The organism is Opacimonas viscosa, assembly GCF_024199005.1.
GTDB lineage: Bacteria > Pseudomonadota > Gammaproteobacteria > Enterobacterales > Alteromonadaceae > Opacimonas > Opacimonas viscosa.
In genome coordinates this window covers 1-57,671 of record NZ_JANATA010000005.1, presented here as the reverse complement: position 1 = coordinate 57,671, position 57,671 = coordinate 1, and the positions used below count along the sequence as shown (strand labels likewise).

Genomic DNA, 57,671 nt, shown 5'->3' with positions numbered 1-57,671 from the left:
AGTAACACCACACATTAGGCATGTTTCGGCATGCCTTTTTCAATGATTCGCACCACTCTCGCTTGTTGCCGATTCTCTACTTGACCATCCTTAGCTGCTTTTTGTTCTTGAATCGCCCAGACTAGATGTTCTTCTAACATCGCCACTTGATTCTCTGCGGGTGCAGTCACAAATCCATAGCTGTGCCAATTATGCGCATGGAGCAAGGCGAGTTTTCTCTGCAACTCACAAAGAGCTGTTTCAGAAAATGGCATGTTGCCAATCCCAACACTGATATTTCTTTGCCATTTTGCATAACCAATACGCCGGATTGGGGAACCTTCGGTGTGTTGCAAAAATAATGCTTCGTCCCAAGTAAAAAGCTCAGTTAAGTCACTACCATGCAATACTGGTCGAGCATGGAAATCGGCCTCAGTAGTCACGTCACTAGTTTGATTAAATGGACAGACGAGCTGGCAGTCATCACAACCATAGATACGATTGCCCATTGGCTTGCGATATTGTTCATCAATCGGTCCGTCATGCTCGATCGTTAGATAAGAAATACACTTTCGCGCATCAATCACATAAGGCTCCACAATAGCACCCGTAGGACAAATACTGATACAGGCATTGCAGGTCCCACAATCGGCATCTATAGGGCTATCGATTGGTAAAGGAATATTAATGAATAACTCACCTAGGAAGAACCAAGAACCTTGGTCTGGGTGGATTGTCAATGAATGCTTGCCGGTAAAGCCGATACCCGCTTTCTCGGCTACGGCATGCTCTAAGATCGGCGCAGAGTCTACAAAGGGGCGAAATTTAACATTATCTCCTGGTGCGATTTCTAGATCGGTATGTTGGGCTATATATTGGGTGATTTGCTGCCCCAGTTTTTTTAGTTTATTACGCAGTACTTTGTGATAATCACGGCCCAATGCATAGCGTGAAATATATCCTACTTTGGTGTTATCCAGATGCTCAGCAAAAGAGGCATCTGGCGGTAAATAATCCATGCGCACGGAAATAATTCGACACGTACCAGGGACTAACTCTGCCGGTCGAGCTCGCATCATTCCTCGCTCGGGAAAGAATGCCATCGAACCGTAGTATTTTTTTTCTAACCAAGTTTGCAAAAATTCTTCATGTTGACTTAAATCAATATCAGTAATTCCGACATCTTTAAACCCTAGCGCTTTACCCCAAGCCTTGATATCTTGGGCTAAGCGATGTAAATCTACAGAATTATTTAGGGACATATTTCATGCATATTCAGATTGAAAAACGAAGTGCTAGTCTAGCACAAAAACTATTCCGCGCCGATCAAGTCAGAAATAACGAAGAACAAGCGGCACAAAAAAGCTTATGTAATTTATACAGTTTAATGCAACGTGCAGGCAAAGTCGTATTTCAACACAGTCTTGAATTAGTTCCTGATGCTGAGAACTATTTGGTAATTGTTGGTAAAGGCAATAATGCCGGCGATGGTTATATTACGGCTTTGCATGCCCTTCAAGCGGATAAAGATGTCACAGTTTGTGCAGTCGAGCCTGAACGAGAATTACATGGTGATGTATTGGCGGCGCGTGACGCATTTTTAGCTGCCGGTGGCTTTGTCCAAGCATTTAATCCAAATATGCTAAAAAATATGGATATTATTATTGATGCCTTATTAGGGACTGGGCTCCAAGGTACTATTCGTCCCGAGTTTGCTAAAGTTATTGCTGCGGTAAATCATAGTGACGTGCCGGTTTTGGCGGTGGATATTCCTTCTGGATTAAACGCTGATACAGGGCAATCTTTAGCCGATTTTATTCAAGCAGATATGACGGTAACGTTTATTGGAATTAAACAAGGTTTAGTCACGGCAGCAGGAAAACAAGCTTCGGGTAAGCTCATTTTTGAAGATTTAGATATAGGAGCAGCATTTACAGAAATCTGTCCTTCCAACACGCATTTATTAAACTTATCTCAGTATAAAAAATTAGCCCCAAGACAAATTGACTCGCACAAAGGAATTTATGGACGCTTATTATGTATCGGTGGCAATGATGGTATGTCAGGGGCCATTCGTTTAGCAGGTGAAGCGGCCTTGCGCGCAGGGACAGGACTAGTAAAAGTTTATGCTCACAGTGCCAGCCAAATGCAGATCAGTGCCGGTCGACCAGAGCTAATGGTAACCACAACGGATCTGGTAGCCTCTTTAGAGTGGGCGAATTGTATTGTATTAGGGCCGGGTTTAGGTCAGGATGAATGGGCTATTGAAACCTTTAAGCAAGTGCTTACTTACTGTCAAAAGACGGCTAAACCAATCGTTATTGATGCAGATGCTTTGAACCTTTTACCACAATACGCAAGTTCATTTACCACAGACGCGTGCATACTGACACCGCATACTGGTGAAGCAGCCCGTTTATTAGAAACCACCGTAGAAGATGTAGACGGCAATCGCTATAACAGTGCGCGTTTATTAGCCCGCCGTTACAAAGCTACATGTATTTTAAAGGGCGCAGGAACTATCATTGATAATGGACATCGAACTTGGGTGTGTGAGCACGGTAATCCAGGTATGGCAACTGCAGGTATGGGGGATGTACTGAGCGGTATTTTAGGGGCTATGTTGGCGCAAAACATGCAGTTTACGGATGCTGCCAAATATGGGGTTTGTGTCCATGGGCATGCAGCTGATATAATCGCGAGCGAATATGGCGAGAGAGGGATGCTTGCCAGTGATATTTTTGATCAAGTAAGGCGTTTGATAAATACTTAATAAAGGCCTGATATGTCTATCAGGCGAGACTAAAACTGCACTTTGCAGTAGGTCACAACCTGAGCAAATACAACAGATATGTCGCATACAATAACGATAAAAAACGAAGCAGATACTCAGATTTTCGCAGAATCCTTAGCGGATTTTATTGCACAACAAGATACGGGTTTTGTCATTTTTTTAGATGGTGATTTAGGTGCGGGTAAAACCACTTTTTCGCGATATTTGTTACAAAAATTAGGACATGAAGGCGCCGTTAAGAGCCCAACTTACACATTGGTTGAGCCGTATACGATTGCTGACCGAGCCATTTTTCATTTTGATTTATATCGCCTAGGTGATCCCAGTGAGCTGGAGTTTATGGGGATCCGCGATTATTTTTCTGGCAATGCGTTAGTACTCGTCGAGTGGTCTGAAAAAGGCGCAGGAATTCTCCCAGAACCTGATTTATTATTGAGTATTGCGCATGGTAGCGCAGAAACTGAAAGAACCATCCACTTATCCGGTCAACCTCATATCTTGCAGTTGCTCGGTGCAGATGTAACGGCTGTGGCACATGATTGATATGTTCAATGGCCTAGTTCAGCACAACAAAAAAATCTCATCTCTCGTTGTGTTATGCGCAATGTTTTTGGTCGCGAATTTGTTGGCACAACCTGCTTATGCACAAACTAAAATACTAGACACTCAAATCACTTACCCAGCCTCGGGGGCACAAGTTGCCATTGCATTATCAGCAAAAACTCAATACTCATACTTTACTTTACAAAAACCAGACCGGTTAGTTATCGATTTACAAAGCACGCAGGGTAAAGTGAACATTACCGAAAGAAACGCCACCAAACTGATCCACAAAGTGCGCGAGTCAACAGCTAAGAAAGCAGGAGACAAACGTATCGTGGTCGATTTACGCAAGGATGTGGATGCCAGTTTGAGTTTTATTAATCGTGGTGGCAAACCGACTTTGTTAGTGGCGTTTGATGATCCACAACCAGCTGCACCCAAAATTACTATGCGCGATCAACCTGAACGTGACACCGACATTATTATCGCATTAGATGCTGGTCATGGTGGTCGAGACCCCGGTTCGGTTGGGCCTGCTGGTACTTATGAAAAACGGATCACCTTGGCTATTGCGAAGAATCTTCAGCAAAAAATTAATGCTGTCAATGGTATGCGGGCGATCTTAACACGCGAAGGAGATTACTATATTTCTCCTTCTGCGCGGCCTGAAATAGCTCGCGAAAAGGGCGCTGATTTACTGATCTCTATTCACGCTGATGCGTTTCATACTCCCCAGCCTAGAGGCGGTTCAGTATGGGTATTGAACACTCGCCGTGGCAACTCTGAATTGGGTAAATGGATGGAACGTACCGAGCGTCATTCGGAATTACTGGGCGGTGCAGGAGATGCGCTTGAATCCAGTGAAGAAGATAAATGGTTGGTCCGTACACTTATTGATATGACGCTGAATGAAACCATTTCTGATAGTTTCACTTTGAGTCAAAAAGTGATCAAAGAAATGAAAAAAGTGACCAGGATGCACAAGAAAGAGCCACAACATGCATCGTTGGCCGTGTTAACCGCTCCAGATATTCCTTCGATATTGGTGGAAGTAGGCTTTATTTCTAATCCAACCGAAGAAAAAAACTTAAACTGGGCTCAGCATCGCAGCAAATTGGCAGATTCTATTTTACGTGCCTTGAAAATTTATTTCCGTGCAAATCCTCCAGATGGCAGTTTATGGGCCATGCAAAAGAATTCCGAACTATTGGATTATAAAGTAAAATCTGGTGATTCTTTGATCCGCATTGCTCGGCGATATGATGTTAGTCTAGAAAGCTTGAAAAAAACCAACAACTTATCATCAAATACTATTCGGATTGGTCAATCTCTCAAAATACCGATAGGGAATTAAGCTTTGGCGATTCAAATTTTACCACCTATCCTCGCCAACCAGATCGCTGCTGGAGAAGTTGTCGAAAGACCGGCATCGATTGTTAAGGAGTGTGTGGAAAATAGCATAGATGCTGGCGCTACATTGATTGAAATCAGTATCGAAAAAGGGGGCCACAAACGCATCGTTATCAAAGACAACGGTAAAGGTATCCCCAAAGATGAACTACAATTAGCACTAGCCCGTCATGCCACATCAAAGATCAGTGATATTGACGACCTGCAGCAGATTATGTCCCTGGGATTTCGAGGTGAGGCTTTAGCTAGTATTAGCTCAGTTTCACGCTTGCGTTTGTCATCCAAACCGAAGGGACAAGAGCAAGCTTGGTTGGTGTATAGCGAAGGGCGAGACCAAACGGTCAAATTTGAGCCTGTAGCCCACCCACAAGGTTCTACAGTCGATATTCAAGATTTGTTTTACAACACACCCGCTAGACGTAAATTTTTAAAAGCAGAAAAAACCGAATTTTCGCATATCGATGAGTTAATTAAGCGCATCGCGCTGAGCAAACCTGAAATCGGGTTTAAATTAACTCACAATCAAAAAACGGTACGTCATTTCCCAGCCGTCAAACAGACGGTGCAACGGATTGATGCCGTTTGTGGTAAAACCTTCTCACCCGAATGTGTCGCATTAGATACCTCTTATGGCAATATTACGATCCAAGCTTGGCTGACGAAGCCCTTGCATCACCGCAGTACAAATGATTTACAATATACGTTCGTCAATGGTCGTATGATGCGTGATAAATTAATCAATCACGCGATTAAACAAGCTTATGAAGGACTTATTGCCCCTCAATCTTATCCCGGGTATGTAGTGTTTGTGGATGTACCAGCCGCCGATGTAGATGTGAATGTGCATCCAGCAAAACATGAAGTCCGTTTTGTGCAGGCACGAACGGTACATGATTTTATTTACCAATCAGTGAGTGATGCATTGCAAGCTGGTTTCACCGATGCTGCGACTATTGATTATGATCAAATCGAGGTTGATCACGATTATATTTCGCCGCTGCAAAGTGGCTCCGTCACGACCAGTGCTGGCTCAACGAGTCGTGGATCGAGTTCAGGTACACCAGGTCATGAGACTAGTGGACATACTCAGACACAGCAGATTAATCGCTATCAAGTAGACCGTCCTAGCGGCAAAGCGCTGGGTAACTTTGCCGAATTAATGACCAGTGGGTCCGGGCATATAAGTGAGCATACCCCCCATAGTTCAGATATTTTACATGGTGTTGGTAGCGGTTTATTGTTACCTAGTGCTGATATCATTTATGCGACAACTCCCCTTCAGGTTTGTGCAGCAAAGACCGTTTTTTACGAATTTTTTACAAGTCATATTGCGGCAAGTGAAACGCCTCAACCATTGTTGTTACCCGTAGCCCAAACTCTCCAAGATAAAAGTCTCGGGAAGTTACCTTGGTCTGAATTACTGGAACAGCATTTTCTTATTGAGGTAGTACAGCAAAAATGCATTGTTAAAAAGGTACCGAGTTTGTTGCGACAATTACCATGGAACTCGATATTACCGCAGTGGTTAGCTACTTTAGCCAAAATGCCAAGTGATGCGCGAATGTCTGCTGATACATTAATCCAAATGTTAGCCGAGTCTTGTAGCCAACAGCCTGCTATTGTTAGTACATTACATGTACAAATAAGTACTTGGTTGACAGAAGACAAGGCCGCTATTGGTAAAACATTACAACGCCAAGCCAAATCGATTTACTGGGAGTTTACTAATGGACATTAATACTCCTTTATCTGGATATTCTGTTGCGAGTGCAGATAACCCCGCTGATGTTATCTTTTTAATGGGACCAACAGCCTCGGGTAAAACAGCACTGGCTCTCGAGTTGGCGCAGCACATTGACTGTGAAATTATTTCCGTGGACTCGGCATTAATTTATAAAGATATGGATATCGGCACAGCCAAACCTACTCCTGCAGAACTCGCACAAGTGCCCCATCATCTTATTGACATTATCGATCCCGCTGCGAGTTATTCTGTAGCCAACTTTCGCAAAGACGCCGAGCAGTTAATTAGTGAGATAATCGCCAGAGGACGAACGCCTGTCCTCGCCGGTGGTACGATGATGTACTACAACGCGCTGATTAAAGGTTTGTCGGCACTGCCAGCAGCAAACCCATGTGTCCGAGCTGATTTAGAAGAACAAGCTGAGTTATTTGGTTGGACTGCTTTACACGACAAACTTACTCTCGTTGACCCAGTGAGTGCTGCGCGGATCCACCCAAATGACCCTCAGCGTTTGTTGCGTGCGTTAGAAGTCTATGAAATTACTGGTCGGTCCATGACGGACTTGCAAGCAGAGAATTCAGGACCTATACCTTATTCTGTTGCGCAGTTTGCTATCGCTCCAAATGATCGGGCTGTTTTACACCAGCGTATTGCTCAACGTTTTCATCAAATGTTAGACCAAGGGTTTTTAGCTGAAGCAGAGTTATTATATCAAAGAGGCGATTTACACCTAGATATGCCATCAATGCGCTGTGTTGGTTATCGTCAAGCATGGCTGTATTTATCCGGTGAATATACTTATGAGGAAATGGTCGAACGCGGTATTATTGCGACTCGACAGCTAGCTAAACGCCAGCTCACTTGGTTAAGGGGCTGGAGTGACGTAACATGGCTAGAGACTTTCGCTATAAATAATGTTACTAAAGTATTACAAATCACGGGCAATTAATCATTTTATCTGTGTACAGGTTTGTGATTATTATGTAAGCTAGAGTTGTGTTATTAAGCACTTGAAAAAAATAAGAAAATAAAGGAATTTTCCATGGCTAAAGGTCAATCTCTCCAAGACCCATTTTTAAACGCACTGAGAAAAGAACGTATTCCGGTAGCCATTTATTTGGTGAATGGGATCAAGCTACAAGGTCAAGTTGAATCGTTTGATCAATTTGTCATATTGCTAAAAAATACCGTGAGTCAAATGGTGTATAAGCATGCAATTTCTACAGTAGTGCCATCAAAAGCAATTCAGATGCCATCACAAGGGGATGAAGACGCTGCTAGTGAATAATACATTACTATCACGTTCTATCCCTTTATTGACGATATCAGTGCAGTACAACCCGCTTGTTTGACCGTTACGAAGCCGGTGAACAGGCGATTCTTGTTCACGTTGATTTTGCTGACGCGTCAACCAATGAAGATATCCATGAATTACAAATGCTTGTTTCATCAGCAGGCGTCAACGCATGTGAAATCATTACCACTTCCCGTGCTGCTCCTCATGCAAAATACTTTTTAGGAAGCGGTAAAGCCGAAGAAATTGCAGCTGCAGTTCAGGCTCATGAAGCCAATGTGGTCATTTTTAATCATGCTTTATCTCCCTCCCAAGAGCGCAACTTAGAATCGTTATGCAAATGTCGAGTATTGGACCGTACAGGACTGATTTTAGATATTTTTGCCCAGAGAGCGCGTACGCATGAAGGGAAGCTCCAAGTAGAGCTAGCGCAGTTACGCCATATTTCAACTCGTTTAATTCGCGGATGGACTCACTTAGAAAGACAAAAAGGCGGTATCGGCTTACGCGGGCCAGGTGAAACTCAGCTCGAAACCGATAGACGTTTATTGCGTGGTCGAATTAAAACGATTCTCAAACGCCTAGAAAAAGTTGCTAAACAACGCGAACAAGGACGCCGTTCGAGACAACGTAATGAAATTCCTACGGTATCATTGGTTGGTTATACAAATGCGGGTAAGTCGACCTTATTTAATACCATTACAAATGCCAACGTGTACGCTGCAGATCAACTATTTGCCACATTAGATCCGACCTTACGAAAAATCGACATAAAAGATGTAGGTCCTGCCATACTAGCTGACACAGTTGGTTTTATTCGCCATTTACCGCATGACCTAGTCGCTGCCTTTAAAGCGACTTTACAAGAAACGCAAGAAGCCGACTTGTTGATTCACGTGGTGGACTTTGCAGACGATCAAAACATCGATAATATGAAGCAAGTCAATGATGTGCTTGCTGAAATTGATGCGGATGAAATCCCCCAATTAATAGTTTGTAACAAAATAGACAGAATGGACTCTGTAGAACCACACATTGATACCGATGATGAAGGGAAGCCTTTACGAGTTTGGGTTTCAGCGCAGGAAGGTTTAGGGATTGATTTATTACAAACTGCCCTCACTCAATGTTTAATGCAGTCAATGATGACGCAAACATTGAAAGTTCCGCCCGCAGACGGCAAACTAAGAGCAGTATTTCATGAATATGATTGTATTACCGAGCAATCATATGATGAGCAAGGCCAATGGTTGGTGACAGTTCGCTTGCCAAGTAGTGATTGGTATCAGTTAGATAAACGTTTAGATGGAGCTTTGAGTCAGTATTCAACTACTCCACCCAAACCACAGCATGAAAATGACTGGTAATTTTTGTATAAACAAAAATGCATAAACCTTTTTAACCAATTTTAACGTATAAATTTTAAACTTATCGCAACGGAGATACAGTATGGCTTGGAACGAGCCGGGCGGCAATAATAACGACCCGTGGAAAAACAAAGGTGGTAATAACCAAGGTCCACCTGATTTGGACGATGTGTTCAAAAAATTATTTGGTAAATTGGGTGGCTCAGGAAACAGCAATGGTTCTGGTGGTTCTTCTATAAACCTTGGCGGTATTGGGTTATCTATTTTATTAGGTATTCTGGTTGTCGTTTGGGTCATTAGTGGTTTTTATACTATTCGCGAAGCCGAACGCGGTGTTGTCTTGCGTTTTGGTGAATACAATAAGCTAGTTGATCCTGGCCTGCAGTGGAAACCAACATTTATTGACCAAGTTATACCTATAGACGTACAAACTATCCGCGACCAAGCCTCTGCGGGCTCTATGCTGACGGAAGATGAAAACGTTGTTCGCGTCCAGATGCAAATGCAGTATCGAGTCGTTGATCCGAAGAAATTTATCTTTTCAGTTGTGAACCCTGAGCAAAGTTTGTCACAAGCGTTAGATTCTGCGATTCGTTATGTAGTCGGTCATTCTACGATGGATGCCGTACTAACGTCAGGTCGTGAAGTCACTCGCCAACGTGTTTGGGAAGAGTTACAAGGGATCATCGAACCATACGATATGGGTGTTTCGATTATAGATATGAACTTCAAGGATGCACGTCCTCCAGAAGAAGTAAAAGATGCATTTGATGATGCAATTGCAGCCCAAGAAGATGAAATTCGTTTTATTCGTGAAGCCGAAGCTTATGCACGTGAAATCGAACCTCGTGCTCGTGGTCAAGTCAATCGTATGAACGAAGAAGCAATGGCATATAAACAACGCGTTACTTTGGAAGCCCAAGGTGAAGTCTCACGTTTCACTGAATTATTACCTCAGTATGAAGCCGCGCCAGAAGTTACTCGCCAGCGTATCTATATAGAAACCATGGAAGAAGTATTCTCTAACACCTCTAAGATTATGATTGATAATCAAGGCGGTGGTAGCATGATGTACTTGCCTTTGGACAAGATTATGGAGCGTCAAGGTACGAATAATTCTTCGTTACCAATGAACGCGACGCAAAATGCTTTAGACGGTTTGCGCAATCAAGCAACACCTAATCGCGACGTGAATACTAGCCCATCTAGTATCCGTGGTGGTTCTTCAAGAACAGGGAGATAAAGAATGAAAAATTTAGTAGGCGTCATTGTTGTCGCATTAGCTATTTTATTGTACGGCTCTGTATTCTTTGTTCAGGAAGGTTCTAGAGCGATTATCATTCAGTTTGGTAAAGTCCAAAAAGAAAGTGGCACAGAAGAGACTCGTGTTTTTGAACCAGGTCTCCACTTTAAAATACCATTTATCGATACTGTGCGTGTGTTAGATGCACGAGTACAAACCTTAGATGATGCACCAGATCGTTTTGTAACATCAGAAAAGAAAGATTTGATTGTTGATTCTTATGTTAAATGGCGTATTCAGGACTTTGAGCGTTACTTCCTTTCTACAGGCGGTAATACACTCCAAGCTGAAGCATTATTAAAGCAAAAAGTAAATAACGGTCTGCGTTCTGAGTTTGGTACACGTACCATTCCACAGATTGTTTCTGGTGAGCGTTCAGAGTTAATGGACGAGGCTATGGAACAGGCGTCAGAGAGTTCTGACGAACTGGGTATCGAGATTGTTGATGTACGTGTAAAACAAATCAACTTACCTCTAGAGGTGTCTAACTCAATCTTCCAGCGTATGCGTGCTGAGCGTGCTGCAGTAGCGAGAGAGCACAGATCAGAAGGTCAAGAGCAAGCAGATATTATCCGCGCTAATATCGATGCCAAGGTAACTGTTATGTTAGCTGATGCAGAACGTAACGCACGTCAACTTCGTGGTACTGGAGATGCAGAAGCAGCTCAGATTTATGCTGAAGCATACTCACAAAATGCAGAATTCTATAGTTTCCTAAGAAGTATGGATGCCTACAGAAGTAGCTTTAATTCAAAGCAAGACATTTTAGTAGTTGAACCAAATTCTGACTTTTTCAGATATTTGAATAATACTAGCGGTATACCAACTAAATAAGTTGTATAAATAATAGAACCCCTGTTGGTCAAGCCAGCAGGGGTTTTTTATTGCCTATTTATTTGTGTTAAACTACATGCCCGCATTGGTCTGGTAACGATACAAGTGTTATCAGAGCAGTTGTGCATTCACCGACAATAATGATTATAAAATGGGATGGATAAATGGCTGGAACTCACACTTTTGAAGAACAAGCAAAACAAGGCTGGTTCGCACGTTTTCTGAACTCGGTTGAATTTCTCGGTAATTTATTACCTCATCCGGTCACTCTATTCGCAATGTTATCCATTTTTATTGTTGTCCTGAGTGGTGTCCTTGGATATTTCGACATTGCAGTTGCCGATCCACGCCCTGAGGGTGCCGAAGGGCGAGAAGCCGACGGCATGATTGAAGTCATTTCATTGATGAGCGCAGAGGGTTTACAAAAAATAGTCATGGGGTTGGTCACTAACTTTACTGGCTTTGAACCACTAGGCACTGTCTTAGTAGCCTTGTTAGGTGTTTCCGTTGCTGAACATTCAGGTTTGTTGTCGACTATTTTACGTTCTCTGGTACTCAACGCGCCGCGTAAGATGGTAACGTTTATCGTTGTGTTCGCCGGAATTATATCTAACACCGCTTCGGAACTGGGATACGTTGTCTTAATTCCTTTAGCGGCGATGATCTTCCATTCCTTAGGACGACATCCTTTAGCTGGGCTTGCAGCTGCATTTGCAGGCGTTTCAGCCGGTTATTCGGCCAACCTTTTGCTAGGGACGATAGATCCTTTATTGGCAGGAATAACCACACCAGCAGCGCAAATGATAGATCCATCTTATGTTGTAGGTCCTGAGGCAAACTATTTATTCATGATTGCGAGCACTTTCATTGTTGCGTTTATGGGGTATATGGTCACAGAGCACATCGTAGAGCCGCGTCTGGGTCAATACAACCCAGATGATGCTCCAGAAAAACTCGAACAACCCGAGTTGGCCAAGCCTAGTGCATTAGAACGCAAAGGGATGCGCAACGCTGGTCTTGTTTTCCTCGGTATATGTGGTGTGTTAGCGTTGACAATTGTTCCTGAGTGGGGAATATTGCGTGACCCCGAAACGAATTTGGTGACAGGGTCCCCCTTCTTAAAAGGGATCGTAGCCTTTATTTTTATCACATTTGCTATCCCTGGTTTTGTATATGGCAAAACGGTTGGGACGATGAAAAGCGACCGTGATGTGATTGACGCAATGGCGAAAAGCATGAGCACGATGGGACTATATATTACGTTGGTGTTCTTTGCTGCGCAGTTTGTTGCATTTTTCAAATGGACGAATTTGGGCACGGTGCTAGCGGTTAAAGGTGCGGCAGCAATCCAAGCGGTTGGTTTAGATGGCCCTGAGATTTTTATTTTGTTTATTTTAATGTGTGGCTTGGTGAATTTGTCATTGGGTAGTGCTTCTGCACAGTGGGCAGTCACGGCACCTATTTTTGTACCCATGTTGATGTTGGTCGGTTTTGCCCCTGAAGTCATTCAGACAGCCTATCGGATTGGTGACTCGGTCACGAATGTTATCTCACCTATGATGAGTTATTTTGGGCTGATTCTCGCCATGGCTGTTAAGTACAAAAAAGATACCGGTATGGGTACCATGATAGCAATGATGCTACCGTATTCAATGGTCTTTATCGTTGGCTGGACAGTGTTATTTTATGTGTGGGTATTTTTATTAGATTTACCCGTAGGATGGGGTACGCCAACGTATTTTTCTATGGGTGAATAGTGATTAATTGTTTCCTTACGACTGCAATAAGGGCAAATATAGTCCAACTTTTATAAGCCAAATATTAGCAGTATTCGTATAAACGATTAAATATGATTTAGGACGATTTAATGAAATACACCAAGAATTCAGTTTTTACGCATCAACAACCAGACAAGATAGGTGTGTTAATTTCAAATTTAGGCACACCTGAAGCTCCGACTAAACAAGCGTTAAAGCCCTATTTAAAACAGTTTTTGTCTGACCCCCGGGTCGTGGAAGTCCCGAAACTGATATGGTGGTTTGTACTTAACCTAATTATTCTCAATTTTCGTCCCAAAAAATCAGCAGAAGCTTATGCGACTGTCTGGACTGAAAACGGCTCTCCTTTGCTAACCCATACCAAAAACCAAGCGACAGCATTACAAGCTAAATTTGATGCAGATGCACCGGGACAGTATTTAGTTGGCTATGCCATGCGTTATGGGCAACCATCGGTTGAAAACGCCATGAATCAACTATTGGAACAAGGCGCACGTAAAGTCGTTGTGTTGCCTTTGTATCCTCAATACTGCGCTTCGACAACAGGTTCAACGTTTGATGCATTAGCGAATGATTTTACGAGCCGTAGATGGTTGCCTGATTTACGTTTCATTAGTCATTATCATGATAATGTGGAATATATTCGGTGCCTCGCAAATAGTATCCGAGCGCATTGGGAAAAACATGGTCGGGCAGATAAATTGGTATTTTCTTATCACGGTATCCCCAAACGCTACTTGTTAAATGGTGACCCATATCACTGTGAGTGTCACAAAACGACAAGGCTGGTTGCTGAAATGTTAGAGTTGTCAAAAGACGATTATATGACAACATTCCAGTCGCGCTTCGGTCGTGAAGAGTGGTTGACACCGTATACTGATGAGACTTTAAAGGGTTTACCTGCCCAAGGTGTGAAATCTTTACAAGTAATTTGTCCGGGCTTTAGTTCTGATTGTTTAGAAACGATAGAAGAAATCGGAGAAGAAAACCGTGAGTATTTTGTCGAAAACGGTGGTGAACGTTATGAGTATATTCCTTGTTTGAATTCTGATGCTAGCCATATCGATATGCTGTATGGTTTACTTCAGGATAACCTAGGTGGATGGGCTAGTGATCCGAATACCGAAGTTCGGCATAGTGAAGCTCAGAAGCTCAATGCACCAGTTTGATAGAAATTAAAAAACGTTTTATGTTCAGCCCAAGAGAAGTCCTTCATGCAAGCTCCTAAAGCACTAAAAGACGCCCAAGATATCGCCAATACACTCGATACGGCAGTGAAAATTCCATTCCTTGGGTTGCGTGTAGGTTTAGACTTTTTGATTGGGTTAATCCCTGGTGTCGGAGATGCTATCGTCCTGTTATTGTCCTGGCGTATTGTTTATCTGGGTAAAAAGTTAGGTGCACCAAAACATGTTATTGGCCAAATGATACGTCACTCTCTAGTGGATTTTGGCTTAGGTTGTATTCCATTAGTCGGGGACATTGTTGATATTTTTTACAAAGCCAACCAAAAAAATGTGCGTCTGTTGGAAACGTGGTGGATAACAGAGAATAAAGAAGCCGTAGATAGTTATGCAAAGGCACAATTGGCGCAGTGGGAAGCTGAGCAGGACAAGCTAAACGAAATACAGAAAAACCCCACACAGCAAGCATTAGAATCTGCATTGGCTGAGGAAAAACGTGTTAGCACGCCCGATTTTCGGCGCTCTTAACATTTTGTTAAAGTAAAATTTTGTATGTGAAGTGATTTTTAACGATGCAAAGATTTGTTATTTTCTGGAGTATTTTCTTTTTACATTCCCCGGTGTTTGCTCAGGATGATTTTAATCAAGCATACCGTGCATACCAAGATGCAGAAGCACAGCAGGACAAGCCCGCGATATTAAAACACGCACTGAGTGCATATGAATTCGGCCAAAAAAAGTTTGGGGACCGTTCTGAAAATACGCGCAACCTTGCCTTAAATTTAGCACATGCGCATGTACTAAATTCACAGTTTCAGGAAGCTTTTGATATTTTTTCTCGTTTGTACCAAGCAACAGATGAATATTCGGTTGAGGCACTTGCTTTGGTAGTTGAGAAACTCCATTTAGCGAAAGAGGTGTTCAAAAGTACCAGAGCAGACCGTCGTCGTCAGCATGATTTGGTTAAATCTGGTTTTAGAATAATTGCTAAATTACGTAAACAAATAAACCCTACCGTGGTGGATTTAACTTATGAGTTTGCATTGGTGGCTTATAACAAAATCTATGATCGGGTTTTGCATCGAGATATCCAAACATTAATGTCTGATTTGGAGACGGATTTAATAGCACAGGAACCGGATGACACTAGGATCCAGGAGGTTCGTTTTATTTTGGGTCGGATGTATTTAGATAGAGAAAAATATGCACGAGCCGAAGCAAAATTCAAAGAAATAGTCGCACACTTTAAACAGCAAAACGATGTATCAAATCCTTATAGCGTAGCTAGTCATGGCTTACTCGTTCAGCTGTATCAAAAAACAGAAAAATATGAACAAGCCACTGAACATTCTGTTGCGCTGGGACAAATTACTCCTTGGCAAGAAAATGTTGAACCAATCCCTATTTATCGTGAACAAGTCGATGATTATCCTAAAGAACTGAAGAGAAAACGGATCCCAGGATTTGTCAAAATAGAATTTACGATTTCAGAAATCGGTGAAGTAATACAAGCAACAGTGGTCGAAAGTTCACATCGTGCCTTTAATAAGATGTCATTAGAAACAGTAAAAAAATGGCGGTATGCCCCACGTTTTATCGATGGGAAAGCGGTGCGCTCAGAAGGCCACATTGTTACGATTAATTTTGTAGTGGGTTAAGATTGGTCTATATCGCTTTTTCTTGAAGCATAGTTAGAGATACTACACCTAAAGCGGCCTCCGAGGTCGCTTCTAAATCAACCGGCGGCGCCAAACCAACATCATAAGCTTGTTTCCATCGAGAGGCACAAAGGCACCAGCGGTCTCCTGCTTTTAATCCTGGGAATTGGTAGGCTGGATAAGGTGTTATTAGGTCATTACCCAAACGTGCCTGCATTTGCAAGAATTCGTCCGTCACAATAGCACACACCGAGTGGTTACCTACATCTTCACTAATAACCTGGCAAAAACCGTCGCGTTGAAAGCCAGTTCCGGCACAACACATTTTTAAATCAGTACCTAAGACGTTTTTGGTATTATTCACAGATGAGCCTCTAATTTGCCTGTATGGTTCACAATTAGCAAAGGGTTGTTAACGTATTTCTAAAGTATATACCAGTGGAGAAGATGGATAAACAAAAGGGCTGTGCTAGGAAACTTTATTTTAAGTAAAAGCGTAAATAAATATAATGAAATTTTATTGGCACGAACTGCTGCGGTTTTAGCACATGGAAAGTCGGCAGTTGCTAAATTAAGAACAGTGCCTACACATCAATATTTTATGAATATACAACCCAATAATCGGGAGCACATAGTTTGCTAGATAAAACAGAGTTAAGCGGGGCGATCAGTCGAACTTTGGATCCACAAGAGGTTGCTAAATTTGATAGTTTGGCAGAACAATGGTGGGATCCACTAGGTAAATATGGCCAAGCGATTGCATTTAACCATGCTCGTTTAGCGTACTTTACTCAGCAAATTGCGACACACTATGACAGAGAGTTAGCGTTTTTACCCAAACCTACCGATAATTTGTGGCGTTTGTATGATTTGGGTACCGTCTTTTCTGGTTTATCAATATTAGATGTGGGCAGTGGTGGAGGACTCGTTTCTGAACCACTGGCGAATTTAGGTGCAGATGTGACCGGAATTGATGCTAGTGCTATGAGTATTGAAGTCGCTAAACGGCATGCATTTAATACCCAAAGTCATGTCCGTTATGAACATGCTCTGGCGGCAACCAAAGTCGCTGAAGGAGCTAAATATGATGTGGTCATCAACGCTGAAGTAGTCGAGCATGTGCGTGATCAGGCACAGTTAATAAAAGAGTGTACCCAGTTAGTTCGCCCTGGCGGTATGCTTATTTTAGCCACGCTTAACCGGACTTTGCTATCTTATGTGTTAGCCATTGTCGGTGCTGAGTATGTGATGCGTTACTTGCCTATTGGCACGCATAGCTGGCGTAAATTCGTTAAACCAGATGAACTTTTACGGTGGGCTCATGATGGTTCTTGTGTATTGCATGATCAAACCGGTATGCAGTACAACCCGATAAATAAAATCTGGTCTTTTGCAAGTAAGATGAAAGTCAATTATGTAATGTGTTTCGTCAAGAAGGGTCCTAGTGATGAAAATTTATGATACTAAAACCGCGCCAACTCCTCGGAGAGTTCGTATGTTTTTGGCCGAAAAAGGGATTGCGATGGAGTACGTCCAGGTGGATATTGCTAAAGGCGTTAATCTCACCCCTGAAATGCGAGCCAAGAATCCTTTGGGAAAAGTGCCGATATTGGAACTTGATGATGGTACATGTATTTCAGAAACCTTGGCGATCTGCGAGTATTTTGAAGCGCTGCAACCTGAGCCTGCATTGCTAGGTAAAACCCCTCTTGAAAAAGCCCAGATCATGCAATGGCAACAACGTGCAGAGTTGTATTTGTTTATGCAAGTCGGCATGTGTTTCCAGCATAGCACGGGGTATTTTAAGGATCGTATGACGCCAGTCCCTGAATATGGCAAAGAAGCAGGCATCAATGCACAAAAATTTTTGCACATGTTAAACAAACATCTAGCAGATAATACGTATTTGGCTGGAGATGCGTTTTCGATTGCGGATATTACCGCACTCGCAGCGATAGATTTTGCTCGAGTGGTTAAAATCAGAATTCAACCTGAGCAAGTACATCTCCAGCGTTGGTATGATTTGTTACAAGAACGTGAGAGTGTTTCAGCATAGCATGCCCAGAAGCGAACTCAAATCGTTGCTTTCTACTTGGAAATTTGGGCTAATGGGACTATGCTTAGGTTGACTCATTACCCAATAAGGATAGTTATGGAATCTCTCAAAGTTCAAGATTACATGAATAAGCGCCCAGTGAAATTTTCACCAGAAATGCCTATTGCACAAGCCGTTGAGGCTTTATTGTCGAGCAAGCAGTCTGGTGGCCCAGTCATAGACGCTGCTGGTAATTTGATTGGCTTTTTATCGGAACAAGATTGTTTAAAGCAAATGCTCGATTCTACGTATTATCGTGAGCAAATTGCGCATGTCGATGAAGTAATGGTGACCGAAGTTTCACCTGTCAGTCCGAATGATTCGATTTTAGAGTTAACGGCTCGGTTTGTGAAAGACGGCTATAAGATGTATCCGGTTGTCGATGATAGTGGTTGCCTAATTGGCGTCATTAATCGATCTGATGTGTTGTACGCGATCGATGTGCACCTAAAAGATGAGTACAAGCGAACAGCATAAAGAGTCCATTTAACATTTTTAAATCCAGTTAAAACAATTTATGGGCCTATTTTAGACAAGTAAACATTCCCGTTTGCAAAATGCTAACTGTGGGTTACTTAATTTGGTGGGTTTTCTTGAATATAGGGAGTGTATCCGCTTCTAATGCGGGTTTATCCCAGCGGATCCGATGAATTCTAGGAAAGCGCAAAGCCACTCCAGACTTATGCCTTTTCGAGGCGTGAGCTGCGTCAAATGCCACCTCGAATACGAGTGTTTTGTTGACCTCTTTTACTGGACCAAAACGTCCTATCGTGTTTTTGCGTACCCATTTGTCCAACTCTTTTAATTCGATATCCGTGAATCCAGAATACGCCTTGCCAATGGGTAACAGTTTCGGTTGTTCAGAGAGGGCGTCCTGTGCCGGGTCGTTCTGCCACAGTCCAAAAGTAAAGTCTGAATAAAAAGATGAGCGTTTGCCATGCCCACGCTGAGCATACATGATCACCGCATCAACTAACTGTGCATCGCGTTTGAATTTGTACCACACTCCTTTGGGTCTTCCTGGAGTATAGGGGCTGTCTTTGCGTTTGAGCATTAAGCCTTCGGTATATCCTGATGGGTCGCTACACGCTTCGGTTCTCAGTTGGTCTAACTCTGCTGTATTGTGTACGGTAAACGCTTCTGAGAATAAGGAGATTGTGGACTCAAAACATTGCATAGTTGCACGTAAATACCGTTTGCGTTCTACCAGTGTAAGGTGGCAAATGTTTTTGATGGATTGCTCGGTTTGGCAGGTTAGCTTTTCTTTTTTTGGCTCTACAATGCTTGTAGGCACAAACAATGCATCATACAACACCAGCCCACAAGGGTATTCAGCTTGAAGTTTTTTACTGGGCTTTTTCTTATTCAGCCGTTGTTGTAAATCATTAAAAGAGCCAATGACACCCTCGCGCATTGCTAAGAGTTCACCGTCATAGACACCCGGTAAGTTAAAATCTGCTAAGACATCAGGAAAGGAATGACTGATATTATCACCTGTCCTGGAAAATAGCGCTTTTTCAGTGTCTTTCACTACAATTTGTACCCGAATACCGTCATATTTATATTCCGCTAAATAATCGGTATAGGTAACCTTTTCTTTATCGTCTTCCTGCAAAGGGTGTGCTAGCAGGACAGGGTGAAAGACTACTTTCTCAGAAATATCCGGTTTTGGCCCTGAATTTTCCAGCCAAAGCAGCAAATCCGTATAGGGTGGTGTGAGGCCATGCCAAAGATTTTCAATATCATGGACTGTGACAGCAGCCTGATGACTTTGTCCGTATTCAGCAAGAATGTGTTTTAAGCGCCGAGCCGATAACCCAACTCGTAAGCCGCCAGTCCCCAGTTTCAACAAAGTCCAACGTAGGTTGGGAGAACAGTTATTGAGTAGGTATATCAGCTGAGTTTCAATTTCTGACTTTTTTGCTGTTTGCATAAAAGCGACAAACTCGCTAAGTGTGGGCATGACAAAATCAGGGTCAGGCTCATTTGGCCAGAGGTGTGCCACGGTCTCACTCATTTCCCCAACATAGTCGTAAGACAAGGCAAAAAGCACGGGATCAACTCGTTCCAAGATCAATTTTTTGACCGTGTTGCGTTTATAGTGAGTAAACTGTAACGTTCCAGCTAACGCTGCAATAGCCCAGCCTCGCTCTGGGTCACAAGTAGTGGCTAAATATTCTCTTAACAATACACTTTTGGCTTTATTTGATGCAGTGAAATACAAGGCATCAAATAGCTCACTGAGTTTATTCATCATCATACCCCACCAAGCGCAAAGCTCGTGCTACATAACCCATTTTTTGAGCTTGGTGCATGAGCGCATCTTCACGGCCATGGGTAACCCATACTTCTTGTGGGTTCACTTCACTAATACTATCTAACAGTTCTTGCCAGTCACAATGATCAGAAATCATCAGTGGTAGTTCAGCGCCTTTTTGTTTGGTCCGTGCGCGAATTTGCATCCAGCCTGAAGCCATACCAGTCAGTACATTAGGGAGTTTACGCGACCACCGGTCAGTTAATGCAGAAGGCGGTGCTAACACAACTTCACCGGCCAAGAGATTCAGATCTGAGACGTCACTGACAGCGATACATTCCCCAAAATCAAAGCCAAATGTTTGGTATAACTGCACTAGTTTTAGCATGGCGCCATGTAGGTAGATGGGTTTGGTATAGCCGGCTTCACGCAGTCCCAACAAAACCCGCTGACATTTGCCTAATGCATACACTCCAACAAGATGAGTACGTTCAGAGAAACGCGCTAATGAGCTTAACAGTTTTTGTATTTCATGTTGAATCGGAGGATGCTGAAATACCGGTAAACCGAACGTGGCTTCAGTGATAAACACATCACAGGGGATCGCAACAAAAGGTTCGCAGCTAGGATCAGGGGTTCTTTTGTAATCGCCGGTCATGACTAAGCGAGCGCCACGATACTCCAGTAAAACCTGTGCTGAGCCCAAAATATGGCCGGCCGGATAAAATGTCATAAATACAGGCTCCGCGCCTGGCAGTTGGATCCGTTCCCCAAATTCAATATGGTGTTGGGCCGGACTGTGCTGTTCACCATAACGCACTCTCATAATCGCCATCGTAGCAGGTGTTGCCCACACATTTTCATGGCCGGCGCGAGCATGGTCGGCATGCCCGTGGGTAATAATGGCATTTTCTACTGCTTGCCATGGGTCAATATACGTCTCTGCTGGGATACAGTACAAACCCGCTGGTCGTACTTGAATCCAATGCTCTGGGTGGTTATGTTTGGTAAGAGGCATTTTGTAGTGTGAGTTGACGGTGTTTAACGACAATGCAAAGGTCCACTGTTAGAGATGATTTTGTTACGTTTTAAGTCACTGTTACGATCTATTTGGGTGCAGATTATCCACATTATGTCGATCCTGTTTTGTGGATTTCCGTATGCATATATAAAATATCTACGGAAACAACCGTGTCTTTGAAGTGTTTACCCAAACCATTCCAGAAATGGTTTACGCAACAAAAATGGCAGTTGCGTGATTATCAAGCGAGCATGCTTGAGTTTGCTCAAGCTAAACAGTCCACTTTGTTGATTGCGCCAACAGGTGCAGGGAAGACCTTATCTGGGTTTTTACCGTCTCTGATCGATTTATATGAGCATCCACGCCAAGGTCTACATACTTTGTATATTTCACCGCTAAAGGCACTGACGCATGATATTCAACGCAATTTAGTCGTGCCGGTGGAGGAGATGGGCTTGGCTATTACCATTGAAACCAGAACGGGTGATACACCAGCTCATAAACGCACTCGACAGCGAAAAAAGCCGCCGAATATCCTGTTAACCACACCTGAATCTTTGATGTTACTCCTCTCTTATGCCGATGCAGATAAAATGTTTGGCAAACTGCAGACGGTGATTATCGATGAAGCGCACAGCATCGCCCCAAGTAAACGCGGAGATTTTACGTCTTTGGCTTTGGCACGGTTGGCCTCAATTAACCCCGATTTTATGCGGATTGGATTGTCAGCAACTGTCGCCGATCCGGCTTTACTGGCAGCTTGGTTAGGGCCAACAGGGACACCTGCACAGGTCCATATTTGTGAACAATTAACGAAACCGACGGTAGAATTACTAGAAACAGAAGCACATATTCCCTTTGGTGGACATATGGCGACGTATGCGATTAATGATATTTATGACAAGATCCAAACAGCAAAAACCTCGCTAATTTTTGTCAATACACGTGCCCAAGCAGAACTTATTTTTCAAAACTTGTGGGAAAAGAATACCTTGGGTTTACCCATTGCTATCTACCACGGTGCCTTAAGTCGTGAGCAACGTCACAAAACAGAAAATATGATGGCGCAGGGTTTGATTAGGGCGGTGGTATCGACCTCGGCATTAGAGTTAGGCATTGATTGGGGCAATGTTGATTTAGTGTTGCAAGTTGGCGCACCCAAAGGGGTGAGTCGTTTATTGCAAAGGATAGGGCGTTCCAATCATACTTTAGATACACCTAGTCAGGCCATGCTGGTGCCGGGTAATCGGTTTGAGGCATTGGAAGCCTTGAGCGCGATGCACGCGATAGAACATGGACAAATGGATGCTGAACCTATTTACCCTGGTGCATTAGATATCTTGCCGCAGTTTATTGTGAATTGTGTGTGTGCGAAGCCTGCTTTGCCAGATGAAATCTACGAGATTTGTTTACTGGCTACGCCATATTCAGGGTTAGAAAAAGAGATATTTAACCAACTTTGGCAGTTCACCATTGATGGCGGATACACTTTGAGTCACTACGATCGTTTTCATCGCTTGGTACTGAATGAGGACGGTCTGTATGAACCGGCAAATCGACGCGTCATTATGCGGCACCGGCAAAATATTGGAGTGATAGTCGAAGCGGGGCGTTTAAAAGTAAAACGTTTGCGACGCGCACATTCAGGTAAAATTGTGGGCGAGATTGAGGAGTATTTTGCCCAGCAGCTCGTCCCTGGTGATACTTTTTTATTTGCGGGGGAAGTGTTGCAGTTTGACGGGATCAAGGATATGTGTGTAGAAGCGTATCCAGCCAAAGCAAAAGAGCCCAAAATACCCAGTTTTGTGGGTGGGAATATGCCCTTATCTAGCTTTCTAGCAGATGCCGTTCGCCAACTGCTAAACGAACCCAAACGCTGGGCTGGATTACCTATGCAAGTAAAAGAGTGGTTAGAATGTCAACGTGAGTTTTCTCATATCCCTTCACCCAAACGCGTCATGATCGAGCATTTCCCTTATCGTCAGGCCCAATATTCGTTGATTTATACTTTTGAGGGACGCAGTGCTAATCAAACCTTGGGTATGTTGATCACTAAACGTATGGAAAAATTAGGGTTGCAGCCTCTGAGTTTTAGTATTACCGATTATGGTTTATCTATTTGTTCCCTAAAAGCCATCAGTGAGCAACAAATGCTAGCACTGTTTCATCCGGATATTTTAGGTGATGAATTAGAAGACTGGATGCTTTCATCACCGATGTTAAAACGCTCTTTTCGACATGTTGCCATGGTGAGTGGTCTGACCGAGCAAACTTATCACGGAACGCGTAAAACAATGAAACAAGTCACATTTTCTACAGATCTCATCTATGATACTTTAAGAGAGCATGACCCTGATCATATTTTATTAAAAGTGACTCGTGAGGATGCAGAGAGAGAATTATTGGATTTACAGCGTCTGGCTGGTTTGTTAATCCGGTATGTCGACAAGATAGATTTTGTCGAACTCCCCAAAGTATCACCAATGGCTATCCCAATTGTGCTAAATGTCCGCAGTGAGGTGATTAAAGGGAGCGGACAGCAAGCCCTGCTAGAACAAGCGAGTTTGTATGATGAGGCACAAACTATGATGGCTGAGGTGAGAGCATTGCTGAGCTCTGAATAGTCTGTGCTTGCAGCAACTTATTACTTAGGTATCAATAAAAATACGCAAAATTCTGTCTATGTGCTGTATTGTTTCTATGTGCTGTATTATTAATGTACCTAAATTTGTTAAAGCTAAAATATTCCATGTAAGGTGATAATGTTTAGATGCTAACCACTACCCAACCAATACACGAAGCACCGAGTAAAGTAGAGCAGAGAATTTCTACGCAGCAAGCGACACCGTTTCGGTTTGCTAGACAAATTTGGATTGCCGATGCTAGTGGTGGGTTATTTTGGCCTAAACATAAAACCTTGATTGTGTCTGACTGTCATTTCGAAAAAGGCAGTTTTCTCAAACAATTCGCCAACCCCATACCGACTTATGACACAATCACGACGATCAGTCGTATTGCAGAGTTGATGATTTGTTATGCACCGGAGCATGTTGTGTGTTTAGGCGATAGCTTTCATGATCTGCACGCAGGTCAACGTATGTTAGGCAAAGATATCGCTGCTTTGCAGGGACTGATCAAACAGGCTACAAAATGGACTTGGATATTGGGGAATCACGACCCCGAAATTCCATGGCATTTTGGTGGCGATAGGCAGCATCATTTAGTCCTTGATAATATCATGCTCGCCCACGAGCCGGAAACTGCTATGGGATTAGAACATGCTGATTCCGAATTTCAGATTATCGGACATTTTCATCCTAAAATGAGTGTCACAATCAAACGCCATTCTATGTACGGGAAGTGTTTTGTACATGATGACACGACTCTGATTATGCCTGGTATTGGTGCATTTACAGGTGGATTAGATGTCAATGAATCTGCCTTAGATAATGTTGTGGCAAAACCTGCCCGTAAATATGTTTTGACGTATCAAGATAAAATTTACGCTCTTTAATTTATGGCAAAACCTACAAAATTGACTAAGCTTTGTTAGTAATGAATGTAAGAGAATTCTCTCAAGCTTTTTATTACATGTACGATATCTTTAGATAACAAGAATGTTTCGTACTGCAGAGTACTGATATTTGCAGGCGACAGCGCGGATCCTCCGCATTTAAACTTCATATTGCTGTACAGGATGTACTTCTATAATAGGTATATCCATGAATTTAGCGTCTAGATTAACCATTGTTTCTTTAACTACATTTTCTGCCGTCGTTGCGGTGTTGTGTATTATCATCATTAGTGCCTTGTTAGGCTTACAATTAAATTCTGAAGCCCACAATGCGACCCATTCTAAAAACATCGTAAACTTGATGCAGACCTTAGATGGAGTGGCTCATAATCACGCTGTTGAGCGTGGTTTGACCGCTGGGTTCTTGGGTAATCCCACGGCGAATCGACGTCAACAAGTCATTACCCAACGCGGAAATGCAGATGCAGCAGAACAAAAACTGCGCGAAACACTAAATACGTTCAACGATCCAAGTATCAAAGGACTTCTACAACCATTATTTGGTAAGCTTTCACAAAAAACTGCGATTCGTAAAGAAGTTGATAATTTAAATGGGCAGAATGCGTTTAATGGTTATTCACAAATTAATGCCTATTCAATCAATGCGATAAGCATGCTCCGGGCGAGTATTACCTCACCAAAACAACAAGCAGCAATCGAGCAATCCATCCATTTGGCTTGGTTAAAAGAGCGAGCTGGACAAGCTAGAGGTAAAATAAACGGTATTTTGGCACAAGGGACCTTCAATGCTGTGGCGCAGAAGGACATTCAAAATTATGTAACAGATATGCAAACTGCCACGACTTACCTACAAAATATTTTACCTGCAAACGAATTAACTGCTTTTAACAATATAATTCGTGACCAAAATAGTCAAAACATCGCAAAAGTACATCAGTTTATTATGAATTCTGCCCCAGGCGAGTTTACTGACCCACCTGTGGATAGTAGTGCATGGTTTGCTGTTGCTACCACACAGATTGGTCAAGTGAAGGGCTTACTTGACGGACGATGGGGATATAATGTTGCATTGGCCAACCAGATTTACAACACGGCTAATAATCACATGTATCTGCTGATTGGTGGCGCGATAGGCTCTCTTTTGTTGGTGATTGGTATTAATTTATCAATGGTTTTTGGGCTCAAAACCCAACTCCGAGCGTTAATGAAAAAGTTAGCATATGTGGCTGATTCAGGGGATTTAAGTCAACCGTTAGCATTGACGGGTAATAACGAACTTACCCAAGTGGCGATTTCGATTAATCGTACCCATAATTCATTCAAAACGATGCTCGATCACGTGACCCAGTCAGTACGTGCATCCAGTAGCATCAGTGGTGAGTTTGATGAAGTAAGCCAAGAAGTTATGCATGATGCCCAAGAAACACAGGCACATGCCACCAGCATTGCGGCAGCGGTTGAAGAGATGGCACAATCAAGCGAAGAGTTATCGGGTTCCGCAATTGAAACACAAAAAGTGAGTGATGCATTGGCAACTCAGATAAAACGAACCCTAAAAGTCAACGAAGAGGCACAAACATCTATCGATATGCTGACGACTCAAATGTCAGTGATCAATGAAAAAGCGAACGCAACGGCCCAACAAGTCAATGCCATCAACAGCATTTTGGCAACAATTAATGCAGTATCAGAACAAACCAATCTCCTTGCGTTAAACGCTGCTATTGAAGCGGCTCGAGCGGGTGAGTATGGGCGTGGTTTTGCGGTAGTAGCTGATGAAGTTCGCAATTTAGCGACGCGCTCCAAAGACTCAACTGAGGAAATCGTCAACTTATTAGAAGCACTACAATCTGCTTCAGAACAAGTGACGCATGCCGTAAGTGACGGCCAGAAAAGTATTGATACGTCGGTTGAAAAAGTGAATCAAGCGAAACAAATTGCTGAAGAGCTACAAAATGAAGCGGATGTCCTTAATCAACAAGCTATTCAGTTTGCAGCTGTGTCAACTCAACAGTCTCAAGTAAGTAAACAAATAGCTAAGCAAACTCACCAAGTACTCGATGCTGCCACTCGAGAGTTAGCAGCAACTAAAAAGATAGAATCCATTCGTCAGCATTTTACCCAAACCGGACAAGAGCTACAAAATTCAGTGGATTCATTTAAACATTAATTGCGCCAGCGTTGGTTAATTTCGTCATACGCATCGATTCTACGGTCTCTGAAATACGGCCAGATGCGTTTGACGTTTTCAGTTCTACTCAAGTCAACGTCGACTAATAAATTCTCTGCCTGATCCGTACTGGCTTCTGCTAGGAGTTCACCTTGTGGCCCTGCCACAAAACTCGTCCCCCAAAATTCAATACCACTGTCATCCACTGGTGACTTTTCAAAACCAGTTCGGTTGGCAACCACAACAGGGACGGAATTTGCAACCGCATGGCCACGTTGGATAATTTGCCATGCATCACGCTGTCTAGCTTGTTCATCTGGGGTATCATTTTTGTCCCAACCAATGGCTGTGGGATAAAATAAGATATCGGCACCGGCCATGGCCATCAGGCGAGCGGCTTCTGGATACCATTGGTCCCAACACACTAAAACCCCTAATTTACCAATCGACGTCGCAATCGGCGTGAAGCCCAAGTCTCCGGGTGTAAAATAAAACTTTTCATAAAAGCCAGGATCATCTGGGATGTGCATTTTGCGGTAGGTCCCCGCAATCTCTGCGCTACAATCATACACCACTGCGGTATTGTGATATAAACCAGATGCACGTTTTTCAAACATGCTAGTGATTAATACAATATTGAGTTCAGCGGCTAAGCTACCGAAAAATGCATGACCATCACCTTCTAGTGGCTCAGCCAAATCAAATACGTCGACATCTTCTGTCTGACAAAAATACAAAGTCGAATGTAATTCTTGCAGTAAGATACATCGAGCACCTTGAGCAGCTAATGCTCTGATTTGATGTGCAGACTCTGACCAGTTTTGTTGTTTGTTATTGTCAGAAATTGCTTGTTGGACAACACCGATTTTGATTGTTTTATTCATGCTAGAACTCCTTTAGGAATTTGCATAGTAATGCAATGTAGGCTGCCATATTGTTGTACAAGCACACTACAGTCAACTGGCACAATAGAAAATTCAGGATACGCATCAGCCAGAACTGCTAAGGCTTGCGCATCTTCTGGTTGTTGGTAAATAGGCGCTAAAATAGCACCATTTAGGATCAAAAAGTTGGCGTAGGATGCAGGTAGACGATCCCCATCTGCAGAAAAGACTTCCGGTAATGGGAGAGCAAAAAGTGTATGGTCAGGCAAGTGATGCTGTAACTCTGCACCTAAAGCGTGTAAACCACTAAAATGAGGATCAGTGGGTCGATTTTCACACCCTTGATAGACCACGCCTTGGTTTGGTGTAAATCTCGCCAATGTATCAATATGACCATCGGTATCGTCACCTGCTAGATGACCGTGCTCCAAGACAATCGTTTGTGCAACACCTAGTGTTGCTGCAAATAATGCGCGATATTCATCCAATGTCATTGTGCCATTGCGCTTTGGGTTTGTTAGGCACATTTGAGTCGTCAGTAATACGCCTGCTGCATTGATTTCCAAAGCACCACCTTCAACCACAGCAAGTTCACTGAAAAGCGGCACTTGGAGACGATCCGCTAAATATTTAATGTTGACCTGATTATCCAAATTCGCAGTGAATTTTTGGCCCCAGCCGTTGAATTGAAACTCTAATGCGCGCTTTTCTGTCCCGTCACAAGTTGTTAAAAACCCATAATCTCTGACCCAAGTATCATTGTACTTAGCAGGAATTAGGACAACGTCGGGATGTTCAGCAAAGAGGTTTTGCACAGTATCTAATTGGGCATAATCGACCAACAACAACACTTGTGCATGTTGTTGCAGGATAGTCAGTATTAATTGTTGATAAGTGGCATGGGCTTCACTGAGCCAAGGTGCCCAATCCGTTTCAGCATGTGGCCAAGCCAACAGCACCGCTTCTTGTTCAACCCATTCAGGTAATAATCTATGCATGTGTAAACGCCTTGGTTATTTAAGGTGACGACCACCGTCAAGATGCATAGTTTGACCTGTAACAAAGTCACTGGCAAACAAAAACTGCATTGCCTTGACTGCTTCGCCAGCCCCAGGACAGATCTCCAACAGAGATTTCTTTAAGGCTTTTGCTTTATATGTGTCTGAGTCATGTTCATTGAACATCAGTAATGCCGGAGCAATTGAGTTTACTTTGACCTGTGGTGCGAGTAGGGCACTAAAAGATAAAGTGAGGTTGTGTAATGCCGCTTTACTAGCTGCATACGCAATATGCTTTTTACTTCCTTTGACTTGGACATAATCAGTCATATGGATAATATCAGCGACCGTCTCATGATTTAAAAGTAGCTCCTGAAGCCCTAAATTAATTTGATAAGGGGCGCTGACATGGACTTGCATCATTTTTGTCAGTAAACCGGCATAGTCAGGATTGTCAGATTCTTGGTCCCAGTCCGATGCGTTGTGAATAATGGCACGAAGTGATGAATATTGTTGTGAAACTGTATGTATTAAGTGTGTGATGGCTGCATTGTCGGCAAAATCACATTGTAACACTTTGGCGCCTTTTTCTGCTAAAGCCCTGACACTGGGTTTTTCGGTTCGATAGGTAACGATGACAGGAGTACCTTGATCTAGTAATGCCTCAGCCATCGCCAAACCAAGCCTTTGGGCACCACCAGTAATTAAAACGGGAGACATAAAAACCTCATTGTGTTGGAGTAAAGTGTAAAAATAGGTGAAATTGTGTATAATTTGCTACGGTTAAAATACTATATAGACAAAATCATTGGCAATATAGATTATTCTCGTTATTTTTAATCCAATAATGGGGTTTCATTCGTATAAACACCAAATTAAATGATGGATTGACTTATGTTAGCAAACGAAGCACGGGTAATTGGGGATATTGAACCTGCAATTACTAAAGAAGCTGCGCTCGTACGTACTGCCCTCATTGAGCAAGGACTTGAAACGCCTATGGTGGAGAATGGTCTTTCTGATGAAGAAAAACGTCAGCGTATTAAATCAGCGATGACAGACGTAATGGAAGCATTAGGTTTAGATCTGGCTGACGATAGTTTGTGTGATACTCCTCGTCGCATTGCCAAAATGTATGTAGATGAAATCTTCTCGGGTTTGGATTACCGCAAGTTCCCCAAGATTACTCAAATTGAAAATAAAATGAAAATTGAGCAGCCAGTACAGGTGACTGATATCAGTTTAACCAGTACCTGTGAGCATCATTTTGTGACTATTGACGGGACAGCTAGTGTGGCATATATCCCTAAACATACGGTTATAGGGCTGTCAAAAATCAATCGTCTGGTTGCATTTTTCGCGCAACGTCCACAAGTCCAAGAGCGTTTAACGCAGCAAGTCATGGTTGCGTTACAAGCATTAACCGGTACTGAGGATGTCGCAGTGAGTATTAATGCTACTCATTATTGTGTAAAAGCACGAGGTATTCGAGATAGTCAGTCTTATACTAAAACTTCTTCGCTTGGCGGTGTATTCAATACCAATACTGATATGCGCAAAGAGTTTTTTACTGCCTAAACTCATGTGTTAGAGTGAAAATAGAGCCGGTTTAACGATAGTGTTATACCGGCTTTTTTGTAATTAAGGTAACAGCTCATGTTGAAATCACTAGTCTTAGTTATTGTTCTTAGTCTGCTGAGTGCTTGTACTTCTGTCCCGGAAAATATTACTCCAGTGAGTAATTTTGCAAAAGAACGCTATTTGGGGAAATGGTATGAAATTGCACGTTTAGATCATTCCTTTGAGCGGGGCTTACAGGGCGTAACCGCAGAATATGGATTACAACCTGATGGCGGTATAAGCGTATTAAACAAAGGTTATGATATCGCTGAGCAGCGCTGGGCAGAGGCAAAAGGTAAAGCGTATTTTGTGGATAGTGAACAAGTAGGGCATTTGAAGGTGTCTTTTTTTGGTCCTTTTTATGCGAGCTATGTTATTGCCGAATTAGATGAAGACTATCAATATGCTTTGGTAACAGGTCCTGATACAGATTATTTGTGGATCCTAGCACGCACCCCTGTCTTGGCTGAAACTACCATTAGCCGTTTAATTAAAAAGGCAGAACAAGCCGGATTTAATACAGATGGTTTGATTTTCGTAGAGCATAAATAAAAGACCTAAAATAGCTGGGCATGATAATGTAATAGCTAGTAAAAAAATGTGATTTAAAATGCGTGTCAAAAAAATAAAACAAGTCAGTGAAATAAAATAGCAATATTCCGGTCTTATAATTAGTATTAAGCAATTAGAGTTACTTGGCTTATTTTATAAGATTTGTGATTGCTAACACTGAAACCAAAGGGATTATAATGTTATCGAGTCATCAGGAAGTGCTTCATCAGGCCATTAATTTGTTGAGCGACATTTCCAAGGACGATTATGTTGAAATACGCCAACCTTATTTTAGTAGCAGCATTGGTGAACATTTCAGGCATGTTTTAGATCATTTTACTGCTCTGCAGTTAGGTCATGACCAAGGTTTCGTAAACTACAATATCCGCAATCGCCATTCCCAAATAGAACTTTTCCCAGAGTTAGCAAAAATACAATTTACAGCCTTGCAGAATTGGTTGGGTAAACTCGTTGAAAATGATTTAAATACATCCTTTGTGGTGGAGTCCGAGATTTCTATTAGTGCTAAACACTCTGCGAATGTTACTTCAAATCTAGCGCGAGAGCTTCTATTTACTACTTCTCATGCGATTCACCACTACGCCATGATCAAAGTGATTCGTTTACTGCAAAATGCAGAAGTGCCTACCGATTTTGGTTTTGCACCAGCTACGTTGACTTACTTAAATCAGAATTTAGGCAGTAATTATTAGAAATAGTGATAAAATACCCACTTTTAGTAAGTGATTTATCCTATGTCAATCGAAAAACACCTCGCCGAACGTGCCGGCTCTGTCTGTGAAGCCTGTGCTTCAGGAGATAACCTTACCCCTTATACGCTTGATTATTCCCCAGATACAACGGCTAATTGTGCCGTTTTGTTATGTAAAACATGTCTAGATCAAGTAGATGGTGAAGTCGCTATCGATATCAATCACTGGCGTTGTTTAGGTGACAGCATGTGGTCACAAACGCCTGCTGTACAAGTTTTCATTTATCGCATGCTAGGACGTTTGAGTACTGAGAGTTGGGCGCAAGATTTGGCCGAGATGATGTACTTGGAAGACGATGTTAGAAAGTGGGCTGAGTCAGGTATGATCGAAAACGATGAGCCAACCTTAGATATTAATGGCGTAGCTTTGAAAGCTGGCGATAGCGTCAATATTGTTAAAGATCTGGATGTAAAAGGCGCTGGTTTTACGGCAAAAAGAGGAACGCCGGTACGCAATATTGGTTTATGTGATAATCCTCTTCATATAGAGGGGAGAGTAAATGGACAACGAATTGTGATCATCGCTGCTTATACGAAAAAAATGTAATATTGTTGTGCTGTTCTCCTGTGAGCATCTATATTTAAGGTAAGTCTGTCGCACATCTTAGTGCGACCTAAATATTAAGGATGATCACTATGAAAAAAACCGCTACTGTTGTTCTGCTATTTACACTTGTCTTTTCATCTCAATCTCACGCTGAAGGGTGGTGGGATTCAATAAAATCTATGTTAGGGATGACCGAAGCACCTGTTACGACTCCACATGTCGCCAAAACGACCAATGCATTATCTGGTCTGGAGTCTTTGGAGTTAGTGCAATCATTAACCAAGAATTTAGGTGTCACCCCAGAGCAAGCGTCTGGAGGCATGGGGGCATTGTTAAACTATGCTAAACAACATGTTGAAATGGAAAAGTTCTCGGCGCTAACAAGCTCCATACCTGGCGCAGATACTTTTTTGAAATCCGTTCCGGATGTGAGTGCAGTGACAGAATCTGCGGGTGGTTTTGGTGGATTATTAAACAAAGCCGCAGAGTATAATGAATCACTCAAATCTATGAATGATTTGAAAAATCAATTTACAGCATTGGGTTTAGATATTGGCATGATTGGTTCTTATGTTGCTCAAGCTCAACAGTATTTGGATACTCCAGCAGGGCAAGAAGCAAAGCAAATGCTTAGTGAGGCATTTGCCCAATATATGTGACCCAATATAAGTGAGAAGTGCTAAACACTAAATCACCCATTATTTCTCTTTCGATATGCTAGAAAAAAACAAGCTAGACGCTTTAGAGGGTTTGTCCTAAAAAGCGTTTTTGTTGTCTTGGAGAGGTTTTACGTAAATCTACACTGAGCAATAAACCCGGTGTATGGTTAAAACTATGATCAATACCTAGGGCATGGAAATCAGCACCTAATTTTTGGTACTGTTTGGCAAGCACTGGGATATCTTTCCCGTCATCTTCTAAGGCCTGTAAAAAAGTAGTTACTACGTCGGCTAACCCGTATTTTGCGTGATAAGCCTGAATTTGTGACGGTAAAGACAAATCAAAAGCGTGATGTGGCACGACATTTTCTGGTGCATTTATCAACCCATGTTCGATAATACTGACACTTTGTGGACGATATAATTTACTGATGGATACCGTACCATAGAGCACTCGGTATTGCGGGAAGCGCATGATAAATTCGCCGATACCCCGCCATAACATAAATAACCCCTGGGGCGAGCGTTGAAATTCGGGGATTAAAAACGAACGGCCCATCTCCAAGCATGGCTCTTGTTGATTAATAAAACCAGAGCCAAATTTGAACATTTTGTTAAGATACAGCCCATCAAGCCCAAGGTCTTTTTGTAAGATATCAGTGCGGCCCATACGATAAGCCCCAATGATTTGTTGGGTAGGCTTATGCCAAATGAAGAGGTGCGTGTAACTGGCATCAAAATGATCAGTATCTAGCGGCTCACCACTACCTTCGTTGTGCATGCGAAACACCTTTTCACGCAACATAGCTATTTCGTTCACGACTTTGGGGGTTTGTGCTTGCATCGACCAGTAGACCACAAAATCAGCTTGTTCAATCAGACACTGCTCTTTGGGGAGTGCAGCCAGTTCTTGCCAAAGGTCTGCAGGTATTTGTGGGTTTGCTAAAGGTTTATTGGTACTGTGAGTATCTTCCGGCCAATGATAATGCCAACGACTATCAACAGCATAAGCCAATGCACGGGCTAGAGCTGCACCTTGCTCCGGTGCTAAATTGGGTGGCAGTGTCACTGGGTTACCGGAATCCAAAGTGATACTGGTATTGCGTTTTGCTAGTAATTCACGTCCCAATAAAAGCATTCTTAAGCGAAAATAAATGCGCCCTAAAGTGTAAAAATAAGGACGATTAAAGCCCTGTACAAATACAGGTAAAATAGGCGCTGAATATTTTTGACTCAGCGTATAGACCATTTTATTCCAATCATGATCGAGAATGTCAGCAAATTCAGCTTGATAATAAGACACTCTTCCTGCAGGGAAAATCAACAACGCTTTGTGTTGCGCTAAATGCCGCATGGCTTGGCGTAATGATGGTGCATTTTTGGGATCGTTGGGTGACAAAGGGTTGGTGAAAATAAAATAGTCTTGTAGCTCGGGAAATATTGCTAAAGCTTTATTGACGAAAACTTTCAAATCAGGTCGTTTGGCACTGATGAGTTTTGCTAACAGAACACCTTCAATACCACCAAAAGGATGATTACTGGCTATAATTACCGGACCAGTTGCTGGTATTTTAGCTAACAAAGCCTCGTGTTTGACTGCAGTAATCTTTTGTATATCAAGTAATGCTTTAGCAAAATCAGCTTTATTTAGGCCTGCTAATTGGTGTGTTTGATATAGCTTATCCATTTGTTTAACACCCATTAAATGGTCAAGCAAAGCACACATTAGGCGTTTTGAGATAGTCGGATTGCTGACTAGATTAACAGCGGCAATGCGAGGAGTGATAGATGACGTCATTGTGAGACAATCCTTTGTAAACAAAAAAGCGACTTCAAATAAAGCCTACAATAAAACAGACCGAAACTCTGCAAATTTTTATGCAATTAACACAAAATTAATTTGTCACTAGCCCTGCATATGTGAATCGTTAAGCCCTATGTTTAGGTCTATATTCGTAGCGTGAGCCAGTGATTAAAGTAACTGACTAATTTCCAAAAATCAGGCATAATACATGGGTTATATTTGATTAGATAAGGTTCAAAATGCAAGATATCACTATTATTCGCCCTGATGATTGGCATCTGCACTTTCGCGATGGCGAAATGCTTCAAGAAACAGTCCCTGCAACTGCTCGCTGTTTTCGTCGTGCTATCGTTATGCCAAATCTTGTGCCACCGGTAACGAATAAAACAGAGGCGATGGCATACAAATCTCGGATTATGGCAGCCGCCAAAGATTACCCAAATTTTGAACCGTTAATAACGTTATACTTGACCAATACCACGACACCTGCGGACATTCGTGAAGCCAAGGAGGCGGGTATTGTGGCAAGTAAGCTTTACCCAGCTGGCGCTACAACCAATTCTGAAGCAGCTGTAAAAGGCATAAAAGCCTTGTACCCGGTTTTTGCAGAAATGGAAAAAGTCGGTATGTTGTTACTGATCCACGGTGAGGTCACGGCAAGCCACATTGATATTTTTGATCGCGAAGCAGAATTTATCGAACAACACTTGCGTCACATAGTAGCTGATTTTCCGGGCCTCAAAGTCGTTTTTGAACATATTACAACTAAAGATGCTGTCGATTTTGTTTTGGCTGCTTCAGATAATGTTGCAGCAACGATTACCCCGCAACATTTATTGTTGAACCGCAATGATTTACTGGTAGACGGTGTGAAACCTCATAATTATTGTTTACCTGTACTAAAGCGCAACACGCATCAGCAAGCACTTCGTGCAGTGGTGGCCTCTGGTTCACCGAAATTCTTTTTGGGTACTGACTCTGCGCCACACGAAAAACACAAAAAAGAATCGGCCTGTGGTTGTGCTGGTTGTTATAGTGCTTGGAGTGCGATTGAATTATATGCACAAGTTTTTCAAGAGTTGGATGCGCTGGATAAATTAGAGGGTTTCGCTTCGACTCACGGACCTGATTTTTACGGCTTACCACGAAATACCGATACCGTTACGTTACGCGCAGAGACATGGACGATCCCTGATACCATTACCTTACCTACTGGAGATGACATAGTGCCATTCTTTGCTGGGCAAGAAGTACAATGGAAACTGGCTGAGTAAGTACTCACTTAGTCTGATTTATTCGATAAACTGGAACTACCATGTCAAAATCATTCTCGCAGTTAGCCTTGCGCAACGAACTATTATTATCCACTAGCGAGATGGGATATACCGAATTGACGGATATCCAAGCGCTGAGTTTACCTGTTATGTTGGCGGGACAAGATGTCCTTGCGCAAGCTAAAACTGGGAGTGGTAAAACGGCTGCCTTTGGTCTAAATTTATTACAAAGTTTAGATGAAACGAAAACCTACACACATGGTTTGGTATTGTGCCCTACTCGGGAATTAGCGGATCAAGTTGCAGAGCAATTACGTTTGTTAGCCAAAAAAATGAGTAATGTGAAAATCACTACTTTATATGGCGGGATCCCGATGAATGGACAGATCGCAACGTTAAAGCATCGTCCTCATATTATTGTAGGGACTCCTGGTCGAGTCATGGATCACATGCTAAAACATCGCATCAGTCTCAAAGACATGCAACAACTGGTGCTAGATGAAGCCGATAGAATGTTGGATATGGGTTTTGAAGACGAATTAGACGTGATCTTTAAGCATCTGCCACGTGAGCATCAAACGCTTTTATTTTCAGCAACATATCCAGATGGCATTGCACGGATCAGTGAAACGATCCAAAAAGATCCGCAGCGTATCGAAGCTGATGCTCTACACCAGTCTCACAAAATCGAGCAGTTAGCGTTTAAGGTCAATGACGAGCATCGAACAGATGCAGTAGCTGCTTTGTTAAGTCATTATCAAGCACAGGCGTCTATTGTGTTTTGTCAAACCAAAGCACAAACGTTTACAGTCACGGAAGACCTGCAACAAAAAGGGTTTTCAGCAGTCGCTTTGAATGGAGATATTGAGCAACGAGAGCGGACTAAAGTACTCACTCGTTTTGCCCATAAATCAGCTTTAGTACTGGTCGCTACCGATGTGGCTTCGCGTGGATTAGATATTGATGCAGTGGATTTAGTAGTCAACTACAATGTGACCGACGAGCCGGATGTGTATGTGCACCGTATCGGCAGAACCGGTCGTGCAGACGCTACAGGTCGAGCGGTAACACTTGTGTCGGATAAAGAAACCCAAGCGTTAAAAGCGATAGAAGCCCATGCCCAAGTAGTACTAAAGCCAAAAGGTATCGAAAGTATTCGCTTCCACGCCAATCGGATTGTTCAACCCGAATATGTTACTGTGTCGATAGACGGTGGTAAGCGCCAAAAACTAAGACCAGGTGACATTTTAGGTGCATTAACAAAAGAAGCAGGGATTGATGGTGGTGATATTGGTAAAATTAATGTCACGAATCAAATTTCATTTATCGCCATTAAGATACGCAGTGTGAAGCGCGCATTAGCGCAACTTCGCGAAGGTAAAATTAAGGGCAAGCGCTTTAAAGCGCGTCGCTGTGTATAAGTTTTATAGAGTCAAAAAAAACACGTAAACCTAACTCGTTAAAAAAGGAAAAGTTATGACTGCTACACATGCTGTATTTCTACATTACATCGTTTTAATAGTGTTTCTTTTATTAGTTTTAGCAGGGTACAGAACCTATTTTGCCCAAGCGACTAAGATGAAAACATTGAAGTTTGCCCCAGATGGCTCGGGATTGACGGATTTTGGCTACCGCTTAACAAGAGCGCATATGAATGCCGTAGAATGTTTCCCGTTCATTGGCGGATTGCTGATTTATGCGATTGCGACCGAACAAACAGCTGTAACGGATGGCTTAGCACACATCGTGATGGCTGCGCGAGTTATACAAACGGGGATCCTGATGGCATCTACTTCGAATCTAGCAATACAATTGCGTTTTGTGGCGTTTTTGGTTCAGTTTGGCATTTGTATTTACTGGTTGTTTGGCTTTTTAGCGCCATTGATGTAGTAAGATTATTTAATGCAACAGCGCTAGGTCTGTCGTTAAGATTTATCTGTTGCAGGATCTGTCATAGGTACAAATGGGCCGATCAAGGGATAACTTGGTTTGCCCATAAACTTAATGGCGTTATCCAGCATCAAATCAATTACGATCGGTACAATATTTTCCATGATCGCAACCGCATCTTTAAGCTGGGGACGATTGACTACACTGTTCCATGTTGACCCACCATGTACCAACTGATTACGCAATGTATATAGCCTACGTAAAATGACACATAAGACTTTTTCTGAACTTTGACTGGCCAGTGCTGCATTAATGAAGCCGCGTTCATTTTGAAATTGTTTCTGCCACTGGGCTTCTGTGATCAATTCTTTTTGGTAGTCCCAAAACGGTTGAAAGACAAACTCATTGTTTAATAACAACTTAATATGTGGCGTAAATTGTTGCCAGAGTACATCGTACAACTCCTTGTCGTTATCTAACGCGACAAGTCGATGGATAAAGCGACTAAATAGCTCGGTTTCCGATTTATAAAAATTTTCATGCTCTTGACCATAGGCGGCATTAAAACTGATCCACAAAAATAAAAACTTGGCATCCAGATCATCTTCACAAAGCTCGGCACGCTGTAACCAGCTGAGCGCCCTGTGTATGCGTGTGCTCACATTTTCATGAAAATTGTCCCTGACACGACGTTGTTTGTTTTTTAGTTCAGAATGTGAATAAGGCATGAGTACGTTCAAAAGTTGACTTGCAACAGACTATAAATGAATTCTCCAAAAGTCCCAAGTAACTTCCACAGAACCATGCTTTAGTAAGGTTTACAAGGAAGCTAACTGTAGCACTAAACAAGTAGAACCCTGCATGGCAATACCGCACAGTGGCATCATCAAAATACGACTTGGACAAAGAATACATACGTTTGTTGTACTACTAAGTGTCTAAATATTTATCAATATCTATGTGGTAGTTTGATGCTTATTAGTTCATTAACACACTTTTGTAGGATTTACTTTATATGACCGCCTCTGCTTATGAAGAGTACATAGCCATCTCTACCTGTGATCTCGCTGATGCGTTGCCACGTTCGCAATTTATGGATTACACAATACACCCTTTGTGGCCTGAGATGCCTCGCTTTGCTGGACGTGCTTATACAGTGGCCTGTGCCGAAGGTGATCACCTAATGGTGCATAAAGCAATTTATGAAGCCGAACCTGGGGACATATTGGTGATCAAAGGCGACCCTAAATATGCGGTGAGTGGTGGCAACGTATGTGCTATTGCCCAAAAAAATGGGATTGCAGGATTTATTGTTGACGGTGTGATCCGCGATATCGAAGAAGTCCAAGCCCTCGCGTTTCCAATACATGCTTTAGGGGTCTGCCCGAAGCCAGGTGCTAAAAAAGTACTGTCCCCAGAACGGCAAACCATTGCGGTTGGTGGGGTAATGGTTGCTCATGGCGATATCATTGTCGCAGACCAAGACGGCGTTGCTGTTATTCCTCATGCGGAAGCGCAAAATGCACTTGAGATTGCACAAAAACGCCATGCAAAAGATGCTGGGCAAACTATCGAGGAGTGGGAAGCGAATCATTTTGCTGCGGTACAAAAAATTATTGGAGAACTGAGTGGAAAATAATCCAGTCTCGAAAAAGTGACAAACAGCCAAGAAAACATCTTGAAGGGTTAGGATCTTTTAGCAAAATCCTATATCCTTTGGGCTCATTTTAACAACAGGTCTTACTATGTTTGCTTGGTTTGAAAACCTAATCCAACCTTTTCCAAAAACAAACTTAACACAACCACCTCAAGGTGTTTTTGCTTTTTGTGCGCATTATTCAAAGGGTGTCTGGCCTGTCCTTTTCTGTATTTCGGTTCTTTCAGCGTGTATTGCCATGCTCGAAGTCGCTTTGTTTGGTTATCTAGGGCAGATGGTTGACTGGTTTTCGACCCGCGATCCGGAAACATTTTTAGCCGAGGAATCATCCAGTTTACTATGGATGTCATTGGCGCTTTTGTTAATTTTACCGGGTATGGTCATTATAAAATCGTGTCTCACGCATCAATCGCTTCTCGGTAATTACCCAATGCGGATCCGTTGGTTGGCCCATCAGTATGTCTTGCGTCAATCATTGTCTTATTTCCAAGATGAATTTGCGGGTCGAGTCGCAACCAAGGTTATGCAAACTGCTTTGGCGGTACGTGAAACAGTGATGAAGCTCTTAGATCTCATGGTCTATATCTGTGTTTATTTCCTGTCTATTTTAGTCTTGGTGTTTAATACCGATCCTTTATTGGCCTTGCCTTTTGTTGTTTGGTTAATCGTTTACATTTTGATTCTGCGGATCTTATTACCCCGTTTAAAGCGTGTTTCGAAAAAACAAGCAGACGCTCGTTCCATTATGACTGGACGGATTGTAGATAGTTACACCAACATTATGACAGTTAAGTTGTTTTCTCATTCAGCACGCGAAGAAGCTTATGCAAAGGAGGGCATGAATGGTTTCTTAGAAACGGTGCATCCACAAATGCGCTTAGCAACAATACTGTATAGCTGTGTGTGGATTGCTAATGTGATTTTAGTCTTTACGGTGACCGCTTTAGCAGTTAATTCTTGGACAATGGGAATAATGAGTGGTGGCGCATTGGCTGTGGCGGTGTCCTTGGCATTGCGATTAAACGGTATATCACAATGGATTATGTGGGAAGTTTCTTCAATTTTTGAAAATATTGGTACGGTACAAGATGGGATCAATTCACTCGCGGTTCCGATCGCGATCCAAGATCAAGCGGAACCTAAGAAATTGAATTTAGCCGGTGGTGCAATCGATATAGAACAGGTTAACTTTGCTTATCCAGTACAAAACAATCCACCCATTCAGGTGTTCAACGATTTATCATTGCATATAAAACCGGGTGAAAAAGTCGGGTTAGTAGGACGCTCAGGTTCCGGAAAATCGACGTTAGTGAACTTGCTTTTACGGTTCTATGACATCCAATCTGGCAGTATCAAAATTGACGGCCAATCGATTCAGTCTTTAGCCCAAGAAGATCTAAGAGCACAGATCTCTATGGTCACTCAAGATACTTCCTTAATGCACCGTTCAGTCCGCGATAATATTATTTATGGCAAGGAAGATGCCACTGAAGAAGAGTTGCTGACAGCTGCTAGGCAGGCTGAAGCACTCGAATTTATTGAGCGCTTGTCCGATGCCAGCGGTCGTGTGGGGTTTGCTGCGCATGTCGGAGAGCGTGGAGTCAAACTATCGGGAGGGCAACGGCAGCGGATTGCTATCGCCAGGGTCATGTTAAAAGATGCGCCTATTTTGATTCTTGATGAAGCGACTTCAGCACTAGATTCTGAAGTCGAGGCAGCTATCCAAGAAGGCTTAGAAAAAATTATGGTAGACAAAACGGTTTTAGCAATTGCACATCGTTTATCTACTATAGCCAAGATGGACCGTTTAATTGTCCTTGATGAGGGGAAAATTGTTGAGTCAGGCTCACATGCAGAACTATTGGCATTGAACGGAATTTATGCCAAATTATGGGAGCACCAGACGGGTGGATTTTTGGGTCTAGAGTGAGCATGTGTAACATGATCAGAAGTATTGATAAGTATCAAAGTAAATTATTGAAAAAAATTCTTAGTAGTGGGCTAGTTGCAAGCTGTGTTTTCAGTATTGCGGGATGTATTGTTATGCCAGCAGTCGATACCACAAACGTCAATCGCTGCGAAATCTCCAGTGACCGCAAAACCTTGCGTATTTACAATGCGCATGATGACGCTGGGTTATATTTCAGTGTTAGTGGCCTTATTTTAGTGCCGCTTACCGGTGTAGTTTCGGGGACGTATGTGGCAATCAATAACATTTACAACTTAGGCGAAGAGCGGGTCGTCTGTGGCCCTCTTCCAAAAGAAACCAAACGCAAAACGTAAATAAAGTTTGAATAATTACCATGGGTAAGTATAATGCGCATCCCTTCATTGTATTTCCCTTTAAAATTTTATTTGGTTTTGACAATCTAGGTGTAAGCGAATTTTGTGAAATATGTTCTAAAACATGTTTTAAAAGCAACAGGGGCGTAGTTCCAATTGGTAGAACAGCGGTCTCCAAAACCGATGGTTGGGGGTTCGAATCCCTCCGCCCCTGCCACTTTCGGCAGGTTTAACCTGTTTATATGTAGGAAGTAAGTAATGAGTGAAAATGTAGAAAAGTCTTCAAATGGCTTAGATACGGCTAAATGGCTAGTAGTATTTATTCTGCTAAGTGGCTTGGTCGCAGCTAATCATTATTATGCGGAAATATCCGTTTTATATCGTGCTCTTGCAGCATTAGCTACAGTGGTTATCGCTGGTTTTATTGCCGCGACAACTGACAAAGGCTCACGATTCCTTACTTACGCCAAAGATTCGCGTACTGAAGTACGCAAAGTAGTATGGCCAAACCGCCAAGAAGCAACACAAACAACACTTATCGTTCTAGCAGCGACTTTAGTAATGGCACTAGTCCTATGGGGAATAGATGGCATACTTGTTCGTCTAGTAGGTTTCATTACAGGAATAGGGATCTAAATTATGGCTAAACGTTGGTACGTAGTACAAGCTTTTTCTGGTTATGAAGCACGTGTACAAAAAACATTATTAGAACACATCAAAACCAATGCAATGGAAGAGCACTTCGGCGAGATATTAGTCCCTACAGAAGAAGTTGTAGAGATGCGTGCGGGGCAAAAACGTAAATCGGAACGGAAGTTTTTCCCAGGTTATGTGCTTGTTGAGATGGAAATGAATGAAGATTCATGGCATTTGGTTAAATCTGTACCACGTGTACTTGGTTTTATTGGTGGGACTTCTGACCGTCCAATGCCAATTACCAAAAGAGAAGCTGACGCTATCTTAAATCGTCTTGAAGAAAATGCAGATTCGCCTAAACCTAAAACTATGTTTGAGCCTGGTGAATTGGTTCGTGTTACTGAAGGTCCATTCGCAGACTTTGAAGGTACCATCGAAGAGGTGGATTATGAAAAATCTCGCCTGAAAGTATCTGTACTTATTTTCGGTCGTTCTACACCGGTAGAACTAGAGTTTGGTCAAGTCGAAAAGAACTAAGCTTCAAAATATCAGAATATCAAAAAACCAGCTTACTGAACTAAGCTGGTTTTTTGTTTTTGGCGGTAGTTGTTTTTTGCGGTAGTTACAATGGTGGCTATGGCAACCCCATAACACAGGTAAGGAATTTGTAACTAAGGCGTAACATTTTACATGTAATGTCGTTGTTGCATATTGGCAGAGTACAAATTTTGTTGGGTTAGGACTTTACAACGGCCAGTTAATTGCATATAATCCGCGTCCCTTTATTTGCGTGGGGAGCCTCAGATCGTTGTTATCTCAAACTAACGTAGGCGCACAACCCACATACGAGAGAGTTGAAAATGGCTAAGAAAATTAGCGGCTTAATCAAGCTACAAGTTGCAGCTGGTGCTGCAAACCCAAGTCCACCAGTTGGTCCTGCACTAGGTCAACACGGTGTAAACATCATGGAATTCTGTAAAGCATTTAATGCAAAAACAGATTCTTTAGAAAAAGGCGCTCCAGTACCAGTAGAAATTACTGTATACGAAGACCGTTCTTTCACATTCGTAACAAAAACTCCTCCTGCATCATTCTTACTTAAGAAAGCTGCTGGTATCAAGAGTGGTTCTGGTCGTCCTAACACTGAAAAAGTGGGTACAGTGACGCGCGAGCAATTAGAAGAAATTGCTAAAACAAAAGAACCAGATCTTACTGCGGCTGATTTAGACGCAGCAGTACGCACCATCGCGGGCTCAGCTCGTAGCATGGGCTTGAATGTAGAGGGCGTATAATCATGGCTAAATTATCTAAGCGCATGCGCAACATCCGTGAGAAAGTAGAAGCGGGTAAAGAATATCAAATCAATGAAGCGGTTGCTTTATTAAAAGAATTATCGACAGCGAAATTCCCTGAAAGTATTGATGTTGCTATCAATCTTGGTATCGATGCACGTAAATCTGACCAAAACGTTCGTGGTGCAACTGTACTACCTAACGGAACTGGTAAAGACGTTCGTGTTGCGGTATTCACTCAGGGTGCTAATGCTGAAGCTGCTAAAGAAGCCGGTGCTGACATTGTTGGTATGGAAGACTTAGCAGAGCAAGTTAAGAAAGGCGAAATGAACTTTGACGTTGTAGTTGCTAGCCCAGACGCGATGCGTGTTGTTGGTCAACTAGGTCAAATCTTAGGTCCACGTGGTCTAATGCCTAATCCTAAAACAGGTACAGTAACGCCAGACGTTGCTACAGCTGTTAAAAATGCTAAATCTGGTCAGGTACAATATCGTAACGATAAAAATGGTATCATTCATGCTAGCATTGGTAAGATCGCGTTTGATGAAGCAGCAATTGCTGGTAACTTAAATGCACTTATCGAAGCATTGAAGAAAGCGAAGCCTTCTTCAGCTAAAGGTACATTTATTCAGAAAGTAAGCTTATCTACTACAATGGGTGCAGGTCTAACAGTAGACCAGTCTTCATTAGACGCTTAATTTCAGCCCGCTGTTTTTAGGAACAGCGTCTCTTGTAAAAGGTTATGGGTTGGAGCTTATTGTGCATACGTGTATGACTATAAGTTCCCGTCCAAGACCGTAGGTGATGATTGGTCTTAGAGGTAAGAGAACTAAGACACTAACAATCATCTTAATGTAACAGCCTACGCAGACGGTGGTACGGACTCAGACTCTCTGGGGTAATCGAACACCGTAGAGCGGTAAATACATGTTGTATTTATCAATCTGTGAACCCTGACGGCGTAAGTTTATTTACAAAGTCAGATTAAAAAGAAGGTGAACGCAGTGGCACTAGGCTTAGCAGCAAAAAAAGAGATCGTAGCGGAAGTATCCGATGTCGCATCTCAAGCTCTATCCGTTGCCGTCGCAGAATACCGTGGGATGGAAGTAGGTGAATTAACTGAACTTCGTATTAAAGCCCGTGAACAAGGTGTTTACTTAAAAGTAATTCGTAACACTCTTGCTAAACGTGCATTAGCCGATTCAAAATTCGCAGACCTCGACAGTGCTTTAACTGGTCCTTTAATTTACGGTTTCTCTATCGAAGCACCAGGTGGTGCGGCACGTCTTTTCAAAGACTTCGGTAAAGAAAACGATAAGCTTAAAGTAACAGCGTTATCTATTGGTAGCGGTTTATTGGGTCCTGAAAAATTGGATGCAGTAGCTTCATTACCAACAAGAGACGAAGCATTAGCGAAACTACTTGCTACCTTCAAAGCACCGGTTGGCAAATTCGTTCAAACAATCAACGAAGTACCTACCAAATTTGTGCGTGTATTGGCGGCGATCAAAGACGAAAAATAAGTTTTCGTTTTTGGCAAACTATTTTATATTAACATTAACTCCAGGAGTTTAGAGAAATGGCTCTAACTAAAGATGATATTTTAAACGCGATTGCTGAAATGCCAGTTATGGAATTGGTTGAGCTAATCGAAGCAGCTGAAGAGAAATTCGGTGTTGAAGCAACTGCAGCAGTAGCAGTAGCTGCAGCTGGTCCAGCGGCTGAAGCAGCTGCTGAACAAACTGAGTTTGACGTTGTACTTACGGGTATCGGCGCAAACAAAGTTGCAGTAATCAAAGCAGTACGTGCAGCAACAGGCCTAGGTCTTAAAGAAGCTAAAGAAGTAGTTGAGTCTGCTCCTAAAGCTATCAAAGAAGGCGTATCTAAAGAAGAAGCTGAAGAGTTGAAAAACACTTTAGCGGAAGCTGGCGCTGAAGTTGAAGTTAAGTAAGTAATTCTTACTTAATGCCAGAAATGGCAAAAGCAGGTGAATTTTTGTTCACCTGCTTTTTTGCGCTGTAGACATACAAGATTTTATACCCTCTTTCTTGGTCTACATCTAGCGTAAATCCAAGTCACCTAACAGTGGCACATATTGGAGAAAAACAAGAGGTCTGGGAGTTTGTTGCTATTTTGATAGCAGCAGGTCGGGTCAAATATCAGCAGGCTGAGGAACCCATGGTTTACTCTTATAGCGAAAAGAAACGTATCCGTAAGGATTTTGGCAAACGCCCTCAGGTATTGGATATTCCATACCTCCTTTCAATTCAACTGGATTCTTTTAAGAAGTTTATTGACGTCAATGGCGATAGCAATAAAGGCTTAGAAGCAGCATTCGGTTCAGTCTTCCCGATCAAGAGTTATTCAGGGAATTCAGAGCTACAGTACGTGAGCTACCGTTTAGGTGAGCCAGTATTTGACGTGCGTGAATGTCAAATCCGTAGTGTGACGTATTCAGCACCATTACGCGTAAAATTACGTTTAGTATTGTTCGATAAAGAAGCGGCACCAGGTACTGTAAAAGATATCAAAGAACAAGAAGTCTACATGGGTGAAATCCCATTAATGACAGAGAATGGCACATTTGTGATCAATGGTACTGAGCGTGTTATCGTTTCTCAGTTACATCGTTCACCAGGTGTTTTCTTTGATCATGACAAAGGTAAGACTCACTCTTCAGGTAAAGTGTTATATAACGCACGTGTTATTCCTTACCGTGGTTCTTGGTTAGACTTTGAATTCGATCCAAAAGATAATTTATTTGTCCGTATAGATAGACGTCGTAAACTTCCAGCGTCGATTATCTTACGTGCATTAGAATATTCAACAGAAGAAATCTTAGATTTATTCTACGAAGATGTACAAATTCGTCTTACTGACGATAAAACTATGATGCAAGTTGTGCCTGACCGCTTACGTGGTGAAACTGCACAATTTGATATTATTGATGGTGAAGGTAATGTTCTAGTTGAACAAGGTCGTCGTATTTCTGCACGTCATACTCGTGCATTAGAAAAAGCGAAGATTACTGAACTAGAAGTACCTGCAGAATATATTTTAGGTCGTGTGTTAAAACGCAGCCTAGTTAATGAAGAGTCTGGTGAACTAATTGCTGACGCAAACGCAGAGTTGACACTAGAGATTCTAGAAAATATAAAAGCAGCTGGTATTACTGAATTTGCTACTTTATACATCAATGAACTCGATCATGGTTCATACATCTCTGATACTTTACGCGTAGATTCGACGACTGACCGCTTAACAGCATTGGTTGAAATCTACCGTATGATGCGTCCTGGTGAGCCACCAACAAAAGACGCCGCTGAAACTTTATTCGAGAACTTGTTCTTTGCAGAAGAACGTTATGATTTATCAGCAGTAGGTCGTATGAAGTTCAACCGTCGTTTAGGACGTGAAGAAATTGAAGGCGCAGGTACATTAAGTAAAGATGACATCGTTTCAGTCATGAAACAGCTAATCACTATTCGTGATGGTAAAGATGAAGTTGATGATATTGATCACTTAGGTAACCGTCGTATCCGTAGTGTTGGCGAAATGGCAGAAAACCAATTCCGTGTTGGTTTAGTACGTGTTGAGCGTGCTGTTAAAGAGCGCCTAAGTTTAGGTGATCTTGACAATGTTATGCCTCAGGACTTAATTAACGCCAAGCCAATTTCAGCAGCGGTTAAAGAGTTCTTTGGTTCAAGTCAGTTATCACAGTTTATGGATCAAAATAATCCATTATCTGAAGTGACTCACAAACGTCGTATTTCTGCATTAGGTCCGGGTGGTTTGACTCGTGAACGTGCAGGTTTTGAAGTCCGTGACGTACACCCAACTCACTATGGTCGTGTATGCCCAATTGAAACGCCAGAGGGACCAAACATTGGTCTAATCAACTCGTTGTCTTCTTTTGCACGTACGAACGATTACGGATTTTTAGAAACGCCATATCGTCGAGTTGTTGATGGTCAAGTGACTGACGAGATTGATTATTTGTCTGCTATCGAAGAAGGCCAATATGCGATTGCACAGGCTAATGTAGCAGTAGATAAAAACAATGCCTTAGTTGACGAACTTATTCCATGTCGTCACCGTGGCGAAACAACATTAATGCAGAAGTCAGATATCAAATACATGGATGTCTCTTCACAACAGATTGTTTCTGTTGCTGCATCAATTATCCCGTTCTTAGAACACGATGATGCAAACCGTGCACTTATGGGTGCCAACATGCAACGTCAGGCTGTGCCAACTTTAAAAGCTGATAAGCCTTTAGTTGGTACAGGTATGGAAAGAACGGTAGCGGTTGATTCAGGCGTAACAGTTGTGGCTAAACGTGGTGGTACCATCGACTATGTTGATGCGTCGCGGATTGTTGTAAAAGTAAATGAGTCAGAAATGACTGCTGGTGAAGCCGGTATTGATATTTACAATCTGACAAAATACACCCGTTCAAACCAAAATACTTGTATTAACCAAAAACCAACATGTAACGTTGGCGACCCTGTAGTGGTAGGTGATGTACTTGCTGATGGTCCTTCTACGGATCTAGGTGATTTAGCATTAGGCCAAAACATGCGTATCGCGTTCATGCCTTGGAATGGTTACAACTTCGAAGATTCAATCTTAATTTCTGAGCGAGTAGCTCAAGAAGATAGATTTACCACTATACACATCCAAGAATTGAGTTGTGTTGCGCGTGATACCAAATTAGGTCCAGAAGAAATCTCTGCTGATATACCTAATGTCGGTGAATCTGCGCTTGGTAAATTAGATGAATCAGGTGTTGTATATATTGGTGCTGAAGTAAAAGGCGGCGATATATTAGTTGGTAAAGTGACACCTAAAGGTGAAACACAACTTACCCCTGAAGAAAAACTACTAAGAGCTATTTTCGGTGAAAAAGCATCTGATGTTAAGGATACATCTTTACGTGTTCCTAACTCAGTTCGAGGTACGGTAATTGACGTACAAGTATTTACACGTGATGGTGTTGAAAAAGACGCACGTGCTAAAGAAATCGAAGAGATGCAGTTAAGTGAAGTCAAAAAAGACCTTTCTGATGAATTAGAAATCTTAGAAGATGGTATTTTTGCTCGTGTTCGTAACACCTTGCTTGGTAACGGTATTACTGAAGAGAAGCTTAACAGTACACCTCGCGAACAGTGGTTCGACATCGCATTAAAAGATGAAAACGCCCAAAGCGATTTAGACTCTGCTGCTGAACAGCATGCAGAAGTGCGAGCAACTTTTGACAAGAAACTTGAAGCCAAACGTCAGAAAATCATCCAGGGTGATGATCTACAACCAGGCGTCTTAAAAGTTGTTAAAGTTTACCTAGCAGTGAAACGTCATATCCAACCTGGTGATAAGATGGCTGGTCGTCACGGTAACAAAGGTGTTATCTCGACTATCCAACCAGTTGAAGATATGCCTTATGATGAAAACGGTACGCCGGTTGACATCGTACTTAACCCGCTAGGTGTACCATCTCGTATGAACATCGGTCAGATTCTTGAAACTCACTTAGGCATGGCAGCCCATGGTTTAGGTGTGAAAATTGACCGCATGATCAAAGAACAAGAAGAAGTGACCAAATTACGTGGTTTCTTAAAAGAGGTGTACAACTTAGGTAGCTCTAAGCAAGAAGTTGACATTGATTCGTTCACAGATCATGAAATCAAGCGCTTAGCTGAAAACTTACGTAAAGGTGTGCCAGTGGCAACGCCTGTGTTTGACGGTGCTACTGAAGCAGAAATCAAAGACATGCTGAAACTTGCTGACATTCCTGAGAGTGGTCAGATTACGTTGTTTGATGGCCGTACTGGTCGTGCATTTGAACGTCCTGTAACTGTAGGTTATATGTACATGCTGAAACTTAACCACTTGGTTGATGACAAGATGCATGCGCGTTCTACAGGTTCTTACTCGCTTGTTACGCAGCAACCATTGGGTGGTAAAGCTCAGTTTGGTGGTCAGCGTTTCGGTGAGATGGAAGTATGGGCACTAGAAGCATACGGTGCAGCATATACGCTACAAGAAATGCTTACCGTTAAGTCTGATGATGTTAACGGCCGTACTAAGATGTATAAAAACATCGTAGACGGTGACCATAGAATGGAGCCTGGGATGCCAGAATCATTCAACGTATTGTTGAAAGAAATTCGTTCTCTAGGTATTAACATCGAGTTAGAAGAAAAGTAAGCACAATCGGTGGTGCAAGCCACCGCATTGTTTTGAGAGATCGGTTGACCCGCTGTGGCGGGTCTTTAAACCCCACTCCGTAGGGAGAAGATAGTGAAAGACTTATTAAAGTTTCTAAAGCAACAAAACAAAACAGAAGAATTCGATAATATTCGAATTGGTCTGGCATCACCAGACATGGTTCGTTCATGGTCGTTTGGTGAAGTTAAAAAGCCAGAAACTATTAACTACCGTACGTTCAAGCCAGAGCGTGATGGTTTGTTCTGTGCAAGAATCTTTGGCCCGGTGAAAGATTACGAATGTTTGTGTGGTAAATACAAACGTCTTAAGCACCGTGGTGTAATTTGTGAAAAATGTGGTGTTGAAGTCACATTGGCTAAAGTGCGTCGTGAGCGCATGGGTCACATTGAATTAGCTAGCCCAGTGGCACATATTTGGTTCCTTAAATCATTACCATCTCGGATTGGTTTAATGTTGGATATGACATTACGTGATATCGAACGTGTTTTATATTTCGAATCATATGTTGTGACTGAACCTGGCCTAACGACACTAGAGCGTTCTGTTTTGTTGACAGAAGAAGAGTATCTAGACGCGTTAGAAGAGCACGGTGATGAGTTTGAAGCTAAGATGGGTGCAGAAGCTGTCTTTGACTTATTGAAAGTATTAGATGTTGATGCAGACGTTGCAGCGATGCGTGAAGAGTTACCGTCAATCAACTCTGAAACAAAACGTAAAAAAATCACCAAGCGTCTTAAATTGTTAGAATCTTTCCAGCAATCTGGTAACAAACCAGAGTGGATGATTATGACGGTTTTACCAGTTTTACCACCAGATTTACGTCCATTAGTACCACTTGATGGTGGTCGTTTTGCGACATCAGATCTAAATGATTTATACCGTCGTGTAATTAACCGTAATAACCGTTTGAAGCGCTTACTTGACCTAGCAGCTCCGGATATTATCGTACGTAATGAAAAACGTATGCTACAAGAAGCGGTTGATGCATTATTAGATAACGGACGTCGTGGTCGTGCGATTACCGGTTCTAACAAGCGTCCATTAAAATCTCTTGCCGATATGATTAAAGGTAAGCAAGGTCGTTTCCGTCAGAACTTATTGGGTAAGCGTGTTGATTACTCTGGCCGTTCCGTTATTACAGCTGGTCCTACATTGCGTTTACACCAATGTGGTCTGCCTAAGAAAATGGCACTTGAGTTATTCAAGCCGTTTATCTATGGCAAATTAGAAGCACGTGGTTTAGCGACAACAATCAAAGCGGCTAAGAAATTAGTTGAACGTGAAGCACCAGAAGTATGGGAAGTGCTTGATGATGTTATTCGTGAACACCCAGTATTATTAAACCGTGCACCAACCCTTCACCGTCTTGGTATTCAAGCATTTGAACCAACCTTGATCGAAGGTAAAGCAATCCGTTTACACCCATTAGTATGTTCTGCGTTTAACGCCGATTTCGATGGTGACCAAATGGCGGTGCACGTACCATTAACGATTGAAGCTCAGTTAGAAGCTCGTGCGTTAATGATGTCGACTAACAACATTCTTTCTCCAGCGAATGGTGAACCAATCATCGTACCTTCACAGGACGTTGTATTAGGTCTTTACTATCTAACGCGTGACCGTATTAACGGTAAAGGCGAAGGCATGGTCTTTTCTAGCCCGCACGAAGCAGAAAAAGCATATCGTACAGAGACTGCTGAATTGCACGCGAGAGTAAAAGTTCGTATTACAGAATACGAAGTAAACGAAGCTGGCGAGAAAGAAGAAAAGACTTCAATAAAAGATACTACGGTTGGTCGTGCAATCTTATCTTTAATCCTACCAAAAGGTTTGGATTTCGAAGTTATCAACCAGCCAATGAAAAAGAAGCAGATTTCTAACTTACTTAACGTTTGTTATCGTAAGCTTGGTCTAAAAGATACTGTTATTGCAGCTGACCAAATCATGTATACCGGTTTCCACTATGCGATGATCGCAGGTGCGTCAGTTGGTATTAATGACATGGTAATTCCAGATGCCAAGAAAGACATTATTGATGATGCAGAAGCAGAAGTTGTAGAAATCCAGGAGCAATTCCAATCAGGTCTTGTAACTGCTGGTGAGCGCTACAATAAAGTTATCGATATTTGGTCTACAGCAAATGAAAAAGTTGCTAAAGCGATGATGGAAAATCTTGAAAAAGAAACTGTTATCAACGCTGAAGGTAACGAAGAAGAGCAAAGCTCTTTCAACTCTGTATATATGATGGCCGATTCTGGTGCTCGTGGTAGTGCGGCGCAGATTCGTCAGTTAGCTGGTATGCGTGGTCTGATGGCAAAACCTGATGGTTCTATCATCGAAACACCAATTACAGCGAACTTCCGTGAAGGTCTAAACGTACTTCAGTACTTCATCTCTACTCACGGTGCGCGTAAAGGTCTAGCCGATACTGCATTGAAAACAGCAAACTCGGGTTACTTAACTCGTCGTTTAGTTGATGTTGCTCAGGATTTAGTTATCACTAATGACGATTGTGGCACATTAGAAGGTGTTGTTATGACACCACTAATCGAGGGTGGTGATGTTGTTGAGCCGTTACGTGAGCGTGTATTAGGTCGTGTGGTTGCACAAGACGTAATTAAGCCAGGTACAGAAGATGAAGTCTTAGTAGAGCGTAATGTATTACTAGACGAAGCTCTCGTAGATATGCTTGAAGCAAACTCAGTTGACCAAATCATTGTGCGTTCAGTTATCACTTGTGATAACGATCATGGTGTTTGTGCTAACTGTTATGGTCGTGACCTAGCGCGCGGGCATATGGTTGGTCGCGGTGAAGCTGTTGGTGTTATTGCAGCACAATCAATCGGTGAGCCAGGTACACAGTTAACGATGCGTACATTCCACATCGGTGGTGCGGCATCAAGAGCTTCTGCTGAAAACTCTGTAGCAGTGAAAACAACAGGTTCATTGAAGTTACATAACTCTAAATCAGTACGTAACCAGGATGGTAAGTTAGTTATTATCTCTCGTTCAACTGAGTTAACAGTTATCGATGAACAAGGTCGTGAGAAAGAACGTTATAAAGTACCTTATGGTGCAATTCTGACTGTAGATGATGGTTCTAAAGTAAACGGCGGTGATGTCGTCGCTAACTGGGATCCGCATAGTCACCCAATCGTGACAGAACGTTCAGCGAAAATTACGTTTGCTGATGTTGATGATTCAAATACAGAAACACAAACAGATGACCTAACGGGTCTAAGCCGAATCGTGGTGAAAGACCTATCTAAAGCAAACGCTAAAGAGCCTAAGTTAATCTTAGAATCGGAAGAGTTTGGTTTACAAGAAATTCGCTTACCTAGTTTGACGACCATCGTCGCTACTAATGGGATGGATGCGAAAGAGGGTGACGTATTAGCACGTATTCCTCAAGAAGCATCGAAAACTCGTGATATCACGGGTGGTTTACCACGTGTTGCTGACTTATTTGAAGCTCGTAAGCCAAAAGAACCTGCTATCTTGGCAGAAATCTCTGGTGTCATCGGATTCGGTAAAGAGACTAAAGGTAAGAAACGTTTATTAATTACTCCTCCAGGCGGTGATGCATACGAAGAGATGATTCCAAAATGGCGTCAACTTAACGTATTTGAGGGTGAAACAGTATCCAAAGGTGAAGTCATTGCTGATGGTCCTGAGTCTCCTCATGACATCCTACGTTTACGTGGTGTAAGTGCAGTTTCTAATTACATTGTTAACGAAGTACAAGAAGTATATCGTTTACAGGGTGTAAAAATTAACGATAAGCACATTGAAGTCGTCATCCGTCAGATGTTACGTAAGTGTAATATTACTGATGCCGGTGATTCTAAGTTCCTTGAAGGCGAGCAGTTAGAAGTTTCTCAAGTTAAAATTGCTAACCGTGAACTTGAAGCAGCGGGTAAAGTAGGTGCGAAATACGATATCCAGTTATTGGGTATCACAAAAGCATCATTGTCGACTGAATCATTCATTTCAGCAGCATCTTTCCAAGAAACTACACGTGTTCTTACGGAAGCTGCAGTACAAGGTAAAGAAGATGACTTACGTGGCTTGAAAGAGAACGTTATTGTTGGTCGTTTGATTCCTGCAGGTACTGGTTATGCGTATCACGAAAAACGTGCTGCACGTAAAGCCGCTGAATTGACTGAACAAGATATCTCAGTTTCTGCTGACGAAGCAGCACTTGCATTATCAGAAGCATTGAATGCTGATACTGATATGCCGAGTACTGACGAAGAGTAGACACCTAAGAGAAACGACAAACGCTTGACATATGAGCGTTTGATCATTAGAATTCCGCGACCCGAATTAAGGTGAAAACCTTTGGTCGCGGTTTTTTGTTTTATGACAAAGAGCAATTTCATAAAACATGTACGTGGGTAATACATGTCGTATTACTTAAATTTTACTTACTCAGGAGCTAGTTAATGGCAACAGTTAACCAGTTAGTGCGTAAGCCTCGTAAAAAGCCCGTTGTAAAAAGCAACGTTGCTGCATTAGAAGCTTGCCCACAACGTCGTGGTGTATGTACTCGTGTATATACAACTACGCCAAAGAAGCCGAACTCTGCATTACGTAAAGTATGTCGTGTTCGTTTAACTAACGGTTTTGAAGTTTCTTCATATATCGGTGGTGAAGGTCACAACTTACAAGAGCACAGCGTGGTATTAATCCGTGGTGGTCGTGTTAAAGATTTACCAGGTGTTCGTTATCACACAGTTCGCGGTACATTAGATTGCGCTGGTGTAAACGATCGTCGTCAAGCCCGTTCTAAGTACGGTGCAAAAAGGCCAAAATCTTAACGGTTCTCCGTTAGTAAGGCCAAACTATTAAATTTAAGTTTTGGGGATATCCTGAAATTTCTACGGAGAATTAAAATGCCTAGAAGAAGAGTCGTAGGACAGCGTAAAATCTTACCTGATCCGAAATTCAAATCTGAATTACTTGCTAAATTCATGAATGTCGTAATGCTCGACGGCAAAAAATCAACAGCTGAAAAGATCGTTTATGGCGCGCTTGACATTGTTGCTGAAAAAACTAGCAAACCACACCTAGACGTATTTGAAGATGCACTAGAGAACATCCGTCCAACTGTCGAAGTTAAGTCTCGTCGTGTTGGTGGTTCAACGTACCAAGTACCAGTTGAAGTTCGTCCAGTTCGTCGTAACGCGTTAGGTATGCGTTGGTTAGTAGAAGCTTCGCGTAAACGTGGCGAAAAGTCTATGGCTCAACGCCTAGCTGCTGAGATGTTAGATGCATCTGAAAATAAAGGTTCTGCGGTTAAGAAACGTGAAGACGTGCACCGTATGGCTGAAGCAAACAAAGCGTTTGCTCACTACCGTTGGTAGTCTAAGCAGAACTATAAAGAGGATAATATGGCTCGCAAAACTCCTATCGAACGTTACCGTAATATCGGCATTTGTGCGCACGTAGATGCAGGCAAAACGACGACTACGGAACGTGTTCTATTCTATACCGGAATGTCTCACAAAATTGGTGAAGTACATGATGGTGCCGCCACTATGGACTGGATGGAACAAGAGCAAGAGCGTGGGATCACTATTACCTCTGCGGCTACTACCTGCTTTTGGGCAGGTATGGAGCAGCAATATGAACAACACCGCATTAATATCATAGATACTCCGGGGCACGTCGACTTCACTATTGAAGTAGAACGTTCCCTTCGAGTCTTAGATGGTGCGGTTGTTGTCTTCTGTGGTTCATCAGGTGTAGAACCACAATCAGAAACAGTATGGCGTCAAGCGGACAAATACGAAGTGCCTCGCATGGTATTTGTAAACAAGATGGACAGAGCTGGAGCTGATTTTGAGCGTGTTGTGGAACAAATCCGTAATCGCTTAGGCGCACAATGTGTACCCATTCACCTAAACATCGGAGCCGAAGAAACATTTTCTGGTGTGATAGATTTATTAAAAATGAAAGCCATTAACTGGAATGAAGCAGATAAGGGGACGACGTTCACTTATGAAGACATTCCTGCAGATTTGTTAGACCGTGCCACTGAGTTGAGAACTGAGATGGTAGAAGCCGCGGCAGAAGCATCTGATGAATTAATGGATAAATATTTAGATGGTGCAGAACTGACTGAAGCTGAAATAAAGTCAGGTTTACGCACACGTACACTAAACAATGAAATTGTGTTAGCGACGTGTGGTTCTGCATTCAAAAACAAAGGCGTTCAAGCGGTACTAGATGCAGTAATTGATTTCTTGCCATCCCCTACAGAAGTAAAACCAATTACGGGTATTCTGGATGACAAAGATGAATCAGAGGCACAGCGTCTTGCTGGTGATGATGAACCATTTTCTGCGTTGGCATTCAAGATTGCTACAGACCCATTTGTCGGTACTTTGACTTTTTTCCGTGTGTATTCGGGAGTCGTTAAAACTGGCGATACTGTATATAACCCAGTCAAAGGTAAAAGAGAACGTTTTGGTCGTATTGTACAAATGCACGCAAATGACCGTGAAGAATTAAAAGAAGTAAGAGCAGGTGATATTGCTGCCGCTATCGGCATGAAGGATGTGACTACTGGTGATACCTTATGTGATGCGGGTAATGTAATTACATTAGAGCGTATGGAGTTCCCTGAACCTGTCATCTCTATTGCAGTAGAACCTCGTTCCAAGCCCGATCAAGAAAAAATGGGTGTTGCACTAAACAAACTTTCTGCGGAAGATCCTTCATTCCGTGTGCATACAGATGAAGAGTCGGCACAAACCATTATTTCTGGTATGGGTGAGTTACATTTAGACATCATTGTTGACCGAATGAAACGTGAATTCAGTGTTGAGTGTAATGTGGGTAAACCACAAGTTGCTTATCGTGAGACGATTCGTAGTTCGGTAGAAGTTGAAGGTAAATTCGTTCGTCAATCAGGTGGTAAAGGTCAGTACGGTCACGTATGGCTTAAAATAGAACCACTTGAAGAGGGCGGTGGTTATGAATTTGTTAACGAAATCGTTGGCGGAGTCGTACCAAAAGATTATATCCCTGCAGTTGATAAAGGTGTGCAAGAGCAACTAAGATCAGGTGTGTTAGCGGGTTATCCCATGCTGGATGTAAAGGTAACATTGTTTGATGGTTCTTATCATGATGTTGACAGTTCAGAAATGGCGTTTAAAATTGCAGGTTCTATGGGTTTCAAGAAGGGTGCATTAGATGCCTCTCCTGTGCTTTTAGAGCCTACAATGAAAGTAGAAGTAACCACTCCAGAAGAGTGGATGGGTGATGTTGTCGGTGACCTAAATCGTCGTCGCGGCATGATCGAAGGAATGGAAGAGGGTGTAGCAGGTATCAAAATTGTTCGTGCTAAAGTGCCACTTTCAGAAATGTTTGGATATGCAACTGACCTGCGTTCTGCAACGCAAGGCCGTGCGTCCTATTCGATGGAATTCTTTAATTATTCTGAAGCGCCAAACAATGTCGCTAAAGCTATTATCGAAGCCCGTCAATAATCTTAAGAGAAGGTTCGGTCCGGTCTGTTTATGGGTCGGTCTTTTTAACTAGGAAACGAGAAAAATGGCAAAAGAAAAGTTTGAACGTACGAAACCGCACGTAAACGTAGGTA

50 protein-coding genes and 1 tRNA gene are annotated in these 57,671 nt (G+C 42.4%); 42 read left to right on the top strand and 9 right to left on the bottom strand.

Annotated features, from left to right (window positions below):
- Positions 1-14 precede the first annotated feature (14 nt).
- Positions 15-1,241, bottom strand: coding sequence for a tRNA epoxyqueuosine(34) reductase QueG (queG, locus tag NLF92_RS04370; RefSeq protein WP_254099268.1), 1,227 nt, complete (start codon positions 1,239-1,241; stop codon positions 15-17).
- Between the two features lie 5 nt (positions 1,242-1,246).
- On the opposite strand from queG, the gene NLF92_RS04365 reads away from it, so the two are divergent.
- From NLF92_RS04365 to NLF92_RS04300, 13 genes are all read left to right on the top strand, one after another.
- On the top strand, positions 1,247-2,752 hold the full coding sequence (locus tag NLF92_RS04365; RefSeq protein ID WP_254099266.1) for an NAD(P)H-hydrate dehydratase: 1,506 nt from the start codon (positions 1,247-1,249) through the stop codon (positions 2,750-2,752).
- 78 nt (positions 2,753-2,830) lie between these two features.
- Entirely contained in the window at positions 2,831-3,316 is a 486-nt protein-coding gene (gene tsaE / locus NLF92_RS04360) for a tRNA (adenosine(37)-N6)-threonylcarbamoyltransferase complex ATPase subunit type 1 TsaE (RefSeq protein ID WP_254099264.1), read from the top strand.
- The gene (locus NLF92_RS04355) at positions 3,309-4,670 is read left to right on the top strand and encodes an N-acetylmuramoyl-L-alanine amidase (protein WP_254099262.1); all 1,362 of its coding nucleotides are present in this window, start codon (positions 3,309-3,311) and stop codon (positions 4,668-4,670) included. The genes tsaE and NLF92_RS04355 overlap by 8 nt, the downstream gene beginning before the upstream one ends.
- A gap of 3 nt (positions 4,671-4,673) precedes the next feature.
- Positions 4,674-6,464, top strand: a complete 1,791-nt coding sequence (gene mutL, locus NLF92_RS14270) for a DNA mismatch repair endonuclease MutL (RefSeq protein ID WP_349293218.1) — start codon at positions 4,674-4,676, stop codon at positions 6,462-6,464.
- Between the two features lie 61 nt (positions 6,465-6,525).
- Positions 6,526-7,419: a tRNA (adenosine(37)-N6)-dimethylallyltransferase MiaA gene (gene miaA / locus NLF92_RS04340; RefSeq protein WP_254099390.1), complete on the top strand. Its 894-nt coding sequence runs from the start codon at positions 6,526-6,528 to the stop codon at positions 7,417-7,419.
- 93 nt (positions 7,420-7,512) lie between these two features.
- Positions 7,513-7,758 carry an RNA chaperone Hfq gene (gene hfq / locus NLF92_RS04335; protein WP_254099260.1) on the top strand — a complete coding sequence of 82 codons (246 nt, stop codon included), beginning with the start codon at positions 7,513-7,515 and terminating at the stop codon, positions 7,756-7,758.
- Between the two features lie 56 nt (positions 7,759-7,814).
- Entirely contained in the window at positions 7,815-9,131 is a 1,317-nt protein-coding gene (gene hflX, locus NLF92_RS04330) for a ribosome rescue GTPase HflX (protein ID WP_254099258.1), read from the top strand.
- An 82-nt stretch (positions 9,132-9,213) separates the two neighbouring features.
- Entirely contained in the window at positions 9,214-10,374 is a 1,161-nt protein-coding gene (gene hflK / locus NLF92_RS04325) for an FtsH protease activity modulator HflK (RefSeq protein WP_254099256.1), read from the top strand.
- A 3-nt stretch (positions 10,375-10,377) separates the two neighbouring features.
- Positions 10,378-11,268 (top strand): protease modulator HflC, encoded by an 891-nt coding sequence (hflC, locus tag NLF92_RS04320; protein WP_254099254.1) that lies wholly within the window; start codon positions 10,378-10,380, stop codon positions 11,266-11,268.
- Positions 11,269-11,432: 164 nt separating this feature from the next.
- A complete protein-coding gene (locus NLF92_RS04315) occupies positions 11,433-13,025 on the top strand; it encodes an AbgT family transporter (RefSeq protein WP_254099252.1) in 1,593 nt (530 codons plus the stop codon).
- A 110-nt stretch (positions 13,026-13,135) separates the two neighbouring features.
- Positions 13,136-14,215 carry a ferrochelatase gene (gene hemH, locus NLF92_RS04310; protein ID WP_254099250.1) on the top strand — a complete coding sequence of 360 codons (1,080 nt, stop codon included), beginning with the start codon at positions 13,136-13,138 and terminating at the stop codon, positions 14,213-14,215.
- Between the two features lie 45 nt (positions 14,216-14,260).
- Positions 14,261-14,758 (top strand): DUF4112 domain-containing protein, encoded by a 498-nt coding sequence (locus NLF92_RS04305; RefSeq protein ID WP_349293217.1) that lies wholly within the window; start codon positions 14,261-14,263, stop codon positions 14,756-14,758.
- A 44-nt stretch (positions 14,759-14,802) separates the two neighbouring features.
- Entirely contained in the window at positions 14,803-15,888 is a 1,086-nt protein-coding gene (locus NLF92_RS04300; RefSeq protein WP_254099248.1) for a TonB family protein, read from the top strand.
- A 7-nt stretch (positions 15,889-15,895) separates the two neighbouring features.
- Here NLF92_RS04300 and NLF92_RS04295 read toward each other — a convergent pair whose 3' ends face one another.
- A complete protein-coding gene (locus NLF92_RS04295; protein ID WP_254099246.1) occupies positions 15,896-16,252 on the bottom strand; it encodes a DUF2237 family protein in 357 nt (118 codons plus the stop codon).
- 272 nt (positions 16,253-16,524) lie between these two features.
- On the opposite strand from NLF92_RS04295, the gene ubiG reads away from it, so the two are divergent.
- From ubiG to NLF92_RS04280, 3 genes are all read left to right on the top strand, one after another.
- A complete protein-coding gene (gene ubiG / locus NLF92_RS04290; protein ID WP_254099244.1) occupies positions 16,525-17,349 on the top strand; it encodes a bifunctional 2-polyprenyl-6-hydroxyphenol methylase/3-demethylubiquinol 3-O-methyltransferase UbiG in 825 nt (274 codons plus the stop codon).
- On the top strand, positions 17,336-17,944 hold the full coding sequence (locus NLF92_RS04285; protein ID WP_254099242.1) for a glutathione S-transferase family protein: 609 nt from the start codon (positions 17,336-17,338) through the stop codon (positions 17,942-17,944). The genes ubiG and NLF92_RS04285 overlap by 14 nt, the downstream gene beginning before the upstream one ends.
- A 96-nt stretch (positions 17,945-18,040) precedes the next feature.
- A complete protein-coding gene (locus NLF92_RS04280) occupies positions 18,041-18,460 on the top strand; it encodes a CBS domain-containing protein (RefSeq protein WP_254099240.1) in 420 nt (139 codons plus the stop codon).
- 94 nt (positions 18,461-18,554) lie between these two features.
- On the opposite strand, the gene NLF92_RS04275 is transcribed toward NLF92_RS04280, so the two are convergent.
- Together NLF92_RS04275 and NLF92_RS04270 are read right to left on the bottom strand one after the other, a co-directional pair.
- Positions 18,555-20,240 (bottom strand): cisplatin damage response ATP-dependent DNA ligase, encoded by a 1,686-nt coding sequence (locus NLF92_RS04275; protein ID WP_349293216.1) that lies wholly within the window; start codon positions 20,238-20,240, stop codon positions 18,555-18,557.
- A complete protein-coding gene (locus tag NLF92_RS04270) occupies positions 20,230-21,258 on the bottom strand; it encodes a ligase-associated DNA damage response exonuclease (protein ID WP_254099386.1) in 1,029 nt (342 codons plus the stop codon). The genes NLF92_RS04275 and NLF92_RS04270 overlap by 11 nt, the downstream gene beginning before the upstream one ends.
- Positions 21,259-21,437: 179 nt before the next feature.
- Here NLF92_RS04270 and NLF92_RS04265 point away from each other — a divergent pair, with 179 nt between their 5' ends.
- From NLF92_RS04265 to NLF92_RS04255, 3 genes are all read left to right on the top strand, one after another.
- Positions 21,438-23,885, top strand: a complete 2,448-nt coding sequence (locus NLF92_RS04265; protein ID WP_254099384.1) for a ligase-associated DNA damage response DEXH box helicase — start codon at positions 21,438-21,440, stop codon at positions 23,883-23,885.
- A 146-nt stretch (positions 23,886-24,031) separates the two neighbouring features.
- On the top strand, positions 24,032-24,775 hold the full coding sequence (pdeM, locus tag NLF92_RS04260) for a ligase-associated DNA damage response endonuclease PdeM (RefSeq protein WP_254099238.1): 744 nt from the start codon (positions 24,032-24,034) through the stop codon (positions 24,773-24,775).
- Positions 24,776-24,983: 208 nt separating this feature from the next.
- Positions 24,984-26,966 (top strand): methyl-accepting chemotaxis protein, encoded by a 1,983-nt coding sequence (locus NLF92_RS04255; RefSeq protein WP_254099236.1) that lies wholly within the window; start codon positions 24,984-24,986, stop codon positions 26,964-26,966.
- On the opposite strand, the gene NLF92_RS04250 is transcribed toward NLF92_RS04255, so the two are convergent.
- Genes NLF92_RS04250 through folM form a run of 3 tightly spaced genes read right to left on the bottom strand, consistent with a single transcriptional unit; the run spans position 26,963 to position 29,568 of the window.
- Positions 26,963-27,850, bottom strand: coding sequence for a carbon-nitrogen hydrolase (locus tag NLF92_RS04250; protein WP_284700358.1), 888 nt, complete (start codon positions 27,848-27,850; stop codon positions 26,963-26,965). The two genes, NLF92_RS04255 and NLF92_RS04250, sit on opposite strands and share 4 nt — an antisense overlap.
- A complete protein-coding gene (locus tag NLF92_RS04245; protein ID WP_254099234.1) occupies positions 27,847-28,848 on the bottom strand; it encodes an agmatine deiminase family protein in 1,002 nt (333 codons plus the stop codon). Before NLF92_RS04245 ends, NLF92_RS04250 begins: the two co-directional genes overlap by 4 nt.
- Positions 28,849-28,863: 15 nt before the next feature.
- Positions 28,864-29,568, bottom strand: a complete 705-nt coding sequence (gene folM, locus NLF92_RS04240; protein WP_254099232.1) for a dihydromonapterin reductase — start codon at positions 29,566-29,568, stop codon at positions 28,864-28,866.
- Positions 29,569-29,742: 174 nt separating this feature from the next.
- Here folM and folE point away from each other — a divergent pair, with 174 nt between their 5' ends.
- From folE to NLF92_RS04215, 5 genes are all read left to right on the top strand, one after another.
- Positions 29,743-30,426, top strand: a complete 684-nt coding sequence (gene folE, locus NLF92_RS04235) for a GTP cyclohydrolase I FolE (protein ID WP_254099230.1) — start codon at positions 29,743-29,745, stop codon at positions 30,424-30,426.
- A 78-nt stretch (positions 30,427-30,504) separates the two neighbouring features.
- A complete protein-coding gene (locus NLF92_RS04230) occupies positions 30,505-31,020 on the top strand; it encodes a lipocalin family protein (protein WP_254099228.1) in 516 nt (171 codons plus the stop codon).
- 197 nt (positions 31,021-31,217) lie between these two features.
- Positions 31,218-31,733, top strand: a complete 516-nt coding sequence (locus NLF92_RS04225) for a DinB family protein (RefSeq protein ID WP_254099226.1) — start codon at positions 31,218-31,220, stop codon at positions 31,731-31,733.
- A gap of 42 nt (positions 31,734-31,775) precedes the next feature.
- Positions 31,776-32,339, top strand: coding sequence for a PhnA domain-containing protein (locus NLF92_RS04220; RefSeq protein ID WP_254099224.1), 564 nt, complete (start codon positions 31,776-31,778; stop codon positions 32,337-32,339).
- 89 nt (positions 32,340-32,428) lie between these two features.
- Positions 32,429-32,998, top strand: a complete 570-nt coding sequence (locus NLF92_RS04215; protein WP_254099222.1) for a DUF2780 domain-containing protein — start codon at positions 32,429-32,431, stop codon at positions 32,996-32,998.
- 82 nt (positions 32,999-33,080) lie between these two features.
- Here NLF92_RS04215 and NLF92_RS04210 read toward each other — a convergent pair whose 3' ends face one another.
- A complete protein-coding gene (locus NLF92_RS04210) occupies positions 33,081-34,796 on the bottom strand; it encodes a bifunctional lysophospholipid acyltransferase family protein/GNAT family N-acetyltransferase (protein ID WP_254099220.1) in 1,716 nt (571 codons plus the stop codon).
- A gap of 245 nt (positions 34,797-35,041) precedes the next feature.
- On the opposite strand from NLF92_RS04210, the gene pyrC reads away from it, so the two are divergent.
- From pyrC to NLF92_RS04195, 3 genes are read left to right on the top strand one after another with little or no spacing between them, the layout of a single operon-like run.
- Positions 35,042-36,076, top strand: coding sequence for a dihydroorotase (pyrC, locus tag NLF92_RS04205; RefSeq protein WP_254099219.1), 1,035 nt, complete (start codon positions 35,042-35,044; stop codon positions 36,074-36,076).
- 41 nt (positions 36,077-36,117) lie between these two features.
- Positions 36,118-37,497 (top strand): ATP-dependent RNA helicase DbpA, encoded by a 1,380-nt coding sequence (dbpA, locus tag NLF92_RS04200; protein WP_254099217.1) that lies wholly within the window; start codon positions 36,118-36,120, stop codon positions 37,495-37,497.
- A gap of 55 nt (positions 37,498-37,552) precedes the next feature.
- A complete protein-coding gene (locus NLF92_RS04195) occupies positions 37,553-37,966 on the top strand; it encodes an MAPEG family protein (protein ID WP_254099215.1) in 414 nt (137 codons plus the stop codon).
- Between the two features lie 35 nt (positions 37,967-38,001).
- Here NLF92_RS04195 and NLF92_RS04190 read toward each other — a convergent pair whose 3' ends face one another.
- Entirely contained in the window at positions 38,002-38,694 is a 693-nt protein-coding gene (locus NLF92_RS04190) for a HEPN domain-containing protein (protein ID WP_254099213.1), read from the bottom strand.
- 287 nt (positions 38,695-38,981) lie between these two features.
- On the opposite strand from NLF92_RS04190, the gene NLF92_RS04185 reads away from it, so the two are divergent.
- The 15 genes from NLF92_RS04185 to fusA all read left to right on the top strand — a co-directional run bounded on the left by NLF92_RS04185 (position 38,982) and on the right by fusA (position 57,558).
- Complete coding sequence (locus tag NLF92_RS04185) at positions 38,982-39,605, top strand: RraA family protein (RefSeq protein ID WP_254099211.1); 624 nt, start codon at positions 38,982-38,984, stop codon at positions 39,603-39,605.
- Positions 39,606-39,711: 106 nt separating this feature from the next.
- The gene (locus NLF92_RS04180) at positions 39,712-41,553 is read left to right on the top strand and encodes an ABC transporter ATP-binding protein (RefSeq protein ID WP_254099209.1); all 1,842 of its coding nucleotides are present in this window, start codon (positions 39,712-39,714) and stop codon (positions 41,551-41,553) included.
- An 11-nt stretch (positions 41,554-41,564) separates the two neighbouring features.
- Positions 41,565-41,906, top strand: coding sequence for a hypothetical protein (locus NLF92_RS04175; protein ID WP_254099207.1), 342 nt, complete (start codon positions 41,565-41,567; stop codon positions 41,904-41,906).
- Between the two features lie 140 nt (positions 41,907-42,046).
- Positions 42,047-42,123 (top strand) — tRNA-Trp (locus NLF92_RS04170).
- Positions 42,124-42,164: 41 nt separating this feature from the next.
- On the top strand, positions 42,165-42,542 hold the full coding sequence (secE, locus tag NLF92_RS04165) for a preprotein translocase subunit SecE (RefSeq protein ID WP_254099204.1): 378 nt from the start codon (positions 42,165-42,167) through the stop codon (positions 42,540-42,542).
- A 3-nt stretch (positions 42,543-42,545) separates the two neighbouring features.
- Positions 42,546-43,079 (top strand): transcription termination/antitermination protein NusG, encoded by a 534-nt coding sequence (nusG, locus tag NLF92_RS04160; RefSeq protein WP_254099202.1) that lies wholly within the window; start codon positions 42,546-42,548, stop codon positions 43,077-43,079.
- 323 nt (positions 43,080-43,402) lie between these two features.
- Positions 43,403-43,834 (top strand): 50S ribosomal protein L11, encoded by a 432-nt coding sequence (rplK, locus tag NLF92_RS04155; protein ID WP_254099200.1) that lies wholly within the window; start codon positions 43,403-43,405, stop codon positions 43,832-43,834.
- 2 nt (positions 43,835-43,836) lie between these two features.
- A complete protein-coding gene (rplA, locus tag NLF92_RS04150; protein WP_254099198.1) occupies positions 43,837-44,532 on the top strand; it encodes a 50S ribosomal protein L1 in 696 nt (231 codons plus the stop codon).
- A 306-nt stretch (positions 44,533-44,838) separates the two neighbouring features.
- A complete protein-coding gene (rplJ, locus tag NLF92_RS04145) occupies positions 44,839-45,357 on the top strand; it encodes a 50S ribosomal protein L10 (RefSeq protein ID WP_254099196.1) in 519 nt (172 codons plus the stop codon).
- 56 nt (positions 45,358-45,413) lie between these two features.
- On the top strand, positions 45,414-45,785 hold the full coding sequence (gene rplL / locus NLF92_RS04140) for a 50S ribosomal protein L7/L12 (protein ID WP_254099194.1): 372 nt from the start codon (positions 45,414-45,416) through the stop codon (positions 45,783-45,785).
- Positions 45,786-46,012: 227 nt separating this feature from the next.
- Positions 46,013-50,041 (top strand): DNA-directed RNA polymerase subunit beta, encoded by a 4,029-nt coding sequence (rpoB, locus tag NLF92_RS04135; RefSeq protein WP_254099380.1) that lies wholly within the window; start codon positions 46,013-46,015, stop codon positions 50,039-50,041.
- Between the two features lie 93 nt (positions 50,042-50,134).
- A complete protein-coding gene (gene rpoC, locus NLF92_RS04130) occupies positions 50,135-54,322 on the top strand; it encodes a DNA-directed RNA polymerase subunit beta' (RefSeq protein WP_254099192.1) in 4,188 nt (1,395 codons plus the stop codon).
- Between the two features lie 185 nt (positions 54,323-54,507).
- Entirely contained in the window at positions 54,508-54,882 is a 375-nt protein-coding gene (gene rpsL, locus NLF92_RS04125; RefSeq protein ID WP_254099190.1) for a 30S ribosomal protein S12, read from the top strand.
- A 75-nt stretch (positions 54,883-54,957) separates the two neighbouring features.
- Positions 54,958-55,428, top strand: coding sequence for a 30S ribosomal protein S7 (gene rpsG / locus NLF92_RS04120; protein WP_010181834.1), 471 nt, complete (start codon positions 54,958-54,960; stop codon positions 55,426-55,428).
- A 27-nt stretch (positions 55,429-55,455) separates the two neighbouring features.
- A complete protein-coding gene (fusA, locus tag NLF92_RS04115) occupies positions 55,456-57,558 on the top strand; it encodes an elongation factor G (protein WP_254099188.1) in 2,103 nt (700 codons plus the stop codon).
- The last annotated feature ends 113 nt before the right edge of the window (positions 57,559-57,671 follow it).

Bases quoted from the DNA above. Each gene is read 5' to 3' on its own strand.
- NLF92_RS04175 (WP_254099207.1), top strand. From the start codon at position 41,565: ATGATCAGAAGTATTGATAAGTATCAAAGTAAATTATTGAAAAAAATT.
- rpsL (WP_254099190.1), top strand. From the start codon at position 54,508: ATGGCAACAGTTAACCAGTTAGTGCGTAAGCCTCGTAAAAAGCCCGTT.
- fusA (WP_254099188.1), top strand. From the start codon at position 55,456: ATGGCTCGCAAAACTCCTATCGAACGTTACCGTAATATCGGCATTTGT.
- NLF92_RS04245 (WP_254099234.1), bottom strand. From the start codon at position 28,848: ATGCATAGATTATTACCTGAATGGGTTGAACAAGAAGCGGTGCTGTTG.
- folE (WP_254099230.1), top strand. From the start codon at position 29,743: ATGTTAGCAAACGAAGCACGGGTAATTGGGGATATTGAACCTGCAATT.
- rpsG (WP_010181834.1), top strand. From the start codon at position 54,958: ATGCCTAGAAGAAGAGTCGTAGGACAGCGTAAAATCTTACCTGATCCG.
- miaA (WP_254099390.1), top strand. From the start codon at position 6,526: ATGGGACCAACAGCCTCGGGTAAAACAGCACTGGCTCTCGAGTTGGCG.
- NLF92_RS04190 (WP_254099213.1), bottom strand. From the start codon at position 38,694: ATGCCTTATTCACATTCTGAACTAAAAAACAAACAACGTCGTGTCAGG.
- tsaE (WP_254099264.1), top strand. From the start codon at position 2,831: ATGTCGCATACAATAACGATAAAAAACGAAGCAGATACTCAGATTTTC.
- hfq (WP_254099260.1), top strand. From the start codon at position 7,513: ATGGCTAAAGGTCAATCTCTCCAAGACCCATTTTTAAACGCACTGAGA.
- NLF92_RS04355 (WP_254099262.1), top strand. From the start codon at position 3,309: ATGATTGATATGTTCAATGGCCTAGTTCAGCACAACAAAAAAATCTCA.
- NLF92_RS04195 (WP_254099215.1), top strand. From the start codon at position 37,553: ATGACTGCTACACATGCTGTATTTCTACATTACATCGTTTTAATAGTG.
- NLF92_RS04185 (WP_254099211.1), top strand. From the start codon at position 38,982: ATGACCGCCTCTGCTTATGAAGAGTACATAGCCATCTCTACCTGTGAT.
- NLF92_RS04280 (WP_254099240.1), top strand. From the start codon at position 18,041: ATGGAATCTCTCAAAGTTCAAGATTACATGAATAAGCGCCCAGTGAAA.
- hflC (WP_254099254.1), top strand. From the start codon at position 10,378: ATGAAAAATTTAGTAGGCGTCATTGTTGTCGCATTAGCTATTTTATTG.
- NLF92_RS04225 (WP_254099226.1), top strand. From the start codon at position 31,218: ATGTTATCGAGTCATCAGGAAGTGCTTCATCAGGCCATTAATTTGTTG.
- NLF92_RS04315 (WP_254099252.1), top strand. From the start codon at position 11,433: ATGGCTGGAACTCACACTTTTGAAGAACAAGCAAAACAAGGCTGGTTC.
- NLF92_RS04270 (WP_254099386.1), bottom strand. From the start codon at position 21,258: ATGCCTCTTACCAAACATAACCACCCAGAGCATTGGATTCAAGTACGA.
- NLF92_RS04255 (WP_254099236.1), top strand. From the start codon at position 24,984: ATGAATTTAGCGTCTAGATTAACCATTGTTTCTTTAACTACATTTTCT.
- NLF92_RS04275 (WP_349293216.1), bottom strand. From the start codon at position 20,240: ATGATGAATAAACTCAGTGAGCTATTTGATGCCTTGTATTTCACTGCA.
- rplL (WP_254099194.1), top strand. From the start codon at position 45,414: ATGGCTCTAACTAAAGATGATATTTTAAACGCGATTGCTGAAATGCCA.
- rplA (WP_254099198.1), top strand. From the start codon at position 43,837: ATGGCTAAATTATCTAAGCGCATGCGCAACATCCGTGAGAAAGTAGAA.
- NLF92_RS04230 (WP_254099228.1), top strand. From the start codon at position 30,505: ATGTTGAAATCACTAGTCTTAGTTATTGTTCTTAGTCTGCTGAGTGCT.
- NLF92_RS04305 (WP_349293217.1), top strand. From the start codon at position 14,261: ATGCAAGCTCCTAAAGCACTAAAAGACGCCCAAGATATCGCCAATACA.
- rplK (WP_254099200.1), top strand. From the start codon at position 43,403: ATGGCTAAGAAAATTAGCGGCTTAATCAAGCTACAAGTTGCAGCTGGT.
- NLF92_RS04285 (WP_254099242.1), top strand. From the start codon at position 17,336: ATGAAAATTTATGATACTAAAACCGCGCCAACTCCTCGGAGAGTTCGT.
- NLF92_RS04210 (WP_254099220.1), bottom strand. From the start codon at position 34,796: ATGACGTCATCTATCACTCCTCGCATTGCCGCTGTTAATCTAGTCAGC.
- nusG (WP_254099202.1), top strand. From the start codon at position 42,546: ATGGCTAAACGTTGGTACGTAGTACAAGCTTTTTCTGGTTATGAAGCA.
- queG (WP_254099268.1), bottom strand. From the start codon at position 1,241: ATGTCCCTAAATAATTCTGTAGATTTACATCGCTTAGCCCAAGATATC.
- rpoB (WP_254099380.1), top strand. From the start codon at position 46,013: ATGGTTTACTCTTATAGCGAAAAGAAACGTATCCGTAAGGATTTTGGC.
- NLF92_RS04365 (WP_254099266.1), top strand. From the start codon at position 1,247: ATGCATATTCAGATTGAAAAACGAAGTGCTAGTCTAGCACAAAAACTA.
- pdeM (WP_254099238.1), top strand. From the start codon at position 24,032: ATGCTAACCACTACCCAACCAATACACGAAGCACCGAGTAAAGTAGAG.
- hemH (WP_254099250.1), top strand. From the start codon at position 13,136: ATGAAATACACCAAGAATTCAGTTTTTACGCATCAACAACCAGACAAG.
- NLF92_RS04215 (WP_254099222.1), top strand. From the start codon at position 32,429: ATGAAAAAAACCGCTACTGTTGTTCTGCTATTTACACTTGTCTTTTCA.
- dbpA (WP_254099217.1), top strand. From the start codon at position 36,118: ATGTCAAAATCATTCTCGCAGTTAGCCTTGCGCAACGAACTATTATTA.
- secE (WP_254099204.1), top strand. From the start codon at position 42,165: ATGAGTGAAAATGTAGAAAAGTCTTCAAATGGCTTAGATACGGCTAAA.
- hflK (WP_254099256.1), top strand. From the start codon at position 9,214: ATGGCTTGGAACGAGCCGGGCGGCAATAATAACGACCCGTGGAAAAAC.
- folM (WP_254099232.1), bottom strand. From the start codon at position 29,568: ATGTCTCCCGTTTTAATTACTGGTGGTGCCCAAAGGCTTGGTTTGGCG.
- NLF92_RS04250 (WP_284700358.1), bottom strand. From the start codon at position 27,850: ATGAATAAAACAATCAAAATCGGTGTTGTCCAACAAGCAATTTCTGAC.
- NLF92_RS04180 (WP_254099209.1), top strand. From the start codon at position 39,712: ATGTTTGCTTGGTTTGAAAACCTAATCCAACCTTTTCCAAAAACAAAC.
- pyrC (WP_254099219.1), top strand. From the start codon at position 35,042: ATGCAAGATATCACTATTATTCGCCCTGATGATTGGCATCTGCACTTT.
- NLF92_RS04220 (WP_254099224.1), top strand. From the start codon at position 31,776: ATGTCAATCGAAAAACACCTCGCCGAACGTGCCGGCTCTGTCTGTGAA.
- NLF92_RS04300 (WP_254099248.1), top strand. From the start codon at position 14,803: ATGCAAAGATTTGTTATTTTCTGGAGTATTTTCTTTTTACATTCCCCG.